Source organism: Pseudomonas sp. RIT623 (assembly GCF_004519305.1).
Taxonomy (GTDB): Bacteria; Pseudomonadota; Gammaproteobacteria; order Pseudomonadales; family Pseudomonadaceae; genus Aquipseudomonas.
On sequence record NZ_SOZA01000008.1, the window covers coordinates 113,431 to 170,629 of the forward strand.

Below are 57,199 nucleotides of genomic sequence, written 5' to 3' on the forward strand. Positions count from 1 at the left end.
TTCGTGCCCCACCTGAAAGCCGCAAGCCTCTGCGGGCCGCGCTCATGAGCGCGCTGATGAGCGTCGAGCAGGCCTTGGCCGAGTTGCTCGGGCTGGCTCGCGCAGCGCCGTTCACTGCCCGTGAGTCGGTCGCCGTGGGCGACGCTGACGGGCGTGTGCTGGCCGAGGACCTGCAGGCCGCGCTCGACTTGCCGCCCTGGGACAACAGCGCCATGGACGGCTACGCCTTGCGCCTGGACGATCTGGCCGCCGGGCCCTTGCCGGTCTCCCAGCAGGTATTCGCCGGCCAGGCCCCCGCGCCGCTGCGGGCGGGTAGTTGCGCCCGGGTTTTTACCGGCGCGCCGGTGCCTGCCGGTGCAGATTGCGTGCAGTTGCAGGAAAACTGCTCGGTCGATGAACAAGGACGGGTAGTTTCGCTGACGGCGCTGCGCCGAGGCGACAATATTCGCCGGCAGGGCAACGAAATCCGCGCTGGCACCCCTTTGCTGGCGGCGGGCACGCTGTTGCGGCCGGTCGCCCTGGGGGTGTTGGCGGCCCAGGGCATCGCGCAGGTCATGGTACTGCGCCGGCCCAGGGTCGCGCTGCTTTCCAGCGGCGACGAACTGGCGCAAGCGGGCGCGGTGCTGCAGCCAGGGCAGATTTTCGACAGCAACCGCGTGCTGCTGGCCACCTTGCTCGAACGCCTGGGTTGCGAGGTGGTGGACCTGGGGCGGGTCGCGGACGATGCGCGGCAGGTACGCGCGGTACTGGCCGGGGCCAGGGACTGCGAACTGATCATCAGCAGCGCCGGGGTGTCGGTGGGCGATGCCGATTGTATCGGCGCGCTGCTGCGTGAAACTGGCGAGGTGAAGCTGTGGAAGCTGGCGATCAAGCCGGGCAAGCCGTTCACCTTTGCCCAGTTGGGCAGCGTGCCGTTGCTCGGCCTGCCGGGCAATCCGGGGTCGGCATTGGTGACCTTCCTGTTGCTGGCAAGGCCGTATTTACTGGCGCGCATGGGCGTTGCCCGGGTGGCGCCGCCACGCGTGCCAGTGGTCGCCGGCTTTGCCTGGCCCAAGGCCGGCAAGCGCCAGGAATACCTGCGGGTCAGGCTCGAAGGCGGGCGGGCGCGGTTGCTGGAGAACCAGAGCTCGGCGACCTTGCTCAGCGCGGTGCAGGCCGATGGCTTGCTGGAGGTGCCGGCGGGGGAGACTTTCGCGGCGGGGGATATCCTGGATTTCATCGGGTTTGATGGGCTGGGCTTGTAGGAGCCAGCTTGCTGGCTCCTACGGTTTGCCGCAAGGCGCACTCAACTCAACACATGATCAACCGGCTGCAACAACGGCGGTAGCTCGGTGCTGCCCAGGGCGCTCAGTACATCGCGCTCCACCGTGCGCACGATGGCATCCAGCGGCAAGTCGTTCTCATCCCGGCCGAACGGTTCCTCCAGCTCGTCGCTGATCGCATCCAGGCCAAAGAACGTATAGCTGACGATGGCCGTGAACAACGGCGCCAGCCAGCCCAGCGGCTCGGCCATGGCGAACGGCAACAACACGCAGAACAGGTAGATGGTGCGATGCAGCAGCAAGGTATAGGGGAATGGCAACGGCGTGGCCTTGATCCGCTCGCAGGCCGCCTGGGCCTCGGACAAGCCCTTGAGCCGCTGCTCCAGGGTCATGTAGCGCCACTCGCTGATCTGCCCCTCTAGCGCCAGGCGTGAAATACGCGCGCCCAGCGCCTGCAGGATGCCATCACTGAGGTTGTGTGGCGGCAGGCTGGCGGCGTCGGCAACCCAGGCCGCCGCAGCCTTGTACTCATCCTCGCCGCGCAACCGCGCATTGAGCGCATGGGCATAGCCGCACAAGCCCTGCAACAGTTGCCGGCGTTGGTGGGCATCGGCGACCACGCAACTGGCACGGATGAATGAACGCACTTCAATAACCACCTGGCCCCAGGCCTTGCGACCCTCCCACCAGCGGTCGTAACAGGCGTTGTTGCGAAAGCTCATGAAGATCGACAGCGACAGCCCCAGCAGGGTAAACGGCGTGGCGCTGACCTTGGCATAGAACGCTGGATGCAGGGTTTCGACCAGGACGATCAACGAGGCCAGGGCGCTGACCATCAGGGTGCGGCGGACGATGCGCCGGGCAATCGAGCCCTTGAGGGTAATGAGGACATTGAGCAGGTTGGGTTTGGCGTGGACGATCATGGAAGTACCCGCACGTTCATATATAAACCTGAAAGTTGATAAGTTCAGGCGCCATAAACGCGACCCTAGCCTAGAGAGATAAGAGTGCAGCGTCCAATTGCAATTAATGACCGTTTGATCGGCGCGCTCTATCAGTGCGCGGTGATAGAGCATACTGATCAACCTGTCATTACTTTTGATTTGACGCCTGCGCCTGGCAAAAATAGCCTGCAGCGGTCGACAGTGTCGAAGTTTCAGTTAGTTGAATGCGGCGAAACTTCAAACTGGCCCTCCCGCGTGAATCGATCAAGGGTGATCCTGATGAGCGAAGAAGAACATATCAAAAGTTACAACGGCCCGGCCGCCGGCTGGGGCGCGCTGATGAGCGTGACCAAGGCCTGGCTGGGCAGCGAGAATGCGGTCAAGAACGTCCGTGCGATGCTCAAGACCAACCAGAACAGCGGTTTCGACTGCCCCGGCTGCGCCTGGGGCGAGTCGCCCGAAAACGGCATGGTCAAGTTCTGCGAAAACGGCGCCAAGGCGGTCAACTGGGAAGCCACCGGTCGCTCGGTCGACCCGGATTTCTTCGCCCGTTATAGTGTCAGCGCCTTGCTCGAACAAAGCGACTACTGGCTCGAATACCAGGGCCGCCTGACCCATCCGATGCGCTACGACGCCAGCACCGACCACTATGTCGAGATCAGCTGGGACGAAGCCTTCGCCCTGGTGGCCCGCCACCTCAACGGCCTGGCTTCGCCCGACCAGGCCGAGTTCTACACCTCTGGCCGAGCGAGCAACGAGGCGGCCTACCTGTACCAGCTGTTCGTGCGCAGCTTCGGCACCAACAACTTCCCCGACTGCTCGAACATGTGCCACGAAGCCAGCGGCCTGGGCATGGGCGATACCCTGGGCGTGGGCAAAGGCACCGTGGTGTTCCATGACCTGGAAGAAGCCGACGCGATCTTCGTCATCGGCCAGAACCCCGGCACCAACCACCCTCGCATGCTCGAACCGCTGCGCGAAGCGGTGGAGCGGGGCGCCCAGGTGATCTGTTTCAACCCGCTCAAGGAGCGCGGCCTGGAGCGCTTCCAGCACCCGCAACACCCGTTCGAGATGCTCAGCAACGGTTCCGAACCCACCAATACCGCGTACTTCCGCCCGGCCCTGGGCGGCGACATGGCAGTGCTGCGCGGCATGGCCAAGTTCCTCTTGCAGTGGGAGCGCGAAGCCCAGGCCAACGGCATGCCGGCGGTGTTCGACCATGCCTTCATCAAGGCCCACACCAGCGGGATGGACGCCTACCTGGCCCAGGTCGACGCTACCTCATGGGAACATATCGTCGAGCAGTCCGGGCTGAGCCTGGCCGAGATCGAGCTGGCCGCGCGCATGTACCGCAAGGCCGAACGGGTGATCATGTGCTGGGCCATGGGCGTCACCCAGCATCGCCATTCGGTGCCGACCGTGCAGGAAATCGTCAACCTGCAACTGCTGCGCGGCAACGTCGGCCGACCTGGCGCCGGCCTGTCGCCGGTGCGTGGCCACAGTAACGTGCAGGGCGATCGCACCATGGGCATCGACGAGAAGCCGCCTGCCTGGTTGCTGGACAACCTCGAGAAGCGCTTCGCCATCGACGCACCGCGCGGCCACGGCCACAACGCCGTGCTGGCGATCCAGGCCATGGAAGAAAAGCGCGCCAAGGTGTTCATCGCCCTGGGCGGCAACTTTGCCCAGGCCACCCCGGACACCCCGCGTACCCATGCGGCGCTGCGCAACTGCGAGCTGACCGTGCACATCTCCACCAAGCTCAACCGCTCGCACCTGGTCACCGGCCGCGACGCCTTGATCCTGCCTTGCCTGGGCCGCACCGAGATCGACCTGCAGGCCGAAGGCCCGCAAGGCATCACCGTGGAAGATACCTTCAGCATGGTGCACATTTCCCACGGCCAGCTGAAACCACGCTCGCCGCTGTTGCGCTCGGAACCTGCGATCATCGCCGGCATGGCCAAGGCCACCCTCGGCGACCGGCCGATCGACTGGGACTGGACCGTGGCCGACTACGCGCGTATCCGCGACCTGATCGCCGACACTATCCCCGGTTTCACCGACTTCAATACCCGCTTGCAGCACCCGGGTGGTTTCCACTTGGGCAACGCCGCCGCCGAGCGCGAGTGGAACACCGCCAGTGGCAAGGCCCAGTTCAGCGCCACTGAACTGCCAGCGCAACTGGTCAACGAGGCGGTGCTGGCCCGTGGCGACAAGCCGGACCTGATCCTGCAGACCCTGCGCTCACACGACCAGTACAACACCACCTTGTATGGCCTGGACGACCGTTACCGCGGGGTGTTCGGCCTGCGCGAAGTGGTGTTCGCCAACGAAGCGGACATCCGCCGCCTGGGCTTCGAGCCAGGCGAAAAGGTCGATCTGGTGTCGCTGTGGGAAGACGGTCTGGAGCGCCGGGTCAATGGCTTCACCCTGGTGGCCTACGACATTCCCGAGGGCCAGGCCGCGGCCTACTACCCGGAGACCAACCCGCTGGTGCCGCTGGAAAGCTACGGCGATCGCACCTTCACGCCGACCTCCAAGTTCGTCGCGATCAAGCTGGCCAAGGCGCAAGCCGACGGCCTGATCCACGCCGTCGCCGGCTGAGCCTTCACTTCCTTCATTCATCGACTGCGGCTCCCCGGGCTTAACTCGCCCGTGGGCGCCGCCTGTCCACAAGGATATTGTCATGTCGAATCTGGGTGCGCTGGACCTGGCGCGGCTTCAATTCGCCTTCACGGTCTCGTTTCACATCATTTTCCCGGCCATCACCATCGGCCTGGCCAGTTTCCTGGCCGTGCTCGAAGGTTGCTGGCTGAAAACCCACAATGCGGTATACAAGGACCTGTACAAGTTCTGGTCGAAGATCTTCGCCGTCAACTTCGGCATGGGCGTGGTCTCGGGCCTGGTCATGGCGTACGAGTTCGGCACCAACTGGGCGCGTTTCTCCGACTTCGCCGGCAGCGTCACCGGGCCGCTGCTCACCTACGAGGTGCTCACCGCGTTCTTCCTCGAGGCCGGTTTCCTCGGCGTGATGCTGTTCGGCTGGGACCGTGTCGGGCGCAAGCTGCACTTCTTCGCCACGGTGATGGTGGCTATCGGCACGCTGATCTCGATGTTCTGGATCCTGTCCTCGAACAGCTGGATGCAAACCCCGCAGGGCATCGAGATCGTCGATGGCCGGGTGGTGCCGCTGGACTGGTTCAAGATCGTCTTCAACCCGTCGTTCCCGTACCGCCTGGCGCACATGGCGCTGGCCGCGTTCCTCTCCACCGCGTTCTTCGTCTCGGCCTCCGCCGCCTGGCACCTGCTGCGCGGGCGCAACACGCCGCAGATCCGCAAGATGCTGTCGATGGGCATGTGGATGATCCTGGTCGCTACCCCGGTACAGGTGGTGGTCGGCGATGCCCACGGCCTGAATACCCTGGAGCACCAGCCGGCGAAGATCGCCGCCATCGAAGGGCACTGGGAGAACAAACCGGGCGAGGCGTCGCCGCTGGTGCTGTTCGGCCTGCCGGACATGGCCGCCGAGACCACCCGCTACAGCCTCGAGGTGCCATACCTGGGCAGCCTGATCCTGACCCATAGCCTGGACAAGCAGATCCCGGCGCTCAAGAGCTTCGCCAAGGAAGACCGGCCCAATTCGACCATCGTGTTCTGGAGCTTCCGGGTGATGGCCGGGCTGGGCATGCTGATGCTCGCCTGTGCGCTGCTGGCCCTGGTGCTGCGCCGCAACGGCGCGCTGTATCGCAATCGCCTGTTCCTCTGGTTCGCCCTGCTGATGGGGCCGTCGGGGCTGATCGCCTTGCTGGCCGGCTGGTTCACCACCGAAGTGGGCCGCCAGCCCTGGGTGGTCTACGGCATGTTGCGCACCACCAACGCCGCGTCCAACCACAGCGCCGCGCAGATGAGCCTGACCCTGGCGCTGTTCGTGCTCATCTACTTCTCGGTATTCACCGTGGGGATCGGCTACATGATGCGCCTGGTGCGCAAGGGCCCGGTCGCGCACGAGCAACTGCCGAGCCCCGAACAACCGGAATCGCTGGCCACCGCGCGTCGCCCGCTGTCCGTCGCCGACTGAGAAGGAGCTGAACAATGACGATTCAAGGTATCGACCTGTCGATCATCTGGGGCGTGATCATCGCCTTCGGCCTGATGATGTACGTGATCATGGACGGTTTCGACCTGGGCCTGGGGATTCTCTTCCCACTGATCAGCGACTCGCGCGAGCGCGACGTGATGATGAACACCGTGGCCCCGGTGTGGGACGGCAACGAAACCTGGGCGGTGCTCGGCGCGGCGGCGCTGTATGGTGCCTTCCCGCTGGCCTACTCGGTGATCCTCGAGGCGCTGTACCTGCCCTTGGTGCTGGTGCTGGCCGGGCTGATCTTCCGCGGCGTGGCCTTCGAGTTCCGCTTCAAGGCCGAGGCGCACAAGCGCCACTGGTGGGACAAGGCGTTCATCGGCGGCTCGGTGCTGGCGACCTTCTTCCAGGGCGTGGCCATCGGCACCTACATCTCCGGCATCCCGGTGCTCGACCGCCAGTTCGCCGGCTCCGGCTGGGACTGGCTGGCACCGTTCCCGCTGTTCTGCGGCGTCGGCCTGCTGCTCACCTATGCGCTGCTGGGCAGCACCTGGCTGCTGATCAAGACCGATGGCATGCTCGAGGCGCGCATGCGCCATTACAGCCGGCCGCTGACCTACGCCCTGGCCGCGGTGATCGTGGTGATCTGCGCCTGGACCGCCTGGCTGCATGACGACATCGCCCAGCGCTGGTTCGGTGCCAGCCACTGGCTGCGCTCGGCGTTGATCGCGGTACTGGCCGTGGTGGCGGTGGTGATGATCCAGAAAGCGCTGCGCAAGCGTCACTCGCACTTGCCGTTCATGGCCGTGGTGGGGTTGGTGTTCCTGGGCTACCTGGGGCTGGCGATCAGCATCTGGCCGAATATCGTGCCACCGGCGCTGACCCTGTGGCAGGCGGCGGCGCCGCTGACCAGCCAGCTGTTCGCGCTGATCGGTGCGCTGTTCATCATCCCGATCATCCTGGCCTACACCTTCTGGAGCTACCACGTGTTCCGCGGCAAGGTGCTGCCGGGGGACGCTTACCACTGAGTGCCGATATCAGCGAGAGGGCCGCGATGCGGCCCTCTTTTGTGCGCGCAAAGTGCGGTTTGATTGCAAGGAGTACTTATGTACTCCTCGTGATCATGGCCACCTCTTCGCCATTGCGTGATGCTCTGCCACCCTGAGCTGAAAGGCCTGATCTATAGTCTTTGCTACCTGGCCAAGCTGAGATCAGCAGGGAGAAAGCCGTGAGCGCACAGGTCTTCCACAACACACCGTCAGTCACCGTGTCGGACAACCGTGGCCTGCCTGTTCGGCACATCACTTTCCATCGCCACCCCGATACCCCGCTGGCAGGCCAGGCGCGTATCACGCGTGAGAGCCGCGACGCCCGAGGTTTTCTGCGCAGCAGTGGCGATCCACGTCTGCACGACAAAGGCCTGAGCAATTTCATTCACACCACCGACCTGCAAGGTAACGACCTGCGCCGCCAAAGCGTCGACGCAGGCACCACGCTGGCCTTGACTGACACGGCGGGCCGGCCGTTGTTCGAGGTAAGCAATATAGGCGGCGACGAGGCACTGACCCTGGATGATCGCGCCCAAGCGGTCAACCGGACATTCGAGTACGAGCCGCCAGCACAGGCTGGTCGACTCATCGCCATCAAGGAGCAGATCGCCGCCGCGCCAGCGCGTATTACCGAGCGCGTGCTCTACGCCAACAACAGCGAGACGCACAAGAACCGCAACGTCGCTGGCCTTCCCGCCAGCCGCTACGATACGGCGGGGTTGGAAACCCTCGACAACGCGGCACTGACAGGGGCTGTACTGTCGCTGAGCCGACGGTTGCTGAAGGATGGCGAAAACGCCGACACCGTGGCCGACTGGCAAGGGCGAGACAGTACCGCCTGGGAGACCCTGCTGGCCCCCGACACCTACACCACGCTCAGCGAAACCGACGCCACCGGCGTGGCGCTGGGCAGCATCGATGCCGCTGGGCATCGCCAACACTTGCGCTACAACGTGGCAGGCCAGCTAGCGCAAAGCTGGCTGACCGTCAAAGGTGGGGCAGCGCAGGCCATCGTGAAATCCGTGAGCTACAGCGCCGCTGGGCAAAAGATGCGCGAGCTGCATGGCAATGGCGTGGTCACGACCTATGCCTACCAACCGCGCACGCAACGCCTGGTCGCGATCCGCAGCGAACGCCTGGCTGCGCGGGCCAAGGTGCTGCAGGAACTGCGTTACCTTTACGATCCAGTTGGCAACGTGCTTAACATCAGCGACGCTGCGCAACACGCACGCTTCTGGCATAACCAGAAACTGCTCCCCGAGCGACTGTATCGCTACGACAGTCTCTATCAACTGGTCTGGGCCAAAGGTCGGGAAATGGCTGGCCGTGGCATGCAAGGCGTCACCCTGCCTCCGGCGACCGTGCCCATTCCCACCGACAGTAGCGCCTACACCGGTTACGAACGTAGCTACCACTACGACAATGCAGGCAATCTGACGCGAATTAGGCATAGCCCGGCAGTCGGTGATGGTTACACCCTCGACCTCACCGTCAGCGATAGCAGCAACCGAGCCGTCATCAGCGCGTTGACCGAAGACCCGGCCCTGGTGAACGGCTTGTTCCTGCCGGGTGGCCAGCAATGCGTGCTGCAGCCAGGCCAGACGCTGCGTTGGACGCCACGCCAGACCTTGTTGCAGGTGACACCCATACGCCGTGAGGAGGGTGTCGATGACGCCGAGAGCTATCGCTATACCCGTGACAATCAACGCATCAGCAAGGTGAGCGTGCACAGTAACGCGAGTAGCCAACGAACCCGGCGAACGCTCTACCTTGAGGGGCTGGAGCTGCACGCCACGACCAGTGACGACAAGCCCGTTGAGAACCTGCAGGTAATCACGGTGGGTCAGCCGGGCAGGGCGCAGGTGAGGGTGCTGCATTGGACATGGGGCAAGCCAGAGGGCGTTGTCAACGATCAGGCGCGCTACAGCTTCGATGATCTGTTGGGCAGCAGCGCGTTGGAGCTGGATGAACACGGTCAGGTGATCAGTCAGGAGGAATATTTCCCCTATGGCGGTACCGCTGTGTGGGCCACGCGCAGTGAGGTCGAGGCAAGCTACAAGACACTGCGCTACTCCGGCAAGGAACAGGATGCAAGCGGGCTTTATTATTACGGTTACCGCTACTACCAACATTGGGCGGGGCGTTGGCTCAGTGCGGACCCAGCAGGGACCGTAGACGGGCTCAACCTCTATCGTATGGTCAGGAATAACCCCGTGTCTGGATATGATAATGATGGATTCATGTGGCGGGCTGCAGCCAGTGGAACCGCGGCTGTCGGCATGCTGGCCTATGAAGGCTACAAGCAATCACAAACCCGAGCTGAACCCGTCCAGTCCTCCACCAACACGTTTGGAAATCAAAGAATTCATGAATTTAACAAGGCACAAACTAAGCGGCAGAATGAGCGTACTGTCCTTGGACAAGTAAAAGAGAATCTTTCCGGCCGAGGTGAGGTTGCGAAAAATTTACTGGCCAAAGGTGAGTTGCCCGCACATGAGTCACTGGTGCGGCACAAAGAGGATCTCTCGGCCCTGGCGGAATTCAGCCAGACCGGCAGCATAGATGAGCTGAATAAAACAAAATTGACCAAGGCGTATGCGTCAGACGTTGCTAACAACATCCCAGTGAGCATTACTCAAGCCGTTAAAGGTTTTCGCACCGTTGCCTCAGTTACGCCAGAAGGGATGAACGAACTGAAAGAAGCGGCAGATAAAATGATGGAAACCACGAAATCTACAGTGCGTGTTGGCGCCTCGGTGGGGTTGGCCGGAAATGCCGTATTGATGGCAGCTAAAGTCGCCATACCTGGTGCAGCTATTCCCATTACGGTTGCTCAGGCGGTCTGGGCAGGGACCTCCGTCGGCAAGACTGTCAATCAGGTCAACGCGACAGTAAAAGAGCACATCGAAGACTCTCCATTCTCACATGAGACCCGAAAAGAAGCGCTTACCCAGATTAAAGAAATAAATGCATTGAACAGGCCAAAGCTACTGGGTGGAAACAAGGATTTCTTCAAGAAATGACGCCTTAAGCACTGCGTCGTTGATGAACCCAGGCGCTAGTGTCCCGTCTCGGAAATACGTTCTCATTTGACGAGACAGGACATTAGTTAGTCAGAGGTGCACGCGGTGCTAGGCACTGGCCGCCAGCGCGCTGCTGGCTGGCGTCGCGCATGAGCCGGATATACGCGCGGGCCACGACAATATACGGACTTCGCGTATCCTGCTTACTTTCTCGCCGTTTTGCCGCCGGGTACGTGCAGGTACGACATCACGCTTTCGGTGAGCTCGGTTGCCAGCCTGACCGCCTCCTTGTTACGGGCCATGACGCCTGCCACCAAGCCTTCGATCAAGGCCAGCACGGCCATGTTGGAACTGGTCATCACCGGATGATCGGCAGGCGCGTACAGCACATGATGGGCGATAGGTGCCAGGGGCGATGCCGGGGAGTCGGTGATCGCCAGGACCTTGGCCTTGCGCTCCATGGCAAAGCGCGACAGTTGCAGGGTGTCCTGGGAGTAGCGCGGCAGGGCAATCGACAGCAGCACATCGGCCTCGCCGATCGCCGCCAGCCGGTAGGCGGCATTCTCGTTGCCGCCCTCCATGCTGATGGCGCAGGCGTCGCGGCAGAACGGGACCAGGGTCGAGGCCGCCAGACCGGCCAGGTAGACGCTGTTGCCAAAGCCCAGTACATAGACCTTGCGCGCGTTGATCAAGGTGTCGAGGAAGGCTTCGAAGGCTTCGACCTGGTTGATGCTGGCGGTGGTCGCCAGGTTGCTGCTGGCGCTCTGGATCTGCTCGTGCAGGCCAAATTCGCCGCCTGGGCGCTGGGCCAGTTCGTTGCGCAGCTTGTCCACTGGCGAGACCATCTGTTGCAAGGTCGCCACCAACTCGGCCTTCATGCCGCTGTAACCGCCCAGGTCGAGGGCCTTGGCCAGGCGATTGACCGCCGCCGGCGAGGTGGCGGTGGCCTGAGCCATGTCCTCGATGGTCAAGGTCGCGGCCTTGAGCGGGTGGCGCAGGATGTAGTCGGCGACCTTGCGCAACGACGGTGGCAGGTTGCCCAGGCTCTCGGACAGTTTGCGCATCACCGGCGCGGTGTAGACCGTGGTGTTCTTCGAATGGCTGGACATCCGTTGCGAAGCTCCGTGAAAGATGGCCGACAGTGTATCCCAAGGCGCTGCGTGGCGGCCTGCCAGGCAGCGCCACGCACCTTACTTGAGGCTGCCGGCGAGGAACTGGCGCAAGCGCTCGGACCGCGGCCGGACCAGCACCTCCCGTGGGTGGCCGTGCTCCTCGACGACGCCCTGGTGGAGGAACAGCAACTGGTTGGAGACTTCCCGGGCAAAGCCCATTTCGTGGGTGACTACGACCATGGTGCGGCCCTCCCGGGCCAAGTCCTGCATGACCTTGAGCACATCGCCGACCAGTTCCGGGTCGAGGGCCGAAGTGGGCTCGTCGAACAGCATCACCTCCGGTTCCATGGCCAGCGCCCGGGCGATCGCCACGCGCTGCTGCTCGCCGCCGGACATATGCGCTGGATAGGCGTCGCGGCGATGGCCGACGCCGACCTTGTCCAGATAATGCTCGGCCTTGTCACGGGCATCCTTGCGGTTGCTACCCAGTACCTGCACCGGGGCCTCCATGACGTTTTCCAGGGCACTCATGTGCGACCACAGGTTGAAATGCTGGAACACCATGCTCAGGCGCGCGCGCAGGCGCTGCAATTGCCGAGGGTCGGCGGCGCGCAGGCCGCCGCGCGGGCATTGGCGCAGCTTGAGCTGTTCGCCATTGACCAGGATCTGCCCGGCGCTGGGTTGCTCGAGCAGGTTGATGCAGCGCAGGAAGGTGCTCTTGCCCGAGCCGCTGGAACCGATGATGCTGATCACATCGCCGGCGCCGGCCTGCAGGGAAACCCCTTTGAGCACCTGATGCGCGCCATAGCTTTTATGCAGGTCGTGTACGTGCAGTTTGGTCATCTTTGGCTACTCACGGTTGTCAGTCGCTGAACAAGCGACCCTGGCGAATGGGGGTGTTACCGGCGACCTTGGCCAGCCACAGGCCGGGCTGGGCGAAGCGCAGGCGCTCACGGGCATAAAGCACGCCGTCGGTGCTGGCTCGCACCACGCTGTGGCGGTCGCTGAGCGGGTCGATGACCTCGAACAGCGGGTCGCCAACCCGTACCTGGGCACCCAGCGGTTGCAGGTAGCTCACCACCCCGGGGTGCTCGGCATAGGCATACTGGGCGCCGGCGAACGGCGTGGCCTGGCAGCACTGCTCGGGCGCCGCCGGCCAGCGACCGCTGATCAGGCCTTGCTCGGCGAGGTAGCCAATAATGTGCTCGGCGCTGGCCTGGCACCGCTCGCGTTCGGTATCGGCCATGCCGCGCAGCTCCACGGTGGTGGCCACGCAGGCCAGCGGTATCTCGGCTTCGGGGAAGTACTCACGCAGGCGCAGCCAGGGCAGCGCACAGGCCTCATCGAAGGCATCGCCACCGGCGTCTTCGGCCAGCAGCGCGGCTTCGGCGCCCAGGCGCGCGGCCAGGCCGCGCAGTCGCGGCCAGTGCTGCGGCATGGCGTAGAGCAGCATCACCGACTCGAAGTCGCAGTGCAGGTCGAGCACCAGATCGGCGTCGCAGGCATGGCGCAGCAGCAGGCGGCGCAAACCGTCCAGTTCGGACTGGGCCGGCGGCAACTCGTCCAGGCTCTGCAGCATGGCCTGGCGGATGACCTCGGTGTTGTGCCCGCCATCGTGGCCCAACTGGCCCTCCAGGCGGGCTGCCAGGACCTCGGTCAGCGCCGGGAAATCGCGGTTGAAGTTCTTGCCGCTGTTGAATTCGAAGCGCCCTTGGTGGGTGGCCTGGAACATCTGGCCGATGCCGATCGGATTGGCCAGCGGCACCAGTTCGAGGGTACCGGTCAGACGGCCCTGGGCTTCGAGCTCGAGCAACCGGCGCTTGAGCTCGATGGCCACGCGCATGCCAGGTAGTTCGTCGGCGTGCAGCGAGGCCTGGATATAGGCCTTGCGAGGGCCGCAGCCAAAGCGCAGCACGCGCAGGGTGCGCTGGGTGCCGCAGGCGCTCCAGGGCAACAGGTGGTCGATTTGCTGCATGAACGCTCCTTAGTGCTTGCGCGGGGCCAGGTAGGCCAGCCAGCGGCGCTCGGCCAGCTTGAACAGGCGCACCAGCATGAAGGTCAGGGCCAGGTAGATCAGCCCGGCGGTGATGAACGCCTCGAAGGGCAGGTAATAACGGGCGTTGAAGGTCTTGGCCGCGCCGGTGATGTCCACCAGGGTGACGATCGAGGCCAGGCTGGTGGTCTGCAGCATCATCAGCACCTCGTTGCTGTATTGCGGCAGGGCCCGGCGCAGCGCCGAGGGCAGCAAGATGCGCCGGTACAGTGTCAGGCGCGACATGCCCACCGCCCGCGCCGCCTCCAGCTCGCCGCGCGGCGTGGCGCGCAGGCTGCCAGCCAGCAGCTCGGCGCTGTAGGCACTGGTGTTGAGGGCGAAGGCCAGGCAGGCGCAGAAGGTCGCGCTGGACAGGTACGGCCACAGCACGCTTTGGCGCACGGCTTCGAACTGGGCCAGGCCGTAGTAGATCAGGAACAACTGCACCAGCATCGGCGTGCCGCGGATCACATAGGTGTAGAGCCACGCCGGCGCGCGCAGCAGGCAGTTGCGCGAGACCCGCAGCAGCGCCAGCGGGATCGCCAGGGCCAGGCCGCAGGCCAGGGACACCAGCAGCACCTTGAGGGTCAGGGCGATGCCATTGAGGTACAGCGGCAGGTTCTGCCAGATCAGCAAGTAGTCGAGCATCATCGCGGGCTCCTTACAGCTCGGCAGGCTTGAGGCCCACCGAGTAACGTTTTTCCACGCCCTTCAACAGCAGCAGCGAGACACTGGTCAGCAGCAGGTACAGCGCCGCCACGGCGAGGAAGAAGGTGAACGGCTGGTGAGTCGCATCGGCGGCGTTCTTGGCCTTGAACATCATGTCCTGCAGACCGATCACCGAGATCAGCGCGGTCGACTTGGTCAGCACCAGCCAGTTGTTGGTGAACCCCGGCAGCGCCAGGCGCACCATTTGCGGCAAACTGATGCGCCAGAACACCTGCCAGGGCGCCATGCCATAGGCGGCGCCGGCCTCGGCCTGGCCCGCGGGCAGGGCCAGGAACGCACCGCGGAAGGTTTCCGAAAGGTAGGCGCCGAAGATGAAGCCCATGGTGCAGACCCCGGCGATGAATGGGTTGATGTCGATGTACTGCTGGTAGCCCAGGGCCAGCGCGAGGCGGTTGACCAGGTCCTGGCCGCCGTAGAACACCAGCAGGATCAGCACCAGGTCGGGAATGCCGCGCACCACCGTGGTGTAGACCTCGCCCAGGGCCGCCAGCCAGCGCAGCGGCGACAGCCGACACAGCGCGCCGAACAGGCCCAGGCCGATGGCCACGGCCATCGCCAGCAGGGCCAGGTTGATACTCAGCCACGCGCCATCGAGGATGCTCGATCCATAGCCATGCAGCATGATGGGCACCCTTTATTGACCGTAGATATCGAACGGGAAGTACTTGCTCTGCACCTGCTGGTAGGTGCCGTTGGCGCGGATCGCGGCGATCGCGGCGTTGAAGCGCGCCAGGTTGACGCTATCGCCCTTGCGCACGGCGATGCCGGCGCCACGGCCGAAATACCGCGGGTCGTTGATGTCCGGCCCGACCAGGGCGAAACCTTGGCCGGCGGCGGTCTTGATGAAGCTTTCCTCAGTATTGACGCTGTCGGCCAGGGTGGCATCCAGGCGCCCGGCGGTCAGGTCGAGGAAGGCCTCGTTTTGCGCCGCGTAGCGGACGATCTCCACGCCGGCCGGCTCAAGCTGCTCGGTGGCGAAGCGGTCGTAGGTGGAGGCGCGCTGTACCCCGAGCCGCTTGCCCTTGAGCTCCACGGCCGGGTTGTGCAACTGGCTGCCGGCCTTCATCGCGAACTTGCCGGGGGTGTGGTAGTAGCGGTCGGTGAAGTCCACTGACTTGAGCCGATCTTCGGTAATCGACATCGACGACAGCACGGCGTCGATCTTGCGCACTTTCAACGACGGGATCATGCCGTCGAACTCCTGGATCACCCACTGGCACTTCACCTGCATCTGCGCGCACAGGGCATTGCCGATGTCGTAGTCGAAGCCGGCCAGCTCGCCGGCGGGGGTGCGGTAGGAGAAGGGTGGGTAGGCGGCCTCGATGCCGATGCGCAGGCTGTCCTGTTCGGCCTGGGCGAATGCGCTCAGGGCACAGAGTGCCAGCGCGAGGGGAAGTCCGGTCTTGTTCATGTTTTCGACTCCGGTGGGTAGGGCGGTACCGGCCAGCTGGCGTAGCCAGCGGTGGCATCGGTGAAACGAAAAATGACACGTTTAATTTCACAAATCAATACAATGAAAATAAACATATCAAAGCTGGCGACTGATGGTCTGGCCCGGTAGGCGCGACCAACCCAGCGGTGCCAGGATTCATCTTTGAAACGAGCGAGTGCCACCGCTAACAGCCGAAGCCACATAGGGTTCTGCCCAAAGGCTGCAGGACAGTGCCGAGCAGGCTTTACCCCATAACCAACTGGCCTAACGGGCCGTGCGCGCAGAGGCTAGTCTTTGCAATCGTGAGCTAACTATTAAAAAGGTTGATATCGGTCCTGCGCTTGCCGTGGGGGATCGGAGGTTTCATGAAACGCTCGATGACAGGCCTGGCACTGGCCGCCAGCGCGCTACTGGCCGGTTGCGCGCATGACCCGGATATACGCGCAGGCCACGACAACACCTTCGGCGCCACGACGCAAAGCCCGTCGCAATACCTGGGTTGCGTGAAGAGTGAGTTGCCAGGCTCGGTACAGACCTTCCTGGTGCAGGGCCAGGATACCCTGGAGCTGTACGTTGCCAGCACCGACCCGAACAAGGCCGACGGCCTGGTCAAGGTCAGCTTCACTGGTGGCCAGCACCCGTACTCGGCGTACCAGCGCAACGCCTGGTACGACCATGGGCGCTTGCTCGATGCCGCGCAGATGTGCGCCAGGAGCTAGTGTGGTGTTGTGCAAATACGGTCCATCAGCCATGAGTGTATTTTTAGCTCAGCAAGGCTTCGCGGCGGATCGTAGCCCACGCTGCCAGGCGGGGCTGTTCGCCCCAGGTGTGCAGCGCCGGAGTACAAATGTACTACCTGCGTTGGATGGGCACGAGGGCAGCTGTCTCGACTACGCTGAAGTGGCTGGCGATTCGAACCTGCAGCCCAGCGGAGGTCGACCATGAAAGGTTTCGACAAGGCGCTCGATAACTTCCAGGATGACATCGCCAACGGCGATCACCTGCATGCCATCAACTGTTTGAACGAATTGTTGACCGAGTACCGACAGGGGCTTTGCGACACACTCTGGCGGGAAACCGTGATCGACCATTGCCGCCAGCACCCTATTTTCCAACTGCTCAAGGAAGACCCCTACACCTCGCGGGCCTACGACAAGCCCAGGGGTTATCCGGGCGACGCGGTGATGCTGGACTTTGCCTACTACCAACAGCCGCCGGCCGATGCCAGCGCGTTGGGCAAACGCATCTTCGACGTCGTGACCGCCAGCCCGAATGCGCTCAGCGTGCGCTGGCGGCGCGTGCACATCGCCGGCCTGATCGAACAGATCGCGCTTCGACAGCAGGCCCTGTCCATCCTCAGCGTTGCCTGCGGCCACTGCCGCGAACTGGAGTTGCTCGAGCCTACGACCCGGGCGCGTATCAGCCGTTTTGTCGCGCTCGACAACGATCCACAGACCCTGGACGAGGCCAGGCGAGGCGCCCCCGAGATCACGCCATGGCACTGCAACCTCAAGCAACTGCCCGCGCGAGATGAGCACAGCGGTTTCGACTTCATCTACAGCATCGGCATTTATGACTACCTCACCAGCAGCCAGGCAAGTCAGCTCACGGCCTGGCTGATGGCCATGCTCAACCCAGGGGGAAAGCTGCTGATCGCCAACTTCACCATCGACAACTGGGGGCGCGGCTACATGGAGGCTTTCATGGACTGGAACCTGGTGGTGCGCTCCCGTGAGCAGATGAGGGCGTTCATACCCCGGGGCGCATCGCCGCACACCTGCCTTTATTACGACCCGTACCGCAACGTCATCTACCTGTTGCTGAGTCGGCCGGCCTGAGCCTAGTCGCGATGTGTTCGCTGGGTGCTGCGTTGAGGTACTATCGCCTCCTCGCAACGGCGCTAAACCGCGCCAGACAAAGGACTGTATGCCCACCAAGTCGCCCGTGCGCCGCCTGCTTGGCTGTTTCGTTCTCGCCGCGCTCGCCGGCTGCCAGCCAGACCCCGCGCCGCCCCTGGACCAGCAACTGTATATCTGGCAGCGCCAATGGCGCCCGGCCCACGCCCAGGCCCTGGCCGACAGCCGGGCGGATTTCTCGACCCTCAGGGTGCTGGCGCTGCAGGCCCAGCCCAAGGCGGGGTGGAGCAGGGCGCTGGTCGACCTGCCCCGGCTCAAGGCTGATGGCCGCCCGCTGATCGCGGTGGTGCGCCTGGACGGCCAGCTTCCCGCGCTTGACCTGCAGGCCGCCCAAGCCCAGATCGCTCGGCTGCTGGCGGACTGGCAAGCCGCCGGCGTGATCCCAGAGGGGCTGGAGATCGACCATGACAGCGCCAGCGCCCGCTTGCCTGGGTATACCGCCTTCCTCGTGAACCTGCGCGAACAACTGCCGCCCGCGATGAAACTCAGCATCACCGCCTTGCCAGCCTGGCTCGCCAGCCCGCACCTGGTGAAGTTGTTGCAGGCGGTGGACAGCAGCGTGCTGCAGGTACACGCGGTCAGCGACCCGCGCCGTGGCCTGTTCGATCCGATTCAGGCCAGGCAATGGGCCAAACGCTGGAGCCGCGTCAGCGACAAACCCTTCTACCTGGCCTTGCCCGCCTATGGCGTTGCGCTGCTGCCTGACAGCGGTGGCGCGCCGGTGGTGGAAAGCGAAGTCCCCTTGAACCGTGCCGGCGAGCGCCACGAGCTGCTGGCCGATCCGCAGCAGTTGGTCGACCTGGGTCGGCAACTGCGCAAACAGCCACCTGCCCACCTGGCCGGGCTGATCTGGTTCCGTCTGCCGCTGCCCGGCGACCGCCGCGCCTGGAGCCTGACCACCCTCAAGGCCGTGGCGCGCGGCGAAGTGCTCGCCAGCCAGTGGCGGGTCGAGCTGTCGGAGCAGGCGGGGCTGTACGACATCAGCCTGGCCAACGTCGGCAACCTCGACTTGCCGTTGCCCGCCCAGGTGGCCCTTGCCGTCGAGCTGTGCGACACCGCGGACGCCGTGAACGGCTACCGCCTGCAGCAGTCCCGCGAACATCTGTTTTTCAACCGCCAGTCCAGCGCGCGCGTCGCCGCTGGCGGCCGGCGCGCCCTTGGCTGGGCACGCTGCCATGGCATCGATCAAGGAGCGTGGAATGTCTACCCCTAACTGGCCCCGGCGCCTGCTGGCGCTGTCCCTGAGCCTGCCTGCCGGCGCAGCGCTGGCCTGCGGCCCCGACTTCCCGATGCAGTTGCTGGGTGACCGCGCGCAAACCCTGGCCGAGTTGCCAGAAGGCAACTTTGCCTTCGAAGTCAACCGCCTTGGCCAGCAGGTGGCGGGGCTCAAACCCACCACCGACATCACCCTGACCCCGTACTGGGACAGTGACGACAACGCACGGCCTTATCGCGAGCAACGCAGCCAGGCCGAGGCCAGCGAGCTGCCAGCGCCGCTGCAGGCGAAAGTCGCGCAGTTGCGTAGCCTGCACGACCCTCGACAGGTAATGGAGCAGGGCGTCGATCTACCCGCTGAGCTGCGCCTGTACCTGGCGGGCGCGGTAGCCTTCGACACCGACGAGCATGGCCTGGCGGCGGATTATTTCGCCCAGGTGCTGGCCTTGCCCGCCGAGCAACGCAAGCTGCGCAGTACCTGGGCGGCGTATTCACGGGGACGCGCCCTGGCCGCCCAGAGCGAGGCGGCCGGCGATGCCGCGCAGACGCTTCAAGCCCAGGCCCGGCAGGCGTTCCAGCAGGCCCGGGCGCTCAGCGCCGAGGGGTTCAGCGACCCGCTGGAGCTGGGTGTTGCCAGCCTCGGCGAGGAAGCCCGCCTGGCCAAGCTGGCCGGCGACTGGAACAGCGCCGTGCAGTTATACGCCAACCAGAGCCGCCTGGGCTCGGGCAGCGGCTATAGCTCATTGCGGCAACTGGCCGACGAACTGGTGGCCATGCCCGATGAGCAACTGAAGGTGCAGTTGCAGCAACCGCTGCCGCGCAAGCTGCTGACCGCCTACCTGCTCAGCCATATCGGCTGGGATTACGACCGCCAGCAACCACCCCAGGAACAGCGCTTGCCCGCCTTGCTGCGGGCCAGTGTCGGCGAACCGCTGGACGATGCCGACCGGTTGGCGGCGCTGAGCTACCAGCAGGGTGACTTCGCGGCGGCCAAGGACTACCTGCAACAGGCAGGCGACACCGGCCTGGCCTGGTGGCTACGGGCCAAACTGGCCTTGCGCGAGGGCGACAAGGCCCAGGCCACGGCGGCCTATGCCAAGGCTGCCGCGGCGTTCCCCCGTGAAGAGTCGTGGGGCGCGCGACAAACCCCTGCGTGGGACTACGAAAGCCTCAAGCCCGGTTGCCGGGTCGAGGGCGAGGGCGCGATTCTGGCGCTGGAGCGCGGCGACTACCTGCAAGCGTTCGACTTGCTGTACCGCAGCCAGGACATCTACTGGCAGGATGCGGCGAACGTTGCCGAGCGTGTGTTGACTGTCGACGAGCTCAAGGGCTACGTCGATGCCCAGGTGCCGGCCGCGCCGGTGGCGCAAGCCGAGGAGGGTGGCTACGTCCCCCGGCCGGTGGCGACCCAGTTGCGCGAACTGCTGGGCCGGCGCTTGCTGCGTGAAGGACGCTACGACGAAGCACCCGGGTATTTCGCCACGCCGCAGTTGCAAGCCGACGCCAAGGCTTATGGTCAGAACCGCCAGGACGCCAACTCGCGCTGGACCGCCACTGGCCGCGCCGAAGCGCTGTACGCGGCGGCAACCCTGGCGCGCACGGCGGGCATGGAGATTCTCGGTTACGAAATGGCACCGGACTATGCCTGGCTGGGCGGCAGCTACAGCCTCGGCAGCGCCGAACTAAAGCCAGGACCTTTCATTGGCGCGGGCGAGCTGCAGCGTCAACTGGCGAGCGCAGCCAAGCCTGACGCGCGTTACCACTACCGTTATATCGCCGCCGACCTGGCCAGCCAGGCCGCGGACCAGTTGCCCCACAGCAGCCAGGCCTTCGCGGCGGTGCTGTGCACGGCGGCAGGCTGGGTGGCGGGCAGCGACCAGGAAATCGCCCTGTACAAACGTTATGTCCAGCAAGGGCCTTTCGTGATGTGGGCGGAAGATTTCGGCAAACAGTGCGAACAGCCCAGGTTCGACCAGGCCAACAAGCGTTACCTGACCGAATCACTGGACCAGGCGCGCACCACGCTGCGGCCCTACAAGGCGCAGGTGCTGCCGGCCGGCTTGGTGGTCTTGGCCGGTCTGACCTGGCTGTGGCTGCGCCGGCGCAAGTCGAAGGCGTAGGAGGAGGGCGGGAATGGCTCAACTAGACTGAAGCTGTGGTTGAGCCAGACGCGCCGAGCGCAGGGGTGCTGATCATGCGCAGGTTGATGCTGTTGTTGCTCGCCATCAGCGCGACGCCCGCGTGCCAGGCGCCCATGCCCGCCGCCGACCCGCAGATGGCCTGGGTCGACTTGTCGATGCCGTTCCCCAACGACCGCGTGCTGCTGGCCGAACGCCTGGACCGACAGCGTCTGAGCGAAGGTCGTTTCTTCCAGGTCAGCCCCGGCAGCCATGAACTGGTGGTGCGCTTCGATTACGAGGCAAACGGTGGCGGCGGCATGGGCCTGATGGACGGCACGACCGTGCGCCAGTGTTACCTGACCCTGCAATACCCGCATTTCCAGGCTGGCCAACGTTATGTGCTCGAGGCACGCTCCATGGCATTGACGCCGCAAGCCAGGCTGTACAATACCGCACGCCAGATCGTCGCCGAGGCCAGCGAGTATTACTGCCTGATGTAGCGGCGCAACCTTTTACCTTAAGTGCTTTCCCATGCCTGCCCGAGTGTTGCCTTAAACATGAGTCGATCGCTGTTCATTTCGCTGGATGGGCCCAAGGGTACCGGCAAGACCACCTTGCTGGAGACCGTCACCCAGGTGCTGCGGGCAGACAACAGGATGGTGATTCGCATCAGCGAGAGAAACCGCGATCCCTACAGGGCAGAAACCATGGCGCTGGTAAACCAGTTCGTCAGGGACCCTTGTCGTGAACTGGAACTGCGGGTTTGTCAGCGCCTGGCCGATAGCCGCGCCTGGATCTCGCAGCAGGTGCTGCCTCAGCAGCCGGCTGGCAGCATCATCCTGATCGATCGCTGGTATCCGTCCGATGCCGCGTTTCGCCGGTTGGTGCCGTTTGCCGAGATCTTGCAGATGAACATCGAGCGCAATGTGCGGGTGCCGGATGTGCATGTGGGGGTTGTCACGGCGCCGGAGATTTCCTGGGCCAGGGCGACGGCACGCAACAGTGGATTGCGCAGCACGGTGATGCATGCGTTCGATGAACATGTGGCGTGTACCGAGGCGTTCGAGCGCGTGGCTGCGGAACAAGGATGGGTGTTGTGTCGCAACGAAGGGAGCCTGGAAGAAGCGACGATGCAGGTGGTGGCGCAGATTCGGCGGATGTTTGCAACGCAGGATTAAAATTATTGTTCACTGGCGAGTGCCTCTTGCAGAAACGACTCGGAGCAATGGATGAATCGTGATGAATTCTTGAAGTCTGATGATGTGCAGGGTTTTGTCTCATGGATGGCGGTGACCCTGCCTGGCTTGCCCATCGACGACCTTACCAAGCGAGGGGGAGTAGACCATGGGCGATCTGATTGAACGAGAACGCCGGTTCAGACGGCTGCTTTGGGCTCTCTCCCGCGATCTGCGTACTTTGGCTCCGTCTTGTACGCACCTCCTCATGCTCGTCAAAAGGTCGAATCACCCCTCGGGCCGCAAAATATTAGACTTCCAATCAATTCCGGCGCCGTGACTGGAGCGTTTTACAGAAGTGAGCCGAGAATCCTACGAGTAGAAGCTAGCCCGCATTCTGATGATTTGGAGAAATTCCTTAGCGAATGGGAGAAATAAGTGACGTTTCTTCTAATGTATCGAAGTCGTTGACCGAAAGACTGCAAAAATAGATGCACATTTTTGATTCCGCCATACATACCATGGAGGCCTTCGTCGCTGAAGGCCTCCTTTGTTATAAGTTTGCGATAAACATAGATACAAAGTCAAGCTACGGGTAAAAATTAAGAAATGCCTTTAGAGTATTTCAGTGTTACCGACTCCATGTTAGCTTTGTTAGTTCCACGGTTCGAGATAGGGCTTCCGATTTCTTTGAGAACTTTGCCTTTTTGATGTCTTCGTATGCGATCGGGCCAAGAATGTTTTTAACCCTAATGTCTGCCGCCATGTCAGAAAGCATCTGCCCTACGGTTTTCCATTTTTTTGCGCCCCTCCTGTCTCGCAAACCTTTTCCATCGACAAGGCTCATGATTACCTCAATGCTTCTAGCGTTAAGACCGATAGCGTCAGTGTGATAGATGAAATCAGCGCCGCACAGTGATAGAGAATTTTCACTACCAACGCTTCGGTTGACTTCCAACCTGATTGGCTCGTATGCATTTTTGTCGCTTTCAGGCGCCTCCAGCCAGTTCTCCCACGAGTCATGGACAAAGTAGTCGTCGCTATCAGACAACAGGTTGCTTATGTCTGAACTGTGAGAGAGTACAAGCTGGTGCTTAGTTCTCGTCATGGCCACATAAAATTTAGAAATATCTCGGAATTGCTCCTCTTTCGGGGCAGTTTGATCTGGCAACACATCGCTTGAACAATTCAAGATCACCATGTAGTCGAATTCAAAACCTTTGGTTTGTTCAAGGTCGGATACGAAAATATCGCTTGTATCAAGGTCAAGCCCGCCATCAAGCAATGGAAGTCCCGTCCGTTTTGCTAATGTGTCGACCTCGTAGCTTGTAAACCCGCAGTAGGCGATGCAGGCTTTCCGTCCTGGGTGATTCAAAATTTCTTTACGAAGATAGCTCAGTGCGAAAGCAAATTCTTGCCGCAGTGACTTGGCCTCCAAAATAAGAGGAGTTGTTCCGCTACGATCTGCCAGCTCAGGGTCTAGGAATTCATAATCTTCTACAGATTGGTGCTCTAGGCTATAATGCAGCTTTAAGATGTGGAATGCAGCTTTTAGAACATCTTTTGTATTTCTGTAGTTTTTCTTCAGGCTCAGTGATCTGTTGCTGCACTCAATACCAGCCAGTCTCATGCTCTGTCTTTTGGTTTTAACTTGTTGCGCAGCATCGCCGCATAGAAAAATATCGTTTTGCGCGATCGGGGTAAGGGCGCGGATTATGTCAAGTTCAATCGTGCCAAAGTCCTGGCATTCGTCTATGATGATTGACTTGTATACGGCTTTGAAATTGTTCTTATGCTTGTATAGCTCGGTGGCAAGGCCGAGGTAGTCGCAAATCCCGATATCCCTCATCTTCTTCTCCCAACTATCAAGGCCTTGAAGAATCAATGAGCGCGTTTCGCCATCAAATGGAATTACTCGACCTTCACGCTCGGTTTTTAAGTATTCTTCTCGGCGTTCTTTGGGAAGGGCGGATCGAATCCAATCAAATTCCTCACGGATATAATGCTCTGAATTTATCCCGCGTTGAATTAGAGTCTTATGAATTGGGAGCAAAACCTTTGCATCGCTATTGTTAAGTTCGCACCGATAAAATTCCGTCCAGATCTCATCAATATGCTCCTCACTTTTCCAGGTTTTGTCATCATAAATTTTCTGATGTTCCGGCTCGAAGTCGGAAAGAAGATTTTGGCAGAGCTTGAAGAATGGAAGCACATCGATCCGGCTACATAAATCAGCAGGAGCTGCGTCTTTGACCAAATTCTCAATTAGGTGCGCTAGTGGCTTGTTTAGAGTGATCACCAAAATCCGCTCATTTGGATTTTTGTTTGCCAGCCAAATAGCACGACGAACCACCACGCAGGTCTTTCCTGATCCTGAGACGCCGATAAGCTTCGCCGGCCCATTAAAGTTAGCTGTAGCAATCTTTTCCTGCTCCGGATGCATGAATAACATCCAAGCTTTATAATCACCACCCATCATGACTTGATCAGCTCTTGCCAAGAACTCCTCATCATGCGGCCTGAATTCAATGAGTGCGTCTCCAAATTTTACTGATTGCACTTCCTCTGCTGGAAGCTCGTCAATTTCTCGACTATCGCCAACATAAAGCCTTAGACGCTCATTTGCAGCAAGAATATTATCGGATCGAACCAGAATCAGTGCATCAAATAAGGCCTTTGAATGCTCTTCGTCATCGACCTTGATCGCGACTTGATAAATTTCTTGTTCGGTGTGGGCGCCAGTCAGCTGTTCAATTTCTCTGCATAGCGCTCTTGATAAGCCATTTACTGCACGATCAAAGAGATCTGCCGGGTCGAACAATGTGAATAATGGCTCCGAGTGAAAAGATAATCCTCCACCCAGTGAGAGTCTCTCTTGAGTGCTTGCGGAAGCGGGGACAAAATTTACGACGCCTTGGTTACTGACGCTAAATTTTACGTCGGTATGTCGTTTGAGCCAGGCATCCGTATCCTCATGATTGCCAAAAAAAAGAAAAAACACGACATTGTCGTCTTGAACTGTAACTAACCTCGACCTGCCTGTCAGGTCATATTTTATACATTTGTCTATACGGCTTTCGCCAAAATTAGTTGTCTTCATGCCCGTGAATGGGTCTTCATCGAGGGCAATTCGTCCAAACATTGCTTGGACATCTTGCGCGGCCTTCTGGCTTGAACCGCCGGCCTTCACCATCTGCTGGATGTTAGAACGAAAATCCTTGTGTTCCACATATCTGATATTGGTCATTACGCGCTCGAAAGGAGTGGTGGTAAGGCTTGGATTACAAAGCTGCGCAATGATTGACGGCGCAGTCCTTTATGGCCATGTTTTTGATATCATGATTCGAGCGGCTTTGGAAGCATGTTTCTGACCTCAAGGTCTTGAATGAGCAGAAGCCCGCACGATGACACATGGAAGCTGCCGCTGCCGCTGCCGCTGATGATTGATCACGAGCAAAGGGCGGGGCATTTTCTCAATGTTTGCATGTGTCAAGACAAAAATCCCAGCAGCGGATCTAGGTATCATAGGGTTTGCATAGCGCTAGATGAAGAAATTAGCCTTCCATGCATCAGCATCGACAACCGAGCGTTTGCTTTCAGTATTGTGGATGCGCTATGGCTGATCGAGAATCTTCAGATCGCCGGGTACCTCGCAGCGATGGCTGATGAATAGGCTTGCGAAGCAGAGGGAGTGACTCTCGTGCAGAAGCCCGAGGGTAGGGGGTTGTAACGTAGTTTCTGGAATGTAACATCAGCCATGTTACATTCCAAAAAACGTGTTACGAACCATGAGGTCAGGCCGCAGGGGCAGAGCGCCTCTTTGCTTCATCCAGGTGCTCTTTAAGCTTCGCAATGCTCATAACCTCCGATCCACGATGCACCACCGCATGGCAATTCGGGCACAGCGGGATCAAATCCTTTATTGGATCGAGCTTGTACTCTGCGCCGATCGTACTCAGAGGAACGATGTGGTGAACATGGATGAGCCCTTCAGCAACCTCGCCATAAGCCAGTCCGAAGTCAAATTTGCACGCAAAGCAAACCGCTTTGTAGTGTTCAATACATGCTGCCCGAGCCTGAGCGCTACGCTCATAGGCATTAACCGTTACCTCTCGGACAGCGCCCTCAAGGTACAGCTCGGGCTGACTGACCTCTTCAGGGAGCGCAGGCATCGGCGGCTCGTCGTGCGCAAACCAGTCGCCATCCTGCTTCAATAACCATTTACGCGTGATGGATCGCTCAAAATTTTTGATCTTTGCAGGGCCAGCACCGTCCTCATCCTGGCGCTCATCCGAGTGTGTAATCTTGAACGTATAGAGTTCGTATCCTTCCTCTCCAACCAACCTGAGATGCTCGACGCTCTGCGAGTAACCATGGTTGCGACGCCCGTTCTCGACTTCCCAATCCTCGCTGAGGAGGAGTGAACGACCGCCAGTTATATGGATATCCCACGCGCCAAAAATGATCTTGCGCTCCTGGTGATTCACAAACGACCAGCTCCACGTCCAGTTGTTACACGTCGCACCCAAGGACTCTATGAACGATTTGCGGCTTGGGTAGTAGGGAGTAGTCATACGCAGATCCTGTGCGTGGAATGCCAAAGGAGTGGTGAGGGACGTACGGAGCGTGACGGAGTCGACAACGTTAGCGCTTCGCTTATAGCATACGGCCACACGGCCATCAAAGCGCCATAACAAAGCACTTCGCCAAGGAACGTCGACTGTGATCACAAAAATCCGCATCCGTGGGTACCGCATCTATAAAGATTTCGAGCTTAAACCCAACCCGGGCGTGAACATCCTGGTCGGTGACAATGACGCAGGGAAGTCCACTTTGATGGAGGCCATCTCGCTGGCGCTGAACGGCCGGATAGGTGGACGAGGGATCCTCGAAGAATTGAACCCACACTGGTTCAACACTCAAATAGTGGCTGAGTTTCTGGCCCTACGGGACGCAGGAAAGACGCCTAAGCTCCCGGAGATCCTGATTGAGCTTTATCTGCAAGATGTAGCCGATTTGCAGGTGCTACTCGGTGCGGTGAATGCGGATGTGCCGGCCAACGTGTGTCCGGGGGTGTTCCTCTCCATTTTCCCGAACGAGGAATACCAGGATGAGCTGGATCAGTGGCTCAAGGATCCGTCCCCCCTGCTGCCCGTTGAGTATTACACCTACGAATGGCGGTCGTTTGCTGACAACGAACTAACTCGGCGACCGCGGGCGCTTTCGGTGGCCACGATCGATTCTCGGACGGTCAAGTCCGCTGCTGGGGTTGATTACCACCTTCGACAAATCCTGAGCGATCACCTGGAGTCAGCCGAGAAGGCGCAAATCTCGCTGGACTATCGAGGCGTCAAGGCATCCATGACCGAAGGAGCGCTGGCGCCGGTGAACAAGCGCCTCGAGGGTCTTGGCGCTGCACTGCAGTCCGAGCCAATGGCGCTAGCAATGGATCAAACGTCCCGTACATCCTGGGATAGCGTGGTCACTCCTCACGTCGATGGCCTCCCATTCGCGATGGCCGGCCAAGGACAGCAAGCCGCTATCAAGATTTCGCTTGCGATGAAGCGGCATTCTTCAAGCGTGAAGATCGTCATGATCGAGGAGCCCGAGAACCACCTTTCACACACGAGCCTGGCGACTCTGCTCGATCGCATCGAAAACCTGGCGACTGAGGAGCAGCAGCTCTTTATTTCTACCCACAGCACCTACGTATTGAACCGGCTCGGCCTCAATGCGTTGCTACTGCTCCACCGTAACAGCGCTTTCAAAATCACTGAACTCGATCCAGCGACAGTGAGCTATTTCCAAAAGCTCCCAGGCTACGACACGCTTCGCCTCGTGCTAGCGAAAAAGGTTGTACTGGTAGAGGGGCCGTCTGACGAGATCATCTTTGAGCGTGTCTACGCAGATTGCTTCGGCTCACGGCCAATGGGCCATGGCATTGATGTCATCAGCATGCGTGGACTTGCACTGGCACGATGCCTTGAGCTTTGCGCTGCGATCAACAAGCCTGTCGCTGTCATGCGCGACAACGATGGCATTGACCCGGCCGAGCTTCGCAATCCAGTTGAGAAGTGGCTGGAGGCGAAGCGCCGAGATCTCTTCATAGGCGCAGTTGCTGACGGCAAAACGCTCGAACCACAACTCGTCACCGCCAACGGAGAACCTCAACTACGAAAGACCTTGGGCATTAAGGATTCAGCCGACTTGATGACGTGGATGACCCGCGAGAAAACGGAAGGGGCGATTCGAATTGCTGAGTCTGCCGAAGCCCTCACCCCACCTCCCTATATGAGGGCCGCGGCGGAGTTCATTCACAATGCCTAACCATCTGACCCTCGCTGTCGCCGGCGGGAGAAAAACTCAAGGCCTCGTAGATCACTGCAATGGACTCCCCAGTGATCGACGCGTTCTTGTCGTCACGTTTACCCAGACCAATCAGCAAGAGCTTTCCCATCGTCTTCGAGCACAGGCTGGCGATCTCCACAACATCGAGGTGCTGGGGTGGTACACGTTTTTGCTTCGCCACTTCGCGAAGCCGTTCTTGCCGGTGAAATTCCCTGGAGAGCGGGTAGGGGGCTTCAATTTCGAAGGACGCCCCTACAGGTTCGCCAAAGGCAAGCAAAGGTTCATGGACGGAAGCAATCAAGTCTACGGCTGCGAGCTCGGCCGCCTGGCGCGCGAGCTGATGGCTGCAACACCTGCTTTACTTCGCCGCCTGGAGCACCTGTACGACGAGATTCTGATCGATGAGGTTCAGGATCTGAGTGGTTATGACTGGGAGATCATCCATGGCTTGCTGCACTCTCGGATCGACGTGCGCATGGTTGGTGATGTTCGCCAGGCCGTGCTCTCGACCAACCCCCGGGGGCAGAAGAATAAGCAGTATGGCTATGCCGGCGCTCTTGAGTGGTTTCAGGAACGCGAGCAAGGAGGGCTGTTGAGTATCAACTACGCAACGGTCACCTATCGATGTCGCACCGAGATCGCAACGTTCTCCGACACCATTTTTGATGCGTCCTGGGGTTTTCCTGGCACCACCTCAGAAAACCACGAGGTGTCTGAGCATGATGGTGTGTTCCTGGTGCACTCGAAGCACGTTATCGAGTACGTTGAGCGGTACCGCCCTCAGTGCCTTCGCGCCATGGCGTCTTCAGGCAAGGAGTTCTTCCTCGACTATATGAACTTCAAGGTCTCCAAGGGCGCAACGTTCGAGCGTGTGCTAGTCGTACCGACTGGGCCGATCACAGCGTTCATCCAGAAGCAGACCTGTCTTGAGTCTACGTCTGCGGCGGCATTCTACGTAGCGGCAACGCGTGCAAAGCAGAGCCTAGCAATCGTTATCGATAAGCCCGGCAAGTCGACGCTGCCGATCTGGGAGCCCTGATGTAGTGGTCTAATGAAACCGGACACTTGAACCGAGCGGTTGATGTCGAAGCGCCAAATCAGGTCTGGTGTGGCGACATCACTTACATTTGGGCACAGGGCAAATGGCACTATCTGGCAGCTGTCCTGGATCTCTATGCACGCAGAGTGGTGGGCTGGGCCTTATCAGAAAAGCCGGATGCCGACCTCGTGGTCAAAGCTCTGGACGTGGCTTACGAACAACGCGGAAAGCCCCAAAAGCTGAAGAAAAACTCAAAGCCGTGTCCGGGATCAGTTGACCACTACAAGGGAGCTATTCCATTTGGAGCGCTTTCTTGAAAAGTAATGTAAATCAGTGAGTTATGATTTTTTGACGGAAGAATTTTTCCACATTGGCGCAACAGAAGTGGCGACGACGCAGGTGGTGGCGCAGATTCGGCGGGGGCTTGGGTAAGGCTTCTATATATGATTTAACATAATATACATTATGCGAACATTCGTATTGAGCGCCACGCCCAGTGACAGGCCAGATTTCAGTCTCCAGCAACGCCTCATCCAAGATCCGGTTCTACTCACCGATACGTCAAACCCTTCGGCACCTCATAGCGTTTGCCGTCATAGTCCGAACTGGACACCCTCGTTTGCGGCTCGTCATCCTTGTCAAGGAAACCGTTCCACTCGCCATGGCTCCCAGCGACCACCAGGTGGCCCGTGATCTGGCGCAACTGCGAAGCGTCTTGTTGTGCAGATTGGCCCGGGACGAGCCGCAATGGCTGATGCGCATCCCAAACGCCCATAAATTCGACAGCGCAATGTCCAACTGCAAGCCTGAAAACGCATCGCGTCAGAAGCAATTGCGGCGCGTTGGTAGCTGTGAGCCGGATCTTGCCACTGTCGGCATCGGCCACCAGCACCTCAACCCTGGCCGTCGTCATCGACGTTCACCCGCATCGGCAAGGCTGGCATCCGCTGGATTGGCCTGCAGACTGCATGCTCGCTGTCGAGTTTGAGCGTCGGATGCAGGATTAGACCCAGGTTTGCAGGTGCTGGGGGCAATCATGTCAAGCGATCATGGGGTGCAACAACAATTGCGCTACGGCGAACCGTGCGTACAGGCGTCTCATTCCTTTGAAGGTTTGCCATATTAAATGAAGGGGTCAGTAGTCTTCATAGGTCAGATACACCCTGCCCCCGTTTTCGTATCCCTGAATTATAACTCAACTAAATAACCATTTAGTTGAGTAAACCTCCTTTTGGATTATTCGTAAATAGCGAGTTTGACAGCGCGCAATGACGATCTATAGTCGGACGTGCCCTGCGGAAGGATTCCCATGGCGTATTCAAGGCAAATACGTAATAACAGGAGTTATTGGATGTTCATGCACAGGGATGATGCACAGCTGTGTTGTCGGAAAACCCACGCCTCCCACCTCAAAGGCACATGCGATCACGCTAGCTTGCCGCCCATTGCGCTAAGGCCTAGCTGACATCCACGACTGTTCGGCACCGTCTTGCCTGCCTGTGACCTGCCCTGCAGTCGTCACCGCGTTGGCGTTTCCGACAATACCAATAGAGAGGTGTGCCATGATCTTAAAACACCATGCGCGCAATGCTGTATCCTTTTGCGGGGATATCGGCAATAACAATGATTCATTCAGTTATCGGCCCGCTGCGCTTAAAGATAGCGCACGCCTGGCCGAGCTATTTCAGACGGTTTATGGTAATACCACTCACCCCTGCCAAAGTCCTGGTTATATACGCGATTCGCTGATGTCCGGATTGCAGCTTTGGTATGTGGTGGAACTCGATTCGATCATCATGGGTTGCGGTTGCATTGCCCGGCGCCCCTGGAACCAGTCCTGGGAGGTCTGCCACGGCGTGGTCCACCCCGCCGCGCGCAGAACCGGCGCCATTTCCAAACTGATCGAGCTGAGCTTCGACAGCCACCGCCCACAGCCCATGGAGCTGGGGTTCTACGTCACCCGCAACATCGCCAGCCATGCCTTGATGCTCAAGCTGCGCCCCGGCGTGCTGGTGGGCCACGACGGCGGCCCCGACACAGTGGACGGCATTCGCGAATACCACCTGACCGCCCTGCTCCCTGCCAAGTTGGCTGGTTTGCGGCATATCGCCCCGTGGTACGCGCGTGCCCCTGGCGCAGAGGTAATCAGCCAACACCTGTATCAGGCGCTTGGCTTTGAAGCCAGGCCAGGCACTTATCCGCAGACCTGCCTCAGTGGCCCGGCCAGCCTGGCGAAGCATGGTCAGTTGCTCTACTGCCATGACCCCGTCAACAGCACGCTGACGCTGTCGGGCCAGGCAGGCGGCTACCTGCCGCAGCCGCGTGCGCTGGCCGAGATCATCAGCCTGCTGCGGCAATCGCCAGACTTGCAGTACGTCTGCGTACAGATTCTTGCCGACAAGCTGGAACTGCTCGCCGGCCTGATCGGCCTGGGGTTCACCATCACGGCCTACCTGCCCGCCTGGCACCTCGAGGGCGGCGCCCGCTATGACTGCATCCAACTGGTGCTGCAAAACTTCGCCAGCCGCCCGCGCAGCCACGGTTTCGACGACCAGGTGAGCTTCTTCGACCTGGCCTATGCCCAGTTGGCCAAGCGCCTGTGCGGGCTGCGCCTTGCCCAGGCACATGCCTGACGCCCACTCCTTCACGGAATCAAGACAATGACCAAAGACCAATGGCTGGCCGCTCGCCAGCAGATCCCCGACGGCGCCAAGGAACCCTGGACCGTCATGTTGTGGCTGGCCGACCTGTTGCTGCTGGTGTTGGCCTGGAACCTGTGGCTAATGGATGCCCTGCTGCTCAAGGTGCTGGGGCTGGGGCTGGCAGGTTTCGCCACGGTGCAGGTCTACCTGATCCTGCACGAGGCCTTGCACGGCGCGGCCGCGCAGAACAGACGGCTCAACGACTTCATCGGCCATTGCAGTGGTTGGCTGATAGCCTTGCCGTTCCTGGTCCGCCGGCGCTTCCACATGGCCCACCACACCTGGACCGCACACCCGCTGAACGATCCAGAAAACCGCGGCATGATCGAGAAGTTCGCGGTAATGACCAAGAAGCAGGAGCGCACCTTGGAGTTCTACTGGAAACATTGGATTCCGATGATCGCCGCCAACCATTTCCTGCTCAACTGGCGCGCGCCGTTCATCGCCAGAGCCAAGGGCGATGACTCGCCACGCCTGCTCAAGGAGGTGCGTTTCGCCCAGCTGTACCTGCTGGGGTACTTGGCAGCGGCGGCGCTGGCCTTGAGCCTGGGGCACCTGCTGGATCTGCTGGCGTTCTACCTGATCGTCTGGGCGTTTTTGTTCTTCATGGTCGAGCTGCTCAATCTGCCGCACCATGCCGAGGCGCCGCTGCTGGCCAGGGATGCCGGGCGCCTGCAGTTCTGGGAGCAGGACCAGGTGTCCCATGACTGCAAGAGCCTGCCGCTGTGGTCAAGTTTCGTGATCCTCAACTTCAACCTGCATATCGTCCACCACGCCTTTCCTTCCGTGCCCTGGTACCGCCTGCCCGAGGTCAACCGGTTGCTGCACGAACGGGAGGCTGGCCATGAGCCTTCGCAACTCCATGAGTGGGCCTTTGCCCGGAAAAATCGTCGGCGCCCCCTGCTTCAGCTGATGGGGCACTTCTTCGACCGACGGGGCTAGTCCTTGAATTGCACCGCACCTGTTATTTCTATCAGGTGTGGTGCTCGGGCTTGCAGCCTATGCTGTCTTCCATTGCGTCCGTCGCTACGCTCAAGGATCAAGCATATGGGCCATGGAGCACAGGATCGCGACACCCCATCGGTCACCGCGCGCGGCAACCGTGGCGAAGCCATCCGTGAAATACGTTATTGCCGCCACCCCGAGACTCCAGGGCTGGACACGCGCATCACCCGCCAGCAATTCGACGCCCTCGGCCATCCGGTACACAGCATCGACCCCAGGCTTGCCACGCGCCAACAGACAGACCCGAGCGTAAAAGCCAACCTGATCCTGCATCCGGCATTTACCGGCGCAGTGATTGCCAGTCAAAGCGTCGACGCTGGCCATGTACTCACCTTGAATGACAGCGCCGGCCGCCCGCTGCTGCGTCTCGGCGCCACAGGCGTCACGCGCCGCTGGCACTACGAAGCGGCGCCACAAGCCGGGCGTTTGCTCCAGGTCGCTGAGCAGCTGCCCGCAGCGCCACCGCAGATTACCGAGCGCTTGGTCTGGGCGGCCAACGACCCGGCAGCGAAGGCGCGCAACCTGGCCGGACAACTGAGTCGGCACTACGACACCGCCGGCCGGCAGCTAATCGACAGCCTGGGTTTGACCGGCGCGACGCTTTCGGCCACCCGACAACTGCTCGAGGACGGCGACAGCGCTGATTGGCAAGGCGCGGACGAAGCCGCCTGGGCAGGCCTGCTCGCCCCTGATGTGTTCACCAGCAGTTGTACCGTTGACGCAACCGGCGTGCCCCTGACCCAAGTCGATGCTCAGGGGCATGCACAGCGTCAACGCTATGACATCGCGGGACAGATGGCGGGCACCCTCCTCACCCCCAAAGGCATGAGCGAACAGCCAATCCTCACATCACTTAGCTACTCCGCCGCCGGCCAGAAGCTGCGCGAAGCCCATGCCAATGGCGTGGTCACGCACTTTACCTACGAGCCACGCACCCAGCGGCTGCTACGGCTGAAGACCGAGCACTCGACAAAGGCAACCGTGCTACAGGACCTGCATTATGCGTTCGATCCGGTCGGCAACGTGCTGCGGGTCAGCAATGCCGCCGAGGCCAGGCGCTTCGCCCGCAACCGAGTCATCGAAGCGGTCAGCACCTATACCTATGACACTTTGTACCAGTTGATCACAGCCACAGGCCGCGAAATGGCGGGCTCAGCACGGCACAACCCCCAGCGTCCAGCGGACCTGCCCGTGGCCGCCGACGATGGCAGCTACGCCAACTACACCCGTCGCTATACCTATGATCGGGGCGGCAACCTCTTGAGCACTGTCCACACCAGCGACGTGGCCGAGCACGACTTCACCCTGAACATGACCGTTTCCAGCCATAGCAACCGCGCGGTGCCTGACACACTCACCGCGGACCCGGTCCTGGTCGATGGCTTCTTCGATGCCGCAGGCAACCAGCTGCAGTTGCAGCCTGGGCAGACGCTGGCCTGGACCGCCCGTGAGCAACTGTTGCGGGTGACGCCCGTTTCGCGCGACGCCGTGGGCCTGGATGACCAGGAGAGCTACCGCTACGGCGGTGACGGCCTGCGCATTGTCAAAGCCTCCAGCCAGGAAGCCAAGGCCGCCACCCATCATCGGCGCGTGCTTTACCTGCCGGGCCTGGAAATCCGCACGCTTCATCAAGATGACGTACCCAAGGAAGCGCTGCAGGTGGTGACCATTGGCCAGGCGGGGCGCGCGCAAGTGCGGATGCTGCATTGGGACAGTGGGCTGCCGGACGGCATCGCCAATGATGGCCTGCGCTACAGCTATGACAACCTCATCGGCAGCGGTTGCCTGGAGCTCGACGACAAGGGGTTGGTCATTAGCCAGGAGGAATACTACCCCTACGGCGGCACTGCGGTTTGGTCCGCGCGCAGCGAGGTGGAGGCTGACTACAAGACGGTGCGTTACTCCGGCAAGGAGCGCGATGCCACGGGCCTGTATTACTACGGTTACCGCTACTATCAGCCGATGGGGCGCTGGTTAAGTGCTGACCCGGCTGGGACTATCGACGGGCTTAATCTGTACGCCATGGTAAAAAACAACCCGACAACCCTGAGTGATTCTGCAGGGCTTCAGGCTACAAAAGAGCAATACACTCGAGAGTACTACGCCCTGAAAGAATCGTCCTTTATGATTAATGAGACACGGGATCAGGTTCTCGACTTCTTAAATGACAAGTCCAGTTCAATAGCATTTGGTACAGCGTACACGATATTTGTGGAGCTGCTCGCCGCGGCTTATGGTTCGCTCGCTGCAATACCCGCCGGTATCGCGGGTGGTGTAGCAGGACCGCCAGGCGCAGTAATCGCTAGTACAGTGGTGAGCACATTGGTAAAAGACAAAGTGAAAGGCAAACTCACAGCTTATCCGCCTGCGCCCAAAGCAAACATGGCGGAGCGCATGGAGCACAATCTATTCACTACGAAAGAAAGAGCCACCCATAAAGCTAAACACTATTTTGAGCCGGAGTATCTCTTAAAAAAGGCAGGGGACAAAGGGGCGAACTGGTTAATGAACACTGGGCTGACTGCCGCTGGGGCAGCGACCTCCTCATACTCGGTTCCTTTTGCTGGCATCATCGATACAGTACGCGCCGCTATTAATGCCAAAAAAATAACCAAAGAAGCAGTTGTAGACGCGGCGCTGGAGGATATTGAAAAAATTGAGGCAATGATCGAGGCCCTGAATGTCAGTCTCGAAGAGGCCTTTGCGCAAAGCATAGCACTTCAAAAAAACGAACTAGGCACCTGGACCAAGGCCAGAGGAAACCTAAGTAACAAGAGGGTGGAGTGGGGGTTGAAGCGCGATGGCATGAATTTGTCCAAAGGAGACATATGGTTGAAATATTCCAATCACGTAAAACATTACGCCATCACCAAAAAACACTTGGGAGATTTCAAGTTTGCACTTCATGAATTTACCTACTTTCGAAACCGGCAGGCAGCTGCCTAATGTGGTCTTTTGCAAATACGCTCCATACTTCGCGAGTTTTCTCTATGTTCACGTAAGGCCTAGTCCAACTACGACGAGGAACGACAACGACTTCCAGGGCGAAAACCTGGGGGCCGCAAGACATTACACCTCCAGCCCTCCAAACCGGCGATAATAGCTTTCTCTGGCATCCGGCAGCGGCCCATCTGCGGTTTCAAATGTGCTGGCCAGGTATTGCTCTGCCCTGCCCTGCACCAGGCGATACAGGTTGCGGCACAGTTGCCGGGCGGCACGCCCTTCCCAATCGCCGGGCAGCAGTTCTTCCGGCAATTGCGGGTCGCGCAGCAGCAGCCGGCGGTACTCGTGAATCAGCAGCATGCGGGCGAGGAAACAATCCTGAGGCTGGGGCGCCGGCAGCGCTTTCATGGCCTGCCAGAGTGGCCTGAACAAACAAATGAACTCGCTGTAGTGCTGCCCCAGTTCGTCGATGTTCCAGCTTTCCCGCACCTGGGCACGCATCGCCTTGGAGGCTAAAACCTCTTGGGCACGGGTTTCGAACACGATGCAGTCGTCCTCGGCCCCCTGTTCGCGCAACGTGGCGAGCAGGTCGGCGCGGTCGCTGCGCGGACAGCCCAGCAGGTTCGGGCCCATGGCGCCAAACCCTTGCCACTCCAGCTCCTCGCGTACTGCCTTGCGCTTGGGGGCATCCAACTGGCTCAGCAACACCAGGGTCCAGGCGCCGTCCCACGCCGGCAGGTTGGCGCTGTAGACACGCTTGAAGGCCTTCTCGAACCGCCGCCGCCCGGTGCCGGTCAGGCTGTAATAGCTGCGCCGGCCGACCTTCTCCGCGGTCAGCCAACCTTCCTTGGTCAGGCGGAAGATCGAGGTGCGGATCAACCGCTCGTTGATGCCCATCGGCTCCAGCAGGTTGATCAGGCTACCCAGCCACACCGTGCCGCCATGGGGCTCGATGGCATCGCCATACAGGGTGATGATCAGCGAACTGGCGCGGATCGGGGTTTGCTCCTGGAAGCGAGTGATCAGGTGATTCAGGGGGGCAAGACTGCTCATGAGGGGACGAGGCGCGGCCAAAGCCTCGACTATACCCGGCTGTCGCGACCGCGCAAGGCTCATGCGCCGCCCTCGGCCTTGGGCCGCACGCCAGAGTCGCCCATCCGCGCGCGTCCGGGTTCGGCGACCGACAGCGGCGGACACTCCACCAGGCTGGCCATGCAGCGTTGCGTCAGGCGGTGGTACTCAGCCGTGCCGCGCTGTTTCCAGGCCAGCTCCTCGTCGCTGAGCGAGCGTTTCACCACAGCCGGGGCGCCGACCACCAGGCTCCGCTCCGGGCACTGGAAGCCAGCTTTGACGAATGCCGTGGCGGCGACGATGCAGCGTGGGGCGATGTGCGCGCGATCCATCACCACCGCGTTCATGCCGACCAAGGCGTCTTCACCGATCCGGCAGCCATGGATCACCGCGCCGTGGCCGATATGGCCGTTGCGCTCGATCACCGTGTCACCACCGGGGAAGCCATGCATCACACAAGTGTCCTGCAGGTTGGCCCCCTCCTCCATGACGATCCGACCCAGGTCGCCGCGCAGCGCCGCGAGCGGACCGACATAGCAGTTGGCACCGATGATCACGTCGCCAATCAGCACAGCACTGGGGTGGACGTAAGCACTGGGGTGGATCACCGGGGTGAGGCCGTCGAGGCGGTAGCAAGGCATAGAAGTGCGGGCTCGATAGGGTCTTGAGAGGGGATGAGCATGTTACATTTCGCTAAATGCAGTCAATAAATTATGTTTTTGTATCATGTTTCTTGCGTGCACGGCCTAGGCTGTAGCGGCCGCGTCGCGTTCGAGCTACGTCTACCGTACCTATAGAATATGGCTACAAAGCTTGATGCCTGGCCTGGCAGACGATGCAGGGCCAGCGGTTTATGCGCGCCTTATAAGACACGCAATCTAATATGCGAGTTGCAAAATGGTATCTATTAAACCCTATACTTCTTCACGCTCACTCCCAGGGGTTGCAGGCCACCCCTCCCATCGACACAACGAAGCGAGTCCGCCATGCCCTTCGAACACATCCTGTTTTCCATCGACGCCGACGGTGTTGCCCTGCTCTCGCTGAACCGGCCCGAGCAACTGAACAGCTTCACCACCGCCATGCACCTCGAGGTCGGCGAAGCGCTGCGCCAGGTGCGCCAGAGCGAGCACGCCCGGGTCTTGCTGCTGACCGCGGAAGGCCGCGGCTTCTGCGCTGGCCAGGACTTGGCCGACCCGAGTGTGGCGCCCGCCGCGCAAATGCCCGACCTGGGCGAATCCATCGACACCTTCTACAACCCCCTGGTACGCAGCCTGCGCGACCTGCCGTTGCCGGTGATCTGTGCAGTCAATGGCGTGGCCGCCGGTGCCGGGGCCAACCTGCCGCTGGCGTGCGACCTGGTGCTGGCAGCACGCTCGGCGAGTTTCATCCAGGCATTTTGCAAGATCGGCTTGGTGCCAGACTCCGGCGGTACCTGGCAGCTGCCTCGACTGATCGGCATGGCCCGGGCCAAGGCGTTGGCGATGCTCGGCACCCGCCTGAGCGCCGAGCAGGCCGAGCAATGGGGGTTGATCCACCGCGTGGTGGACGACGCCGCATTGCGCGACGAGGCGCTGGCGCTGGCCCGCCAGCTCGCCACCCAACCCACCTATGGCTTGGCGTTGATCAAGCGCGCCCTCAACCAGAGCTTCGATCACGGTTTCGACCAGCAACTGGAGCTGGAACGCGATCTGCAGCGCCTGGCAGGACGCAGCGAGGACTACCGCGAAGGCGTCATGGCCTTCATGGACAAACGCAGCCCCGAGTTCAAGGGGCGCTGACCCCCGCGGCGCAGCTGCTGCGCCGTATCCGTGCCAAGGAGGCCGACTACATGCCTGAACACTCCCCCAAAGCCTTGGCCCAAGCTTGCGCCCAGGCCATGTTCGCCCGCGACCCAGCCAGCCAGGGTTTGGGCATCGACCTGCTCGATGCCGGCCCCGGCAGCGCCCGCCTGGGCATGACCGTGCGGCCCGACATGCTCCAGGGCCATGGCACCTGCCATGGCGGCTACCTGTTCGCCCTGGCCGACTCGGCTTTCGCCTTTGCCTGCAACAGCTACGACGAAGCCACCGTGGCCCTGGGCTGCAGCATCGACTATGTGGCGCCGGCCGGGCTCGGTGATCGCCTTGTCGCTCACGCCAGTGAACAGAGCCGCAAGGGGCGCACCGGCAACTACGACGTGCGCATCGAGAACCAGCAGGGCCAACTGATCGCCCTGTTCCATGGCAAATCCTACAAGGTGCGTGGCGCGGTTCTAATACCGAAAAATACGCAAGACTGAAAGCATTTCCTGTATCGAAATTTAGTCTGGAGCCATGCCGGCAGCCGCCCTCTGGCTGGAGGCTCGCATTATCCAGGTCCACAATGCGCAAGGGCGACAATGCGACACATCATTTTAACCGATACTATAAATTGTGTTTGATGTTGTATTTTGTATCGAATATAAATGGCTCACGCTTCAAGCCGCCCTCAATCGGAAGCCCTGCAAATGTACGCACAGCTAGTGGAAACCGGCGTCAAACGCCTCAAGTCGCTGGAAGAGATGTCGCCCGAAGAACGCGCCTTCCAGGAAAAGATCGACGCCGAGATCAAGATCGAAGCCAAGAACTGGATGCCCGACGCCTACCGCCAGACCCTCATCCGCCAGATCTCCCAGCACGCCCACTCGGAAATCGTCGGCATGCTGCCCGAAGGCAACTGGGTCACCCGTGCCCCGTCGCTCAAGCGCAAGCTGCAACTGATGGCCAAGATCCAGGACGAAGCCGGTCACGGCCTGTACCTGTACAGCGCCATGGAAACCCTCGGCGCCGACCGCGACGAAGAAATCGCCAAGCTGCACAGCGGCAAGGCCAAGTATTCGAGCATCTTCAACTATCCGACCCTGACTTGGGCCGACATGGGCGCGGTGGGCTGGCTGGTCGACGGCGCCGCCATCGTCAACCAGGTGGTGCTGCAACGCACCTCCTATGGCCCCTACTCCCGCGCCATGATCCGCATCTGCAAGGAAGAGAGTTTCCACCAGCGCCAAGGCTACGAGCTGCTGCTGACCATGATGCGCCACGGCACTCAGGCACAGAAGGACATGGTCCAGGACGCCATCAACCGTCTGTGGTGGCCGTCGCTGATGATGTTCGGCCCCAGCGACGAGCACTCGCCCAACAGTGCCCAGTCCATGGCCTGGAAGATCAAGCGCCAGACCAACGACGAGCTGCGCCAGCGCTTCATCGACCAGACCGTGCCGCAACTCGAGCTGCTCGGCTGCACCGCGCCGGACCCGGCGCTGAAGTGGAACGAGGCGCGCGGTCACTACGACTTCGGCCAGATCCAGTGGCAGGAGTTCTACGAGGTGCTCAAAGGTAACGGCCCGTGCAACCAGGAACGCCTGGCCAAGCGGCGCAACGCCATCGAAGGCGGCGCCTGGGTGCGTGAAGCCGCCGTGGCCTACGCCCGCAAACAACAGAACAAGAACGCCGCCTGAGGCGGCCCGCGATACTGAGGAACCACCATGTCCACCTGGACCCTTTACGAAGTCTTCGTGCGCAGCAAGCACGGCCTGAACCACAAGCACGTCGGCAGCGTGCATGCCGCCGATGCCGCCATGGCCATCGAGAATGCCCGTGAGCTCTACACCCGTCGCAGCGAAGGCGTCAGCCTGTGGGTTGTGCCTTCGGCGCTGATCATCGCCTCCTCCCCCGACGAGAAAGACCCGCTGTTCGCCCCGGCGGACGACAAGGTCTACCGGCACGCAAGCTTCTATGAGCTGCCCGCCGAAGTCGGCCATATGTGAGGCGCGCCATGCACAAGCAAGCACTGATCCCCTACCTGCTGCTGCTCGGCGACAGCGCCCTGATCCAGGGCCAGCGCCTGTGCGAGTGGTGCGGCAAGGCGCCAGCCCTGGAAGAAGAGCTGGCGTTGATGAATGTCGGTCTCGACCTGGTAGGTCAGGCCCGCAACTGGCTCGAATACGCCGCTGAGCTGCTGGACGATGGCCGCGACGCCGACGCTCTGGCGTTTCGCCGCGACGAACGCGCCTTCCGTAACCTGCTGCTGGTCGAACAGCCCAATGGCGACTTTGCCGTGACCATGCTCAAGCAGTTCCTCTACGACGCCTGGCACCATGCCGCGCTCGAAGGCCTGTGCGCTTCGAACGACGCACGCATCGCCGGCATCGCCGCCAAGGCCCTGAAGGAAGTCACCTATCACCTGCGCCGCTCCGGCGAGTGGGTGCAGCGCCTGGGTGACGGCACGGAGCAAAGCCGCCGGCGCATGCTCGACGCCATACCGCTGCTGTGGCGCTTTACCGTCGAGCTGACCGCCGCCAGCGACCACGAGGTGCAACTGGCCGCGGCGGGTGTCGGCGCCGACCCGGCCCTGGTCGGCCGTCGCTGGCAAGCCACGGTCAGTGCGCTATTCGCCTCGGTCGAGCTGCCGCTGCCCCAGGCCGCCAGCCACTTCTACCTCGACGGCCGCCAAGGCTTGCACACCGAGCATCTGGGCCTGCTGCTTGCCGAAATGCAATTTTTGCCACGGGCCTACCCCGATGCGACCTGGTGAGCTGATCGTCGGCGACCGTGGCGCCCGGGCCCAGCAACCGGGCGACCTGGCCCGCGCCTGGGCGGTGCTGGCCGAGGTGATGGACCCGGAGGTGCCGGTGGTCAGCGTGGTCGACCTGGGCATCGTCCGCGACCTCGACTGGCGCGCCGGCCACCTGCACCTGGTGGTGACGCCGACCTATTCCGGCTGCCCTGCCACCGAGGTGATCGAGGGCGATATCCGCCAGGCCCTGGAACACGCCGGCTTTCCGGCCCCCGCCGTGGAACGGCGGCTGACCCCGGCCTGGAGCACCGACTGGATCAGCACCCTGGGCCGTGAACGCCTGCTTGCCTATGGCATCGCCCCGCCCGAGGGCGGGGCCAGCCTGCACGGCCATAGCCCCGTGGTGTGCTGCCCGCAATGCGCCAGTGGCGACACCGAGCTGCTCAGCGAGTTCGGTTCCACCGCCTGCAAGGCCCTGTACCGCTGTCGCGCGTGCCTGGAGCCGTTCGACTATTTCAAATGCCTATGAGCCGTGGAGAACACCATGAGCCAGTTTCACCGCCTGACCATCAAGCAAGTGCGTCAGGAAACACGGGACGCCGTGTCCATCGCCTTCGACGTGCCCAGCCACCTGCAGGACGATTTTCGCTTCACCCAGGGCCAGTACCTGGTCATGCGCACTCATCTGGACGATGAAGAAGTACGCCGCTCCTACTCGATCTGCAGCGCGGTGCAGGACGGCGAACTGCGCGTGGCGGTCAAGCGCGTGCCGGGCGGGCGTTTCTCTGCGTTCGCCAACGACGTGCTCGAGGCCGGCCAGCAACTGGAGGTGATGCCGCCCTCGGGCAGCTTCTTCGTGCCGCTGGAGCCGAGCCGCCAGGGCCACTACCTGGGCGTCGCCGCCGGCAGCGGCATCACCCCGATCCTGTCGCTGATCGCCACCACCTTGGCCTGCGAGCCGCACAGCCGCTTCACCCTGCTGTACGGCAACCGGGCCAGCAGCAGCGCGCTGTTCCGCGACCGCTTGGAAGACCTGAAGAACCAGTACCTGGAGCGCCTGAACCTGATCTTCGTGTTCAGCCGTGAACAACAGGATGTCGACCTGTACAACGGCCGCATCGACGCCGACAAGTGCGGCCAGCTGTTCTCTCGCTGGCTGGATGTGCCCAACCTCGACGCCGCCTTCATCTGCGGCCCCCAGGCCATGACCGAGACCGTGCGCGACAGCTTGCAGGCCAACGGCATGGACAAGGCGCGCATTCACTTCGAACTGTTCGCCGCCGCCGATGGCACGGCCCGCCGCGAGGCACGCGAGGCCGCTCGCCAGCTCGACGCCAGCAGTAGTCAAATCACCGTGATCAGCGATGGTCGGGCGCTGGCCTTCGACCTGCCGCGCAACACCGTCAGCGTGCTCGACGCCGGCAATGCCATTGGTGCCGAGCTGCCCTATTCGTGCAAGGCCGGGGTGTGCTCGACCTGCAAGTGCAAGGTGATCGAGGGCGAGGTGGAGATGGACAGCAACCATGCCCTGGAGGACTACGAAGTGGCGGCCGGCTACGTGCTGTCGTGCCAGAGTTTCCCGATCAGCGACAAGGTGGTGCTGGACTTCGACCAGCTTTGATACCAAGGGCTACGGTATCGATGCCGCGAAAGGCGCGCAACGCGATCCCGCAGCCCAGCAACCTTGCACAATCGTTTTTGCCTTGGGCAGTCAGGTGCGTGCCAAAAACCCGTACTCTCCTGCGAGCATATAAGGCGTGGTAACTATTATCATCGAATCGTTGATACTGGTAATTTTACTAGGTGTCGATTTTATCAGCGCAGAGTAAGGTGAGTTGCAGCGGCTTAACCTATTCGAAGAGGGAGTCGAGCATGGCTACCGATCTGCAGACCTTCAAGTTGATTAACAACCTCAAGCCAGATGTGCAATACAAATTTTATTGGAGCAAGGATGAAGAAGTTGACAAGTGGACGGACACTGGTTTCGTCTTCTATGAAAGACAGTTCGTCGTCGAAACCGAGGCAACGGGCTTCAAGTCTTACTTGATAGACATGTGGCGACTGAAGCCCAAGAACGGCACCACCATTGCCTCCGTCACGACCATTCCGAATGAAGATAGATTGATACATGCGGACGCCTTTGAATCAGCGCCTGGAGAAGTGTGGTTCTGGCTTAATACTTGGTATTTTTACAAATTCGACAGCGCGAGAAATGTAGAAATTGATATTTCATATTTAGGGCTGCCGCAAAAAAGCGTGACGGCACGCATCAATGATGACGATGCCTTGACATTCATACGTCTACTCATCGTTGAGCCGAAGCTGGGCCCACCCGAAACAACCGGCCCGGAAAAATTCCATTGCGTGATTCTTGACAAGAAGAGTGGCCGCTACAATTTGACTCTTGAAATGAGCGGCGAGACGTTCAACTTCCGCCCCACTTAAACCACCTTCTATCAGCGACAGGTGGTTACAGATTTCGCGCAATGGATCGGCACCCACTCTGAGCAATAGGCGACCTGGCAGAGCAACAAAAGGCATGCGTTGACTCCCATGGGCATAAATGCTCAGATGCGCCCCTGCTTTCAGGTGTCCCTGGCCGCCGCGCCTGGGGTTAAACGGGAAGCCGGTGCCTCGCCCGTGCGAGAAGTCCGGCGCTGCCCCCGCAACGGTAAGCGAGCCTGGCATTCGACACGCCACTGTGCCCCGCGCATGGGAAGGTGAATGCCCGATGACCCTCGCCAGCCCGGAGACCGGCCTGATTCGCCCATGGCCATTCCCGCGGAGGGCGGGTGCGCTCAGCTTGCCAGGCGCCCGCGCGCCTGCGCGGCCGTCTCGCACCGTCACCGTCGGGCTCATTCATTCCTGCGGTGTCCATCCATGTCTTGTTCCCTGCTGCACCTAGAGCGCCTGCACTGGTCGCTGTCCGCCACCGGGCCAGACCTGCTGGCCGGTATCGACCTCAAGGTCCAATCCGGCGAATTCGTCGGCCTGATTGGGCCCAATGGCAGCGGCAAGACCAGCCTGCTGCGCTGCGCCTACCGTTTCAGCCGGCCACGGGCTGGCCGGGTGCTGCTCGATGGCGAGGATATCTGGCTGCACCCGCCGCGCTGGCTGGCCCAGCGGGTGGCGGTGATGCTCCAGGAGTTTCCCGAGGATTTTGGCCTGAGCGTGCGCGACGTCGTGGCCATGGGTCGCACCCCGCACCTGGGCTGGCTCGACGCAGGCGGCGACTCGGCGCCGGTGGACCACGCCCTGCGCCAGCTGAACCTGCAGGATCGCGCCGAGCAAGGCTTCGCCAGCCTGTCCGGTGGCGAAAAGCAGCGTGTGCTGCTGGCCCGGGCCTTGGCCCAGCAGCCGCGCCTGCTGATTCTCGACGAGCCGACCAACCACCTCGACCCACGCCACCAGCTCGCCCTGCTGCAACACCTGCGCGGCAGCGGCCTGGGCTTGCTGGCCAGCTTCCACGACCTCAACCTGGCGGCGACGTTCTGCGACCGCCTGTACCTGATCGAGCAAGGCCGGATCATCGCCCAGGGCACGCCCGCCGAGGTGTTGACCGAGCAATGCCTGGCCGAGGTGTTCGGGGTTCACGCCCTGGTCGACCGTCACCCCGTGGGCGAGCACCCACGCATTACCTGGATTCGTCACGCATGACCCGCCTGTTGCTTGCCCTGTTCGCCTGCCTGCCACTGTGTGCCCTGGCACAAGGCTTTCCCGTGACCGTGCGCAGTTGCGAGCGCGCGGTCACCTTCAGCCAGCCACCGCAACGGGCGGTGAGCCACGACGTCAACTTGACCGGCATGCTGCTGGCACTGGGGCTGCGCGAGCGCATGGTCGGCTACAGCGGCATCAGTGGCTGGAAAAGCCTCGCCCCGACGATGCGCGAGGCCCTGCACGGCCTGCCGGAACTGGCATCGCGCTATCCGTCGGTGGAAACCCTGCTCGCGGCCGACGCCGACTTTCTGTTCGCCGGCTGGAGCTATGGCATGCAGGTCGGCGGGCCGCTCACCCCGCAGCGCCTGGCAACGTTCGGCATTCCGGTATACGAACTGAGCGAATCCTGCTCACGGATCATGCCCTGGCACCCGGCAAGCCTCGACGACCTGTACACCGACCTGGGCAACCTGGGCCGGATCTTCGGCGTCAGCGCACGGGCCGACAGTCTGGTCGAGCAACTGCGCCTGCGTATCGCACGAGTCCGCGCTTCGTTGGCCTCGCTCCAGGCCCGACCACGGGTGTTTCTCTACGACAGCGGCGAGGACCGCCCCACCACCTCCGGCAGCCTGGGCATGCCCCAGGCACTGATCGATACGGCCGGCGGCAGTAATGTCATGGCCGACGTGCCTGCCAGCTGGACCGAGGTCAGCTGGGAAAGCGTGGTCGAGCGCGATCCCGAGGTAATCGTCATCGTCGACTACGGCCCGACCACCTGGCAGCAAAAACGCGACTACCTGTTGCAGCACCCGGCGCTGGGCAGCGTCACGGCGATTCGCCAAAAGCGCTTCGTGGTGTTGTCCTATCTGCAGGTGACGCCATCGGTGGACAACGCCGAGGCCATTGAACGTCTCGCCCAGGCGCTGCACCCGCAGCGCTTTGCCGGGGCGCAACGGTGAGCTTGTTGCGCCGTCCTATCGGCTACCGCCTGCTGTTGATCGGCCTGGGCGCCGCACTGTTTGCCTCATGCCTGTTGTCGCTGGGCTTCGGTGCAGCGCAGGTACCAGCAGGCAAGATACTGGAGATCATGTTGCAGCAACTGGGCCTGGCCCCGGCGACAGGCGCCGGCCGTGGCCAGACCCAGATCGTCTGGCAGATCCGCGCGCCACGAGTGTTGCTGGGGGCTTTGGTCGGTGCCGGGTTGGCCCTGGTCGGCAGCGCCCTGCAAGCGGTCACCCGCAACCCGCTGGCCGACCCGCACCTGTTGGGCGTGAGTTCGGGCGCGGTACTAGGGGCGGTGCTGGTGGTGCTGTACCTTGGGCCTTTCGCCGGGGTGCTGAGCCTGCCCTTGGCGGCCTTTGTCGGCGCCCTCGGCTGCATGCTGCTGGTGCTGGGCGTTGCCAGCCGGCGCGGGCGCCTGGACAGCGAGCAACTGTTGCTGGCCGGGGTTGCGGTGTCGTTCGTGGTGATGGCCTTGGCCAACCTACTGCTGTACACCGGTGACCCCCATGCCGCCAGCTCGGTGATGTTCTGGATGCTCGGCGGGCTGGGCCTGGCGCAATGGTCGCTGCTGTGGCTGCCAGGGTTGGCCGTGCTGGCCGGTTTTGCCCTGCTGATGGCGCTGGCTCGCGCGCTCAATGCGCTGATGAGCGGCGAACAGACCGCGGTCAGCCTGGGCTTCGACACGCGCCGTGTGCGCGCCGTGGTGTTCGTCGGCTGCGCGTTGCTCACCGGTGTGCTGGTGTCGTTGTCCGGGGCTATCGGTTTCGTCGGGTTGATGCTGCCGCACATGGCCCGGCGCCTGGTCGGCGCCGAGCACCGTCGGCTGTTGCCGGTTTGCGCGTTGCTGGGGGCATTGTTCGTGGTCTGGGTCGATTTGGCGGCGCGTACCTTGATTGCGCCGCAGGACCTGCCCATCGGTATTGCCACGGCGGCGTTGGGGGGCGGATTTTTTATCGTGTTGCTGCGGCGCAGGGGGTGAGCGCTGGCCCCGTGGGCATGCGCCGCTGGCCTTTGCAGCGCCTATCAGCCGCCCCTGAAGTAGCACCAGGCGGCCATTAGCCACCTAGCACATCTGCCCTACATCCCGCAGGGTACAGCGACGCTATAGTCGTTCTACCCCTCGTCCGGCCAGTACCTCCCTTTCCTGGCCGGGCGGGTGGCGTTCCGAGAACAATGCCAAGGAAGCAACGCGATGATCCCCATGTCCCTCCCCATCAAGTCCCTGGTCCTGCTCGCCGGCCTCGCCGCCGTGGCCGGTTGCCAGACCGCCTCGCCCAATGCCGACACCCTCAAGCAACGCACCGAGGTCACCCTCGGCGTGCCGGTGAGCAAGGTCAGCAACCTGCGCAGCGACTCCACCACCACCTACTACACCGTGAGCACCGGCAAAGGGCAGTTCGACTGCCAAGTGGCCAGTGGCGGCATGGTGGCCATCGCCGGCATGGGCCTGGTCACCCCATCACCCAACTGCTGGAAGGAAGGTCAGGCGCCGACCTTCCAGTGACCATTCGCAGCGTCACCTTAGTGCCCTGTCTCGCAAATACGTTCTCTTTTGGCGAGTGATTTTCGCGACAGGACACTAGCTGGTAGGCGCCGCGCTGGTTTCACGCAATGCCCGCAACGCCGCGCGCAGTTCCGCTGGCCGCACCGGCTTGGCCAGTACGGCGATGCCGCGTGCCTGCAAGGCGCCTTGCAGGCGGTCGAGATCGTGCCCGGTCATGATCAGTGCCGGCACTCGCTCGCCGCGCTGGGCGCGAAGTTGGTCGATGCAGTCGATGCCCGTGGCCTGCGGCCCCAGGTCGTAGTCGGCGACGATCACCTCGCAGTCACTGCTCAGCCCATTGGCCGAGCTCTCGGCCTGCACCTGGCAGCCCCAGCGCTGCAGCAAGGCGCTGGTGGCCTGCAGCACGTTATGGTCATCCTCCACCAGGCACACCCGCAAACCACTGAGCATGCCGGCCTGGATCGCCTGATCGGCAGTCGCGCGCGGCACTTGCGCCGGCACTTTGGCCAACCCTTGCAAGGTCACGCAGGTGCCATGCCCAGGTCGCGAGCGCAGGCTGACCTCAAGCCCCATCAACTGGCCCAGGCGCTTGACGATGGCCAGCCCCAGGCCCACGCCCTCGACGTCCTTGTCGCGCAGCTCGCGCACCCGGTAGAACTCCTCGAACACCTTGTCCTGGTGCTCCTCGGCGATGCCCCGGCCACGGTCGCAGACGACAATGGCCAGGCCCTCGCCGCGGGGCCGCAGGCCAATCAGCAAGGGACGCCCGGCGGCGTACTTGAAACTGTTGGACAGCACGTTCTGCACCATGGTTGCCAGCATCCCTGGGTCGGCGCGGGTCCAGTGCCGGCTGGGCATCAGGCGCATCTCCACGCCGGCCCAGCGCGCCGCTTCGTGGTTCTGGCGCAGCAGTTCGCGCAAGAACGGCTCCACGGCGAACGACTCCCACTTCGGCTGCACCCGGCCGTTGTCCAAGGTGTACAGGTCGAGGATCGAGCGGAACAGCTGCGAGACGTTGAGCAGCGATCGATCGATGCTGTCCACCAGGCGCCGCTCCTCATCGCCCAGGCGCGCCTCGCGCAGGCAGGCGGTGAACAGGCCAATGGAGTGGATCGGCTGGCGCAGGTCATGGCTGGCTTGGGCCAGGAAGCGCGACTTTTCTCGGGTCGCCGCCTCGGCCAGGGCGGTGGCCTTGCGCGTGCGTTCGAGCAGCAGGTGGGCGTAGAACGGAATCAAGGTGCTGGTGGTGAGCAACATCAGCAGCATGAACGGCTGCTGCTGCCAGTACGGGGTCAGTTGCCAGACCACCAGCAACGCCCCCAGGGCCAGCACCGTGGCGATGGCCAGGTAGCGCGAGCCAAAGCGCATGCCATTGCCCAGGTTGATCCAGACCATCACCGCATATAGCGGCAACGCCGCCTCGCCACCGACCACCAGTCCGAAACTGGTGCCGGTGTAGTCGCCCAGCATGCCAAGGATTCGCCGGGCCGGGTAATGCCCCGGCCAACGCTTGATGGCCTGGCGCATGCCCACCGAGGCCACCACGAAACAGGCGTAATAGAGAAGCACCGGCAGATAGGTCGCGACCTCCCGCCCCGGCAGGAAACCCAGCAGTGCCACGTAGGTGATGGCACAGGAGGCGACGATGATGCGCAGGTTGGCTTGGTCCAGTTCGTTGTTTTTCTCGAACTTCATGGGGTAACTTCCTTGTGCGCCAGTAGTCATTTCCTGCAAGTGCCCGGCAAATGGCCGCAGGTGACTGCTAAATTAGCATGTGTTGGCTAACAGGGAGTTCCACGACGTGACGTGCCGCATCATCGTGGCGGACGACCATCCGCTGTTCAGGGAAGCCATGGCCAGTACCGTGCGCCGTCTGTTGCCGGACGCCGAGCTTGACCAGGCTGGCAACCTTCAGGACGTGCTGCGCCTGGCCAGCCAGGGCGCGCCCCCGGACACCCTGATCCTCGACCTGCGTTTCCCCGGCCTGAGCTGCATCGCCCGCCTTGCCGAGCTGCGTCGGCAACTGCCGCGCACCACCCTGATCATCGCCTCGATGGTCGACGACCCTACAGTCGTTGCCGAGGTGATGGACGCCGGTGCCGATGGTTTCATTGGCAAGAGCCTGACCCCGGATGAGATCGGGGCGGCGATTCTGGCCATTCGCGAGGGCGACGTGGTGGTGCGCTATGCACCTTCCGGGTTGCTGCCGCAGATGGCCGCCGATAGCGAGCTGGAGCAGCTCACCCGTCGCCAGCAGGATGTGCTGCGGCTGATCGCCCAGGGCAAGACCAACAAGGAGATCGCCCGTGAGCTGGATATCTCGCCGTTCACCGTGCGCATCCATGTCTCGTCGCTACTCAAGACCCTCAACGTGCTGACCCGTACTGCGGCGGCGGTGAAGTATTCCGGGAGTTGAGGCGCGTTGGGCGCAAGGGCGTTTGGCGAAAGGCTTGCAGCGCCTGGTCGCTTCCACGCCACAGCCTGCAATAACCTGAAAAGCCCTACTCCCGCCAACGCACCTGGGTGATCCCATAACGCTCGGCCATGGGTCGGCTGACTTTCCTGATCCGCTCCCGGCCGAATTTCGGAATGATCCCCAGGCCCGCATCGCAACTGGCCCAATGCCAAGCCTCGGCATTGTCCATGTGCTCCAGACGAATGATGAACTGGCGTGGCTGGCCATGCAGTTGGTACTCGATGGTGTACAGCTGGGGATTAGGCATTGCGCGAAGCCCTCCTCTTTTCCATGGATGACACTTCGACTGATCCAGCTTTGGCGAAAAAATTCAAAAGATTGTCAGACAAGGCGACGCCCGCGTTGAAACCACAGGCGGACGTCACCGCAGGCGCGGCGCTCAAGTCACCGGTTGCGACCACCACCGTGGCTGTTCTGGCCGCCCTTGCGTCCCGCCTCGGAAGCCCGGGCACGGTCATTGGCGAAGTTGCCCCCCGAATTCTGCCCGCCCTTGTGTCCGGCGCGCGAAGCGCGCTCGCGGTCATTGGCAAAGTTGCCTGGGTTGGTTTCCTTGGTGCCGCCGCGTTGGCCGGCCTGCTCCTGGTCACGAGCCATTTCGTTTCTCCTTTACCCATTGGTTTGACGTGGCACGGAATCACCCGTGCACAGGTTCCGAACCGGCTGAGCGCGAATCTGCTCAATGGCGCGGCCAAGGTTCGGACGAGCGGCAGCAGGCAGCCCGATCAAAAATGCCACCACTGGGCAACCGCGTTCGCACTTTTGTCCTCTGCCAAGGGTCACAGTCATGCACCACGAACCATTGGCCCTCGGTTCGGTGGGAGCCGTCGTCGAACGGCCCATGACCGCTCGTCTGCCAATCGATCCGCAGCCTATAATCCGCCCACAGTGCCCGGCAGGGCCATCTCCCGATTCGCACAAGGCCCGTGCCCATGAAGTCGTCCAGCAAAACCACCCTCGCCTCGCCGCACAACCCGGCGCTGAGCCCCAGCCACCTGGATTTTCCAGTGGTCGGCATCGGTGCCTCGGCGGGCGGGCTGGAGGCAATCCGCACCTTCTTCCAGCACATGGTGCAAGACAGCGGCATGGCCTTCGTGGTGGTCCTGCACCTTTCCCCGGACCACCAGAGCCAGGCCGACCGCATCATCCAGGCGGTTACCCGGATGCCAGTGCGTCAGGTCACCGAACCGGTACCGATCGAGCGCAACCATGTCTATGTGATCGCCCCGGCCAACCGGCTGTCGACCAACGATGGATACCTGCGGGTCAGCCCCGCCAACCGCAGCCGCGGCGACCATGTGGCCATCGACCTGTTTTTCCGCGACCTGGCCGACGTGCACAAGGACCATGCCTTCTGCGTGGTACTCTCAGGCACCGGCAGCGACGGCGCCGTGGGGCTATCGCGGATCAAGGAACAAGGTGGCGTGACCTTGGTGCAAACCCCCGAGGATGCCCTGTACCCCGACATGCCCCAGGCCGCGCTGGCCACCGGGATGGTCGACCTGCTGCTGCCAGTGGCCGAGATGCCCGCCCGCCTGCTGACGCTCTGGCGCACCGCGCGCGCGGTCAAGCTGCCACGCATCGAGGACGACAGCCTGCCGCCGGCGTTGGGTGAGCGCGAAGGCGACCCCACCGTCAGCGACCCGCTGCTGGAGGAAATCCTCGCCCTGCTGCATGGCAACACCGGCCACGACTTCGCCCATTACAAGCGCGCCACGGTATTGCGCCGTCTCGAACGGCGTCTGCATGTCACCGGACAGACCGACCTGGCGGGCTACCGCGACTTTCTGCAGGCGCACCCCGAGGAAGCGCGGGCATTGCTGGCCGACATGCTGATCGGGGTGACCAACTTCTTCCGTGATCGCGAAGCGTTCGACGCCTTGCAGCGTCACGTGATGCCAGGCCTGGTCAATGATCATGGCGACGATGAGATCCGCGTCTGGTCGGCCGGCAGTTCCACCGGCGAGGAAGCCTACAGCCTGGCCATGCTGGTCACCGAGCAACTGGCCCTGGCCCAGCGCAGCGCCCAGGTGCAGATCTTCGCCACCGACCTTGACGAGCGCGCGGTGGCGATCGGCCGGCTTGGCCTGTACCCCGAGGCGATCGCAGCCGATGTTTCACCGCAACGGCTGCGGCAGTTCTTCGCCAAGCAAGACCAGCACTACCGGGTGCGCAAGGAGATTCGCGAGCAAGTGCTGTTCGCCCGGCACAACCTGTTGTCCGATCCGCCGTTTTCCCAGCTCGACCTGATCGTCTGCCGCAACCTGCTGATCTATCTGGACCGTGAAGTACAACGGGACATCCTGCGACTGTTCCATTTTGCCTTGCGTCCCGGCGGCCACCTGTTCCTGGGCAGTTCCGAATCGACGGACCTGGCCGCCGAGCTATTCGTGGCGGTGGACAAACGCAACCGCATCTTCCGCGCCCGCGAGGTGTCCAGCAGCCGTCATCCCGAGCGCCTCCAGGCCCCGTTGCCAGCGGCGGCGCAGGCGCCCGTCAAGGCACGGGCCGGGCGCCGGCTGGCCTACGCCGAAATTCATCACCGCGCCTTGGCGCGTCGGTCGCCGCCCAGCCTGATCGTCGATGCCGACGGTAATATCTTGCACATGAGCGAGGGCGTCGGGCCTTTTTTACGGCATGCAGGCGGCGAGCTCAGCCACAACCTGCTCAACCTGGTGCTCGCGCCACTGCGCCCAGCGCTACGCAGCGCCTTGTTGCAGGCCCAGGGCAGCGGCCAGGCGGTGACATCACGGGCGATCAGCGTCAACCTCGATGAGCAGCGCAGCGACGTGCGCATCCTGGTACAGCCGCACCAGGACGAGCTCAGCGCCAGCGAGTGCCTGCTGGTGGTGCTCCAGGCCTGCGAAGCGGACCAACCCACCGCTGTCGGGCCAGCTATCGAACTGGCCGAGGGCACGTTGCTGGGCAACCTGGAGCGCGAACTGCATCGCACCCGCCTGCAATTGCAGGAAACCATCGAGCAATCGGAGTTTTCCAGCCAGGAGCTGACCGCGTCCAACGAAGAGATGCAGGCGATCAACGCCGAACTGCGCTCGGCCAGCGAAGAGCTGGAAACCAGCAAGGAAGAGTTGCAGTCGATCAACGAGGAGTTATTGACGGTCAACTACGAGCTCAAGACCAAAGTCGAGGAAACCGACAAGGTCAACGACTACCTCAGCAACCTGATCGCCTCCACCGACATCGCCACCGTATTCGTCGACCGCAACCTGCATATCCGCTGGTTCACCCCGCGTGCCACCGACATCTTCAGCATGCTGCCGGTCGATACCGGGCGCTCGCTGCTCGACATCACCCACCGCCTCGATTACCCAGGCCTGGCCGATGACGCACGGGCCGTGGTGGAGCGCGAGACCACCATCGAACGCGAAGTGCTCGGCGACAACCAGCACTGGTACCTGGCCCGCCTGCTGCCGTATCGGGCCAGCGAGCGCAATGTCGACGGCACTGTGCTGACCTTCATCGACATCAGCAAAAGCCGCGCCGCCGAAGAGCGCCTGCGCCAGGGCGAGGAGCGCATGCGCCTGGTGGCCGAGAGCACCCACGATTTCGCCATCATCCTGCTCGACGAACAGGGCCTGATCATCGACTGGAATACCGGCGCCGCGCTGATTTTCGGTTATGGCAAGGACGAAGTGCTTGGCCAGCACTACCAGTTGATCTTCACCGAACAAGACCGCGGCGATGGTGTGCCCGAACGCGAGCTGCGCGCCGCACGCCTGCATGGCCGTGGCCAGGACGAACGCTGGCACGTGCGCAAGGACGGCAGCCGCTTTTATTGCAGCGGCGAGGTGTCGCGCCTGAAGGGCAGCAGCCTGCGCGGCTACGTCAAGATCGCCCGTGACCTGACCGGGCACAAGCGCCTGCACGACGAGCAGACCAAGCAGTTGGCCGAGTCCCAGAGCAGCAGCCACATGAAGGACGAGTTCTTCGCCGTCATGTCCCACGAGCTCAAGCACCCGCTGAACCTGATCCAGCTCAACGCCGAGATCCTGCGCCGGGTCCCGGCGGTCAAGGGGGCCAGTGCCGCCAGCAAGGCCGTGGCGACCATCTGCGAGGCGGTCGCCAGTCAGGCACGGATCATCGACGACCTGCTCGATGTCGCGCGTATCCGCACCGGCAAGCTCAAGCTCAAGACCCAACAGCTCGACCTGAGCCTGGTGCTGCAGGGCATACACGCGGTGGTGGTCAACGAGCAGCACGACTGCAGCGTGCGCCTGGCCCTGCCCGCCGATGGCGCGCCGGTTTACATCGAAGGTGACGGCACGCGACTGGAGCAGATCATCTGGAACCTGTTGAACAATGCGCTGAAGTTCAGCCCCGCCGGCAGCGAGATCCGCCTGGTGCTGAGCCGGCATGATAGCCAGGCGCAACTGGATGTGATCGACCAGGGCGTCGGCTTGACCGATGAGAACCTGGAAACGGTGTTCGACCTGTTCAGCCAGGCCGCGCCCCAGCTCGCCAGCCACAGCCGCGACGGGCTGGGCATTGGCCTGTCACTGGTGCGCCAACTGGTGAAGGCCCACGGTGGCACGGTGAGCGCCCACTCCCAGGGGCTGGGACGCGGCGCGACCTTCAGCGTACGCCTGCCGTTGTGCGACCCACGGCAGCAGCCGCAGCCCGGCACCGCCCCGGAAGCTGCCGAGGGGCGGCTGAGCGGCGTGCGGGTGTTGCTGGTGGACGACTCGGTGGAAATCCTTGAGGTCATGCAGCAACTGCTGGAAATGGAAAGCGCCGAGGTCGAGGCCCACAGCGACCCGCACGCGGCGCTGGAGGCGGCCGTCGCCGGACGTTACGACGTCATCCTGTCCGATATCGGCATGCCAGGCATGGACGGCCATGCCCTGATCAAGGCGCTGCGCGCGCTGGAGCACCTACGCTATATCCCGGCCATCGCCCTGACCGGCTATGGCGCCAGCGCCGACCAGTACAAGTCGCGGCAATCGGGCTTCGACCGCCACCTGAACAAACCGGTTGGCTATGACGAGCTAATCGAGGCGATAGAGGCCCTGAACGGGTCGGTGCCCTACTGAGCGGCACCGGCTACGCCGATGTTTGCCGGCGAGCCTCAGGCATGCACGCTCCACTGGCAGGCATCCGCCGCGATCGGCACTTCGTCGATGGCCTGGATCATCCCGCTGGCCAGGGCTTCCTTGGGCCCGAGGATGCGCGGATAGGCCATCAGGTAACGCGCTACATCCAGCACCTGGTCGGCGCCCGCGGTGCGCTCGGCGACAATCTGCGCATACAGCCGCAGGTCATAATCCAGGCTCATGGCGTACTCGGCCATCCGCGCATGGTCAACCGAGCCGTGCAGGGTCCAGTGGAAAGGGTGGAACAGGAACTTGCTGCAGGCGCAGGCCGTCCGCTGGCTGCCAGCCAGGAACAGGATGTTGCCCATCGACTCGACGGTACCCAGGTTATGGGTATGCACCGGCACCGGCAGCGAACGCAGGTAGTTGTACAGGGTGAACCCATAACTGCACTCGCCGCCCATGGTGGCGACGTTGATCTGCAGCAGCTCGGCGCCTTGCTGCAACGCCCGGGAACAGGTGTTGATGAGGTTGCCGCAGGTGGCGGAGTTGATCGGGCCGGTGTAGTGAATGATATGTCTGGCCATGCCGTCCTCCCAGGTCAGTCGGGGTCATCGCTTGGGTCCGGAGCCTGCTGCTCGCCCATCTGCTGATAGTGCTTGCGCAGGGCATGCAGCTTGGCCGGGTCCATGTCTTCAAGGTCCAGCAGGGCCTTGTGGGCGCGTTTGGTGGTGCGCAGCAGTTCGTCGATCTTTATGTGCAACACGTCGTTGTCCCGGTTCTGGGTGTTCTGGATCAGGAACACCATCAGGAAGGTGATGATGGTGGTCGAGGTATTGATCACCAGCTGCCAGGTGTCGTTGAAGTCGAACAGCGGGCCGCTGACCGCCCAGGTGACGATCAACAGCAGAGCGATGGCGAAGGTCAGCGGACGGCCGCTGACCTTCGCCAGCCATTGGGCAAAACGCTCGAATTTCATGGCCCAGGCCCTCAACCAGGTTGTTGCTGTTCACCAGGCAGGCCTTCGATATCGGGGTCGCTTGGCTGAACTTCCGGTTCGTCTTGCGGCGTCGGCGCAGGCCGGTCCGGTGGGTCGTTGAGTTCATCGAAATCAGTGTTTTCGTTCATTGTGCCGTTCCTCCAGTTCTTGCAGCCGCCATCCGGTGGAGGCATGGGCGCCAGGCAAAGTTCCGCCAGGTTGTCCGTCGCCCCACTCGTCAATAATGCTGAACCGCCAAAGCGCGCCCAGGGTCGCTAGTGATAAGTGCACGAACGAGTGGGAGCCCCTGTGAGCGAGATCCGCATTGGTATTTCCGGTTGGCGCTATGGCCCGTGGCGCAAGGACTTCTACCCCAAGGGCCTGCGCCAGGACGACGAACTGGCGTTCGCCTCGCGGGCGGTGAACAGCATCGAGATCAATGGTTCGTTCTATGCGCTACAAACACCCGAGCGCTATCGCCAATGGCATGACCAGACGCCGGAGGACTTCGTCTTCGCCGTCAAGGCGCCGCGCTACATAACCCATGTACGGCGGCTCAGGGACATCGACGAGGCGCTGGCCAACTTCTTCGCGTCCGGGCCGCTATTGCTGGGCACCAAGCTGGGGCCTTTTCTCTGGCAGTTTCCGCCATCGATGAAGTTCGATGAGCAGCGCTTCGCTGACTTCCTCGCCCGCCTGCCCAAGGATCGGCGGGCCGCTCGCGCCTGCGCCGAACAGTGCGCTGAACGCCTGCGGGGTAACGCCGGCAACGCCATCGGCGGTCAGGCTCGACTGCGCC

At 61.9% G+C, this 57,199-nt stretch carries 51 protein-coding genes, 1 pseudogene and 1 riboswitch (2 of these 53 running past the window's edge); of the genes and pseudogenes, 34 read left to right on the top strand and 18 right to left on the bottom strand.

Translation table 11 applies throughout. The annotated features are described in order from the left end of the window. Both moaB and glp read left to right on the top strand, forming a co-directional pair. On the top strand, window positions 1-48 hold the 3' portion of the coding sequence (gene moaB, locus E3U47_RS08295; RefSeq protein WP_134690665.1) for a molybdenum cofactor biosynthesis protein B. Its footprint begins 492 nt before the window's first position; 48 of the gene's 540 nt are visible here — the last part of the coding sequence; its start codon lies off the left edge, out of view; the stop codon is at window positions 46-48. Next, the gene (gene glp / locus E3U47_RS08300; RefSeq protein ID WP_256660250.1) at window positions 45-1,244 is read left to right on the top strand and encodes a gephyrin-like molybdotransferase Glp; all 1,200 of its coding nucleotides are present in this window, start codon (window positions 45-47) and stop codon (window positions 1,242-1,244) included. Before moaB ends, glp begins: the two co-directional genes overlap by 4 nt. A gap of 41 nt (window positions 1,245-1,285) precedes the next feature. Here the strand turns inward: glp and E3U47_RS08305 are convergent, their stop codons facing one another. Next, on the bottom strand, window positions 1,286-2,185 hold the full coding sequence (locus tag E3U47_RS08305; protein ID WP_134690667.1) for a bestrophin family protein: 900 nt from the start codon (window positions 2,183-2,185) through the stop codon (window positions 1,286-1,288). Between the two features lie 300 nt (window positions 2,186-2,485). Between E3U47_RS08305 and E3U47_RS08310 the strand changes: the two genes are divergently transcribed. The 4 genes from E3U47_RS08310 to E3U47_RS08325 all read left to right on the top strand — a co-directional run bounded on the left by E3U47_RS08310 (window position 2,486) and on the right by E3U47_RS08325 (window position 10,359). After that, entirely contained in the window at window positions 2,486-4,810 is a 2,325-nt protein-coding gene (locus E3U47_RS08310) for an FdhF/YdeP family oxidoreductase (protein ID WP_134690668.1), read from the top strand. An 82-nt stretch (window positions 4,811-4,892) separates the two neighbouring features. Continuing rightward, window positions 4,893-6,284, top strand: a complete 1,392-nt coding sequence (locus tag E3U47_RS08315; RefSeq protein ID WP_134690670.1) for a cytochrome ubiquinol oxidase subunit I — start codon at window positions 4,893-4,895, stop codon at window positions 6,282-6,284. Between the two features lie 14 nt (window positions 6,285-6,298). Beyond that, a complete protein-coding gene (cydB, locus tag E3U47_RS08320; protein WP_134690672.1) occupies window positions 6,299-7,315 on the top strand; it encodes a cytochrome d ubiquinol oxidase subunit II in 1,017 nt (338 codons plus the stop codon). A 200-nt stretch (window positions 7,316-7,515) separates the two neighbouring features. Next, window positions 7,516-10,359, top strand: coding sequence for an RHS repeat domain-containing protein (locus E3U47_RS08325; RefSeq protein ID WP_134690674.1), 2,844 nt, complete (start codon window positions 7,516-7,518; stop codon window positions 10,357-10,359). Between the two features lie 203 nt (window positions 10,360-10,562). Here E3U47_RS08325 and E3U47_RS08330 read toward each other — a convergent pair whose 3' ends face one another. The 6 genes from E3U47_RS08330 to E3U47_RS08355 all read right to left on the bottom strand — a co-directional run bounded on the left by E3U47_RS08330 (window position 10,563) and on the right by E3U47_RS08355 (window position 15,643). Continuing rightward, window positions 10,563-11,468, bottom strand: coding sequence for a MurR/RpiR family transcriptional regulator (locus E3U47_RS08330; protein WP_134690676.1), 906 nt, complete (start codon window positions 11,466-11,468; stop codon window positions 10,563-10,565). A gap of 81 nt (window positions 11,469-11,549) precedes the next feature. Further along, the gene (locus tag E3U47_RS08335) at window positions 11,550-12,314 is read right to left on the bottom strand and encodes an ABC transporter ATP-binding protein (RefSeq protein WP_134690678.1); all 765 of its coding nucleotides are present in this window, start codon (window positions 12,312-12,314) and stop codon (window positions 11,550-11,552) included. A 19-nt stretch (window positions 12,315-12,333) separates the two neighbouring features. After that, window positions 12,334-13,446, bottom strand: coding sequence for a succinylglutamate desuccinylase/aspartoacylase family protein (locus E3U47_RS08340; protein ID WP_134690679.1), 1,113 nt, complete (start codon window positions 13,444-13,446; stop codon window positions 12,334-12,336). A 9-nt stretch (window positions 13,447-13,455) separates the two neighbouring features. Beyond that, window positions 13,456-14,154: an ABC transporter permease gene (locus E3U47_RS08345; RefSeq protein ID WP_134690681.1), complete on the bottom strand. Its 699-nt coding sequence runs from the start codon at window positions 14,152-14,154 to the stop codon at window positions 13,456-13,458. 10 nt (window positions 14,155-14,164) lie between these two features. Beyond that, the gene (locus tag E3U47_RS08350; protein WP_134690683.1) at window positions 14,165-14,854 is read right to left on the bottom strand and encodes an ABC transporter permease; all 690 of its coding nucleotides are present in this window, start codon (window positions 14,852-14,854) and stop codon (window positions 14,165-14,167) included. Window positions 14,855-14,866: 12 nt separating this feature from the next. Then, window positions 14,867-15,643: an ABC transporter substrate-binding protein gene (locus tag E3U47_RS08355; RefSeq protein WP_134690685.1), complete on the bottom strand. Its 777-nt coding sequence runs from the start codon at window positions 15,641-15,643 to the stop codon at window positions 14,867-14,869. 386 nt (window positions 15,644-16,029) lie between these two features. On the opposite strand from E3U47_RS08355, the gene E3U47_RS08360 reads away from it, so the two are divergent. From E3U47_RS08360 to E3U47_RS08385, 6 genes are all read left to right on the top strand, one after another. After that, complete coding sequence (locus E3U47_RS08360; protein ID WP_134690687.1) at window positions 16,030-16,383, top strand: hypothetical protein; 354 nt, start codon at window positions 16,030-16,032, stop codon at window positions 16,381-16,383. A 222-nt stretch (window positions 16,384-16,605) separates the two neighbouring features. Further along, window positions 16,606-17,502: a class I SAM-dependent methyltransferase gene (locus E3U47_RS08365; RefSeq protein ID WP_134690689.1), complete on the top strand. Its 897-nt coding sequence runs from the start codon at window positions 16,606-16,608 to the stop codon at window positions 17,500-17,502. Between the two features lie 88 nt (window positions 17,503-17,590). After that, the gene (locus tag E3U47_RS08370) at window positions 17,591-18,793 is read left to right on the top strand and encodes a DUF3142 domain-containing protein (protein WP_134690691.1); all 1,203 of its coding nucleotides are present in this window, start codon (window positions 17,591-17,593) and stop codon (window positions 18,791-18,793) included. After that, a complete protein-coding gene (locus tag E3U47_RS08375) occupies window positions 18,780-20,915 on the top strand; it encodes a hypothetical protein (RefSeq protein ID WP_134690693.1) in 2,136 nt (711 codons plus the stop codon). Before E3U47_RS08370 ends, E3U47_RS08375 begins: the two co-directional genes overlap by 14 nt. A 74-nt stretch (window positions 20,916-20,989) precedes the next feature. Next, a complete protein-coding gene (locus E3U47_RS08380) occupies window positions 20,990-21,415 on the top strand; it encodes a hypothetical protein (protein ID WP_134690695.1) in 426 nt (141 codons plus the stop codon). A 57-nt stretch (window positions 21,416-21,472) separates the two neighbouring features. Beyond that, window positions 21,473-22,093 carry a dTMP kinase gene (locus tag E3U47_RS08385; RefSeq protein WP_134690697.1) on the top strand — a complete coding sequence of 207 codons (621 nt, stop codon included), beginning with the start codon at window positions 21,473-21,475 and terminating at the stop codon, window positions 22,091-22,093. A 628-nt stretch (window positions 22,094-22,721) separates the two neighbouring features. Here the strand turns inward: E3U47_RS08385 and E3U47_RS08395 are convergent. Next, complete coding sequence (locus E3U47_RS08395; protein ID WP_134690699.1) at window positions 22,722-25,337, bottom strand: UvrD-helicase domain-containing protein; 2,616 nt, start codon at window positions 25,335-25,337, stop codon at window positions 22,722-22,724. 138 nt (window positions 25,338-25,475) lie between these two features. Here E3U47_RS08395 and E3U47_RS08400 point away from each other — a divergent pair, with 138 nt between their 5' ends. Then, window positions 25,476-25,763, top strand: coding sequence for a hypothetical protein (locus E3U47_RS08400; protein ID WP_134690701.1), 288 nt, complete (start codon window positions 25,476-25,478; stop codon window positions 25,761-25,763). Window positions 25,764-25,884: 121 nt separating this feature from the next. Here E3U47_RS08400 and E3U47_RS08405 read toward each other — a convergent pair whose 3' ends face one another. Further along, on the bottom strand, window positions 25,885-26,664 hold the full coding sequence (locus tag E3U47_RS08405) for an HNH endonuclease (RefSeq protein WP_134690703.1): 780 nt from the start codon (window positions 26,662-26,664) through the stop codon (window positions 25,885-25,887). 148 nt (window positions 26,665-26,812) lie between these two features. Here E3U47_RS08405 and E3U47_RS08410 point away from each other — a divergent pair, with 148 nt between their 5' ends. From E3U47_RS08410 to E3U47_RS08420, 3 genes and pseudogenes are all read left to right on the top strand, one after another. Then, the gene (locus E3U47_RS08410; protein WP_134690705.1) at window positions 26,813-28,417 is read left to right on the top strand and encodes an ATP-dependent endonuclease; all 1,605 of its coding nucleotides are present in this window, start codon (window positions 26,813-26,815) and stop codon (window positions 28,415-28,417) included. After that, the gene (locus E3U47_RS08415) at window positions 28,410-29,477 is read left to right on the top strand and encodes a UvrD-helicase domain-containing protein (RefSeq protein WP_134690707.1); all 1,068 of its coding nucleotides are present in this window, start codon (window positions 28,410-28,412) and stop codon (window positions 29,475-29,477) included. The genes E3U47_RS08410 and E3U47_RS08415 overlap by 8 nt, the downstream gene beginning before the upstream one ends. A 26-nt stretch (window positions 29,478-29,503) precedes the next feature. Continuing rightward, window positions 29,504-29,710 (top strand): annotated as a pseudogene (locus E3U47_RS08420) (DDE-type integrase/transposase/recombinase); the annotation flags it as partial. Between the two features lie 317 nt (window positions 29,711-30,027). Here E3U47_RS08420 and E3U47_RS08425 read toward each other — a convergent pair. Continuing rightward, window positions 30,028-30,390, bottom strand: coding sequence for a hypothetical protein (locus tag E3U47_RS08425; RefSeq protein ID WP_134690709.1), 363 nt, complete (start codon window positions 30,388-30,390; stop codon window positions 30,028-30,030). A gap of 835 nt (window positions 30,391-31,225) precedes the next feature. On the opposite strand from E3U47_RS08425, the gene E3U47_RS08430 reads away from it, so the two are divergent. The 3 genes from E3U47_RS08430 to E3U47_RS08440 all read left to right on the top strand — a co-directional run bounded on the left by E3U47_RS08430 (window position 31,226) and on the right by E3U47_RS08440 (window position 36,130). Further along, window positions 31,226-32,110 (top strand): hypothetical protein, encoded by an 885-nt coding sequence (locus E3U47_RS08430; protein ID WP_134690711.1) that lies wholly within the window; start codon window positions 31,226-31,228, stop codon window positions 32,108-32,110. Window positions 32,111-32,137: 27 nt separating this feature from the next. Next, window positions 32,138-33,121, top strand: coding sequence for a fatty acid desaturase (locus tag E3U47_RS08435; RefSeq protein WP_134690713.1), 984 nt, complete (start codon window positions 32,138-32,140; stop codon window positions 33,119-33,121). Between the two features lie 105 nt (window positions 33,122-33,226). Then, entirely contained in the window at window positions 33,227-36,130 is a 2,904-nt protein-coding gene (locus E3U47_RS08440; RefSeq protein WP_134690715.1) for an RHS repeat-associated core domain-containing protein, read from the top strand. Window positions 36,131-36,253: 123 nt separating this feature from the next. Here E3U47_RS08440 and paaX read toward each other — a convergent pair whose 3' ends face one another. Together paaX and paaY are read right to left on the bottom strand one after the other, a co-directional pair. Then, window positions 36,254-37,180: a phenylacetic acid degradation operon negative regulatory protein PaaX gene (gene paaX / locus E3U47_RS08445; protein ID WP_134690717.1), complete on the bottom strand. Its 927-nt coding sequence runs from the start codon at window positions 37,178-37,180 to the stop codon at window positions 36,254-36,256. Window positions 37,181-37,239: 59 nt separating this feature from the next. Next, complete coding sequence (paaY, locus tag E3U47_RS08450) at window positions 37,240-37,839, bottom strand: phenylacetic acid degradation protein PaaY (protein ID WP_134690719.1); 600 nt, start codon at window positions 37,837-37,839, stop codon at window positions 37,240-37,242. A 345-nt stretch (window positions 37,840-38,184) separates the two neighbouring features. Between paaY and paaG the strand changes: the two genes are divergently transcribed. From paaG to E3U47_RS08510, 12 genes are all read left to right on the top strand, one after another. After that, on the top strand, window positions 38,185-38,979 hold the full coding sequence (paaG, locus tag E3U47_RS08455) for a 2-(1,2-epoxy-1,2-dihydrophenyl)acetyl-CoA isomerase PaaG (protein WP_134690721.1): 795 nt from the start codon (window positions 38,185-38,187) through the stop codon (window positions 38,977-38,979). A gap of 50 nt (window positions 38,980-39,029) precedes the next feature. Further along, complete coding sequence (gene paaI, locus E3U47_RS08460; protein ID WP_134690723.1) at window positions 39,030-39,479, top strand: hydroxyphenylacetyl-CoA thioesterase PaaI; 450 nt, start codon at window positions 39,030-39,032, stop codon at window positions 39,477-39,479. Window positions 39,480-39,686: 207 nt separating this feature from the next. Continuing rightward, a complete protein-coding gene (gene paaA / locus E3U47_RS08465; RefSeq protein WP_134690725.1) occupies window positions 39,687-40,676 on the top strand; it encodes a 1,2-phenylacetyl-CoA epoxidase subunit PaaA in 990 nt (329 codons plus the stop codon). A 27-nt stretch (window positions 40,677-40,703) separates the two neighbouring features. Continuing rightward, window positions 40,704-40,985, top strand: a complete 282-nt coding sequence (gene paaB, locus E3U47_RS08470; RefSeq protein ID WP_134690727.1) for a 1,2-phenylacetyl-CoA epoxidase subunit PaaB — start codon at window positions 40,704-40,706, stop codon at window positions 40,983-40,985. A gap of 8 nt (window positions 40,986-40,993) precedes the next feature. Then, a complete protein-coding gene (gene paaC, locus E3U47_RS08475; RefSeq protein ID WP_134690729.1) occupies window positions 40,994-41,752 on the top strand; it encodes a 1,2-phenylacetyl-CoA epoxidase subunit PaaC in 759 nt (252 codons plus the stop codon). Next, window positions 41,739-42,263 (top strand): 1,2-phenylacetyl-CoA epoxidase subunit PaaD, encoded by a 525-nt coding sequence (gene paaD / locus E3U47_RS08480; RefSeq protein ID WP_134690731.1) that lies wholly within the window; start codon window positions 41,739-41,741, stop codon window positions 42,261-42,263. The genes paaC and paaD overlap by 14 nt, the downstream gene beginning before the upstream one ends. 15 nt (window positions 42,264-42,278) lie before the next feature. Beyond that, window positions 42,279-43,355 (top strand): 1,2-phenylacetyl-CoA epoxidase subunit PaaE, encoded by a 1,077-nt coding sequence (gene paaE / locus E3U47_RS08485; protein ID WP_134690733.1) that lies wholly within the window; start codon window positions 42,279-42,281, stop codon window positions 43,353-43,355. Window positions 43,356-43,606: 251 nt separating this feature from the next. Next, window positions 43,607-44,179, top strand: coding sequence for a hypothetical protein (locus tag E3U47_RS08490; protein WP_134690735.1), 573 nt, complete (start codon window positions 43,607-43,609; stop codon window positions 44,177-44,179). Between the two features lie 125 nt (window positions 44,180-44,304). Beyond that, window positions 44,305-44,511: riboswitch (cobalamin riboswitch) on the top strand. Window positions 44,512-44,614: 103 nt separating this feature from the next. Next, window positions 44,615-45,391, top strand: coding sequence for an ABC transporter ATP-binding protein (locus tag E3U47_RS08495; RefSeq protein WP_134690737.1), 777 nt, complete (start codon window positions 44,615-44,617; stop codon window positions 45,389-45,391). Further along, window positions 45,388-46,350, top strand: a complete 963-nt coding sequence (locus E3U47_RS08500) for an ABC transporter substrate-binding protein (RefSeq protein WP_134690739.1) — start codon at window positions 45,388-45,390, stop codon at window positions 46,348-46,350. The genes E3U47_RS08495 and E3U47_RS08500 overlap by 4 nt, the downstream gene beginning before the upstream one ends. Then, complete coding sequence (locus tag E3U47_RS08505) at window positions 46,347-47,372, top strand: iron ABC transporter permease (RefSeq protein ID WP_134690741.1); 1,026 nt, start codon at window positions 46,347-46,349, stop codon at window positions 47,370-47,372. The genes E3U47_RS08500 and E3U47_RS08505 overlap by 4 nt, the downstream gene beginning before the upstream one ends. 222 nt (window positions 47,373-47,594) lie before the next feature. Continuing rightward, window positions 47,595-47,897 carry a hypothetical protein gene (locus E3U47_RS08510; protein WP_256660251.1) on the top strand — a complete coding sequence of 101 codons (303 nt, stop codon included), beginning with the start codon at window positions 47,595-47,597 and terminating at the stop codon, window positions 47,895-47,897. Between the two features lie 75 nt (window positions 47,898-47,972). On the opposite strand, the gene E3U47_RS08515 is transcribed toward E3U47_RS08510, so the two are convergent. Continuing rightward, window positions 47,973-49,592 carry a HAMP domain-containing sensor histidine kinase gene (locus E3U47_RS08515; RefSeq protein ID WP_134690745.1) on the bottom strand — a complete coding sequence of 540 codons (1,620 nt, stop codon included), beginning with the start codon at window positions 49,590-49,592 and terminating at the stop codon, window positions 47,973-47,975. Between the two features lie 106 nt (window positions 49,593-49,698). On the opposite strand from E3U47_RS08515, the gene E3U47_RS08520 reads away from it, so the two are divergent. Further along, window positions 49,699-50,313, top strand: a complete 615-nt coding sequence (locus E3U47_RS08520) for a response regulator transcription factor (protein WP_134690747.1) — start codon at window positions 49,699-49,701, stop codon at window positions 50,311-50,313. 85 nt (window positions 50,314-50,398) lie between these two features. Here E3U47_RS08520 and E3U47_RS08525 read toward each other — a convergent pair whose 3' ends face one another. Beyond that, entirely contained in the window at window positions 50,399-50,620 is a 222-nt protein-coding gene (locus E3U47_RS08525; protein WP_134690749.1) for a DUF6555 family protein, read from the bottom strand. A gap of 137 nt (window positions 50,621-50,757) precedes the next feature. After that, entirely contained in the window at window positions 50,758-50,967 is a 210-nt protein-coding gene (locus tag E3U47_RS08530; RefSeq protein WP_134690751.1) for a general stress protein, read from the bottom strand. A gap of 335 nt (window positions 50,968-51,302) precedes the next feature. Here E3U47_RS08530 and E3U47_RS08535 point away from each other — a divergent pair, with 335 nt between their 5' ends. After that, on the top strand, window positions 51,303-55,421 hold the full coding sequence (locus tag E3U47_RS08535) for a CheR family methyltransferase (protein ID WP_134690753.1): 4,119 nt from the start codon (window positions 51,303-51,305) through the stop codon (window positions 55,419-55,421). Window positions 55,422-55,456: 35 nt separating this feature from the next. Here the strand turns inward: E3U47_RS08535 and E3U47_RS08540 are convergent, their stop codons facing one another. The 3 genes from E3U47_RS08540 to E3U47_RS24935 are packed head-to-tail and all read right to left on the bottom strand — an operon-like array spanning window position 55,457 to window position 56,549. Further along, a complete protein-coding gene (locus E3U47_RS08540; protein ID WP_134690755.1) occupies window positions 55,457-56,008 on the bottom strand; it encodes an ATP-dependent Clp protease proteolytic subunit in 552 nt (183 codons plus the stop codon). A 14-nt stretch (window positions 56,009-56,022) separates the two neighbouring features. After that, window positions 56,023-56,400, bottom strand: a complete 378-nt coding sequence (locus E3U47_RS08545; RefSeq protein ID WP_134690757.1) for a low affinity iron permease family protein — start codon at window positions 56,398-56,400, stop codon at window positions 56,023-56,025. Between the two features lie 11 nt (window positions 56,401-56,411). Continuing rightward, window positions 56,412-56,549, bottom strand: a complete 138-nt coding sequence (locus tag E3U47_RS24935) for a hypothetical protein (protein ID WP_167659453.1) — start codon at window positions 56,547-56,549, stop codon at window positions 56,412-56,414. Window positions 56,550-56,709: 160 nt separating this feature from the next. Here E3U47_RS24935 and E3U47_RS08550 point away from each other — a divergent pair, with 160 nt between their 5' ends. Further along, window positions 56,710-57,199 carry the 5' portion of a DUF72 domain-containing protein gene (locus E3U47_RS08550; protein ID WP_134690759.1) on the top strand. 428 nt of this gene lie beyond the right edge of the window, so only the first 490 of its 918 coding nucleotides appear in the window; it begins with the start codon at window positions 56,710-56,712; the stop codon falls past the right edge of the window.

Bases quoted from the DNA above. Each gene is read 5' to 3' on its own strand.
- glp (WP_256660250.1), top strand. From the start codon at position 45: ATGAGCGCGCTGATGAGCGTCGAGCAGGCCTTGGCCGAGTTGCTCGGG.
- E3U47_RS08305 (WP_134690667.1), bottom strand. From the start codon at position 2,185: ATGATCGTCCACGCCAAACCCAACCTGCTCAATGTCCTCATTACCCTC.
- E3U47_RS08310 (WP_134690668.1), top strand. From the start codon at position 2,486: ATGAGCGAAGAAGAACATATCAAAAGTTACAACGGCCCGGCCGCCGGC.
- E3U47_RS08315 (WP_134690670.1), top strand. From the start codon at position 4,893: ATGTCGAATCTGGGTGCGCTGGACCTGGCGCGGCTTCAATTCGCCTTC.
- cydB (WP_134690672.1), top strand. From the start codon at position 6,299: ATGACGATTCAAGGTATCGACCTGTCGATCATCTGGGGCGTGATCATC.
- E3U47_RS08330 (WP_134690676.1), bottom strand. From the start codon at position 11,468: ATGTCCAGCCATTCGAAGAACACCACGGTCTACACCGCGCCGGTGATG.
- E3U47_RS08335 (WP_134690678.1), bottom strand. From the start codon at position 12,314: ATGACCAAACTGCACGTACACGACCTGCATAAAAGCTATGGCGCGCAT.
- E3U47_RS08340 (WP_134690679.1), bottom strand. From the start codon at position 13,446: ATGCAGCAAATCGACCACCTGTTGCCCTGGAGCGCCTGCGGCACCCAG.
- E3U47_RS08345 (WP_134690681.1), bottom strand. From the start codon at position 14,154: ATGATGCTCGACTACTTGCTGATCTGGCAGAACCTGCCGCTGTACCTC.
- E3U47_RS08350 (WP_134690683.1), bottom strand. From the start codon at position 14,854: ATGCTGCATGGCTATGGATCGAGCATCCTCGATGGCGCGTGGCTGAGT.
- E3U47_RS08355 (WP_134690685.1), bottom strand. From the start codon at position 15,643: ATGAACAAGACCGGACTTCCCCTCGCGCTGGCACTCTGTGCCCTGAGC.
- E3U47_RS08360 (WP_134690687.1), top strand. From the start codon at position 16,030: ATGAAACGCTCGATGACAGGCCTGGCACTGGCCGCCAGCGCGCTACTG.
- E3U47_RS08365 (WP_134690689.1), top strand. From the start codon at position 16,606: ATGAAAGGTTTCGACAAGGCGCTCGATAACTTCCAGGATGACATCGCC.
- E3U47_RS08370 (WP_134690691.1), top strand. From the start codon at position 17,591: ATGCCCACCAAGTCGCCCGTGCGCCGCCTGCTTGGCTGTTTCGTTCTC.
- E3U47_RS08375 (WP_134690693.1), top strand. From the start codon at position 18,780: ATGTCTACCCCTAACTGGCCCCGGCGCCTGCTGGCGCTGTCCCTGAGC.
- E3U47_RS08380 (WP_134690695.1), top strand. From the start codon at position 20,990: ATGCGCAGGTTGATGCTGTTGTTGCTCGCCATCAGCGCGACGCCCGCG.
- E3U47_RS08385 (WP_134690697.1), top strand. From the start codon at position 21,473: ATGAGTCGATCGCTGTTCATTTCGCTGGATGGGCCCAAGGGTACCGGC.
- E3U47_RS08395 (WP_134690699.1), bottom strand. From the start codon at position 25,337: ATGACCAATATCAGATATGTGGAACACAAGGATTTTCGTTCTAACATC.
- E3U47_RS08400 (WP_134690701.1), top strand. From the start codon at position 25,476: ATGAGCAGAAGCCCGCACGATGACACATGGAAGCTGCCGCTGCCGCTG.
- E3U47_RS08405 (WP_134690703.1), bottom strand. From the start codon at position 26,664: ATGACTACTCCCTACTACCCAAGCCGCAAATCGTTCATAGAGTCCTTG.
- E3U47_RS08415 (WP_134690707.1), top strand. From the start codon at position 28,410: ATGCCTAACCATCTGACCCTCGCTGTCGCCGGCGGGAGAAAAACTCAA.
- E3U47_RS08425 (WP_134690709.1), bottom strand. From the start codon at position 30,390: ATGACGACGGCCAGGGTTGAGGTGCTGGTGGCCGATGCCGACAGTGGC.
- E3U47_RS08430 (WP_134690711.1), top strand. From the start codon at position 31,226: ATGTCCGGATTGCAGCTTTGGTATGTGGTGGAACTCGATTCGATCATC.
- E3U47_RS08435 (WP_134690713.1), top strand. From the start codon at position 32,138: ATGACCAAAGACCAATGGCTGGCCGCTCGCCAGCAGATCCCCGACGGC.
- E3U47_RS08440 (WP_134690715.1), top strand. From the start codon at position 33,227: ATGGGCCATGGAGCACAGGATCGCGACACCCCATCGGTCACCGCGCGC.
- paaX (WP_134690717.1), bottom strand. From the start codon at position 37,180: ATGAGCAGTCTTGCCCCCCTGAATCACCTGATCACTCGCTTCCAGGAG.
- paaY (WP_134690719.1), bottom strand. From the start codon at position 37,839: ATGCCTTGCTACCGCCTCGACGGCCTCACCCCGGTGATCCACCCCAGT.
- paaG (WP_134690721.1), top strand. From the start codon at position 38,185: ATGCCCTTCGAACACATCCTGTTTTCCATCGACGCCGACGGTGTTGCC.
- paaI (WP_134690723.1), top strand. From the start codon at position 39,030: ATGCCTGAACACTCCCCCAAAGCCTTGGCCCAAGCTTGCGCCCAGGCC.
- paaA (WP_134690725.1), top strand. From the start codon at position 39,687: ATGTACGCACAGCTAGTGGAAACCGGCGTCAAACGCCTCAAGTCGCTG.
- paaB (WP_134690727.1), top strand. From the start codon at position 40,704: ATGTCCACCTGGACCCTTTACGAAGTCTTCGTGCGCAGCAAGCACGGC.
- paaC (WP_134690729.1), top strand. From the start codon at position 40,994: ATGCACAAGCAAGCACTGATCCCCTACCTGCTGCTGCTCGGCGACAGC.
- paaD (WP_134690731.1), top strand. From the start codon at position 41,739: ATGCGACCTGGTGAGCTGATCGTCGGCGACCGTGGCGCCCGGGCCCAG.
- paaE (WP_134690733.1), top strand. From the start codon at position 42,279: ATGAGCCAGTTTCACCGCCTGACCATCAAGCAAGTGCGTCAGGAAACA.
- E3U47_RS08490 (WP_134690735.1), top strand. From the start codon at position 43,607: ATGGCTACCGATCTGCAGACCTTCAAGTTGATTAACAACCTCAAGCCA.
- E3U47_RS08495 (WP_134690737.1), top strand. From the start codon at position 44,615: ATGTCTTGTTCCCTGCTGCACCTAGAGCGCCTGCACTGGTCGCTGTCC.
- E3U47_RS08500 (WP_134690739.1), top strand. From the start codon at position 45,388: ATGACCCGCCTGTTGCTTGCCCTGTTCGCCTGCCTGCCACTGTGTGCC.
- E3U47_RS08510 (WP_256660251.1), top strand. From the start codon at position 47,595: ATGTCCCTCCCCATCAAGTCCCTGGTCCTGCTCGCCGGCCTCGCCGCC.
- E3U47_RS08515 (WP_134690745.1), bottom strand. From the start codon at position 49,592: ATGAAGTTCGAGAAAAACAACGAACTGGACCAAGCCAACCTGCGCATC.
- E3U47_RS08525 (WP_134690749.1), bottom strand. From the start codon at position 50,620: ATGCCTAATCCCCAGCTGTACACCATCGAGTACCAACTGCATGGCCAG.
- E3U47_RS08530 (WP_134690751.1), bottom strand. From the start codon at position 50,967: ATGGCTCGTGACCAGGAGCAGGCCGGCCAACGCGGCGGCACCAAGGAA.
- E3U47_RS08535 (WP_134690753.1), top strand. From the start codon at position 51,303: ATGAAGTCGTCCAGCAAAACCACCCTCGCCTCGCCGCACAACCCGGCG.
- E3U47_RS08540 (WP_134690755.1), bottom strand. From the start codon at position 56,008: ATGGCCAGACATATCATTCACTACACCGGCCCGATCAACTCCGCCACC.
- E3U47_RS08545 (WP_134690757.1), bottom strand. From the start codon at position 56,400: ATGAAATTCGAGCGTTTTGCCCAATGGCTGGCGAAGGTCAGCGGCCGT.
- E3U47_RS24935 (WP_167659453.1), bottom strand. From the start codon at position 56,549: ATGAACGAAAACACTGATTTCGATGAACTCAACGACCCACCGGACCGG.